Annotated in this window: 58 protein-coding genes (2 of these 58 cut by a window edge); 39 read left to right on the forward strand and 19 right to left on the reverse strand. The window is 59.5% G+C overall.

Translation table 11 applies throughout. The annotated features are described in order from the left end of the window. Together ASB65_RS22085 and ASB65_RS22090 are read left to right on the forward strand one after the other, a co-directional pair. Positions 1–726, forward strand: partial view of a DUF1223 domain-containing protein gene (locus ASB65_RS22085; protein ID WP_060725380.1) — the 3' portion only. The gene continues 15 nt to the left of window position 1, outside the view; 726 of the gene's 741 nt are visible here — the last part of the coding sequence; its start codon lies beyond the left edge, outside the window; its stop codon occupies positions 724–726. Between the two features lie 399 nt (positions 727–1,125). Further along, on the forward strand, positions 1,126–1,518 hold the full coding sequence (locus ASB65_RS22090) for a DUF2794 domain-containing protein (protein WP_003505057.1): 393 nt from the start codon (positions 1,126–1,128) through the stop codon (positions 1,516–1,518). A 126-nt stretch (positions 1,519–1,644) separates the two neighbouring features. On the opposite strand, the gene ASB65_RS22095 is transcribed toward ASB65_RS22090, so the two are convergent. The 3 genes from ASB65_RS22095 to ASB65_RS22105 form a co-directional block, all read right to left on the reverse strand. After that, the gene (locus ASB65_RS22095) at positions 1,645–2,382 is read right to left on the reverse strand and encodes a Bax inhibitor-1 family protein (protein WP_003505056.1); all 738 of its coding nucleotides are present in this window, start codon (positions 2,380–2,382) and stop codon (positions 1,645–1,647) included. Between the two features lie 218 nt (positions 2,383–2,600). Continuing rightward, positions 2,601–5,162, reverse strand: a complete 2,562-nt coding sequence (locus ASB65_RS22100; protein ID WP_060725381.1) for an ABC transporter permease — start codon at positions 5,160–5,162, stop codon at positions 2,601–2,603. Then, on the reverse strand, positions 5,159–5,869 hold the full coding sequence (locus tag ASB65_RS22105; RefSeq protein ID WP_060725382.1) for an ABC transporter ATP-binding protein: 711 nt from the start codon (positions 5,867–5,869) through the stop codon (positions 5,159–5,161). Before ASB65_RS22105 ends, ASB65_RS22100 begins: the two co-directional genes overlap by 4 nt. A gap of 91 nt (positions 5,870–5,960) precedes the next feature. Between ASB65_RS22105 and ASB65_RS22110 the strand changes: the two genes are divergently transcribed. Together ASB65_RS22110 and thpR are read left to right on the forward strand one after the other, a co-directional pair. Next, the gene (locus ASB65_RS22110) at positions 5,961–6,611 is read left to right on the forward strand and encodes an arylesterase (RefSeq protein WP_060725383.1); all 651 of its coding nucleotides are present in this window, start codon (positions 5,961–5,963) and stop codon (positions 6,609–6,611) included. 68 nt (positions 6,612–6,679) lie between these two features. Then, the gene (gene thpR / locus ASB65_RS22115) at positions 6,680–7,273 is read left to right on the forward strand and encodes an RNA 2',3'-cyclic phosphodiesterase (protein ID WP_003505049.1); all 594 of its coding nucleotides are present in this window, start codon (positions 6,680–6,682) and stop codon (positions 7,271–7,273) included. On the opposite strand, the gene ASB65_RS22120 is transcribed toward thpR, so the two are convergent. After that, positions 7,207–7,686, reverse strand: coding sequence for a low molecular weight protein-tyrosine-phosphatase (locus tag ASB65_RS22120; protein WP_060725384.1), 480 nt, complete (start codon positions 7,684–7,686; stop codon positions 7,207–7,209). The genes thpR and ASB65_RS22120 overlap by 67 nt on opposite strands. Before the next feature lie 58 nt (positions 7,687–7,744). Here ASB65_RS22120 and ASB65_RS22125 point away from each other — a divergent pair, with 58 nt between their 5' ends. The 7 genes from ASB65_RS22125 (at position 7,745) to ASB65_RS22155 (ending at position 13,562) form a co-directional block, all read left to right on the forward strand. After that, the gene (locus tag ASB65_RS22125) at positions 7,745–8,050 is read left to right on the forward strand and encodes a 4a-hydroxytetrahydrobiopterin dehydratase (protein WP_003505045.1); all 306 of its coding nucleotides are present in this window, start codon (positions 7,745–7,747) and stop codon (positions 8,048–8,050) included. Between the two features lie 51 nt (positions 8,051–8,101). After that, the gene (locus ASB65_RS22130; RefSeq protein ID WP_003505043.1) at positions 8,102–8,482 is read left to right on the forward strand and encodes a YkvA family protein; all 381 of its coding nucleotides are present in this window, start codon (positions 8,102–8,104) and stop codon (positions 8,480–8,482) included. 297 nt (positions 8,483–8,779) lie between these two features. Then, entirely contained in the window at positions 8,780–9,283 is a 504-nt protein-coding gene (locus ASB65_RS22135) for an invasion associated locus B family protein (RefSeq protein WP_060725385.1), read from the forward strand. Positions 9,284–9,549: 266 nt separating this feature from the next. Next, complete coding sequence (rlmN, locus tag ASB65_RS22140) at positions 9,550–10,722, forward strand: 23S rRNA (adenine(2503)-C(2))-methyltransferase RlmN (RefSeq protein WP_077998729.1); 1,173 nt, start codon at positions 9,550–9,552, stop codon at positions 10,720–10,722. A 108-nt stretch (positions 10,723–10,830) separates the two neighbouring features. Then, positions 10,831–11,784 (forward strand): ABC transporter substrate-binding protein, encoded by a 954-nt coding sequence (locus tag ASB65_RS22145; protein WP_060725386.1) that lies wholly within the window; start codon positions 10,831–10,833, stop codon positions 11,782–11,784. Between the two features lie 105 nt (positions 11,785–11,889). Further along, positions 11,890–12,771 (forward strand): ABC transporter permease, encoded by an 882-nt coding sequence (locus ASB65_RS22150; protein WP_003505036.1) that lies wholly within the window; start codon positions 11,890–11,892, stop codon positions 12,769–12,771. Beyond that, positions 12,768–13,562, forward strand: coding sequence for an ABC transporter ATP-binding protein (locus tag ASB65_RS22155; RefSeq protein WP_060725387.1), 795 nt, complete (start codon positions 12,768–12,770; stop codon positions 13,560–13,562). The genes ASB65_RS22150 and ASB65_RS22155 overlap by 4 nt, the downstream gene beginning before the upstream one ends. A gap of 39 nt (positions 13,563–13,601) precedes the next feature. Here ASB65_RS22155 and ASB65_RS22160 read toward each other — a convergent pair whose 3' ends face one another. Both ASB65_RS22160 and ASB65_RS22165 read right to left on the reverse strand, forming a co-directional pair. Continuing rightward, positions 13,602–14,249, reverse strand: a complete 648-nt coding sequence (locus ASB65_RS22160; protein WP_003505033.1) for a LysE family translocator — start codon at positions 14,247–14,249, stop codon at positions 13,602–13,604. Between the two features lie 130 nt (positions 14,250–14,379). Further along, positions 14,380–15,234 (reverse strand): SDR family NAD(P)-dependent oxidoreductase, encoded by an 855-nt coding sequence (locus ASB65_RS22165; protein ID WP_060725388.1) that lies wholly within the window; start codon positions 15,232–15,234, stop codon positions 14,380–14,382. Between the two features lie 315 nt (positions 15,235–15,549). Between ASB65_RS22165 and ASB65_RS22170 the strand changes: the two genes are divergently transcribed. Beyond that, positions 15,550–16,773: an argininosuccinate synthase gene (locus ASB65_RS22170; protein WP_003505030.1), complete on the forward strand. Its 1,224-nt coding sequence runs from the start codon at positions 15,550–15,552 to the stop codon at positions 16,771–16,773. A 54-nt stretch (positions 16,774–16,827) separates the two neighbouring features. On the opposite strand, the gene ASB65_RS22175 is transcribed toward ASB65_RS22170, so the two are convergent. Continuing rightward, the gene (locus ASB65_RS22175) at positions 16,828–18,024 is read right to left on the reverse strand and encodes a multidrug effflux MFS transporter (protein ID WP_202908398.1); all 1,197 of its coding nucleotides are present in this window, start codon (positions 18,022–18,024) and stop codon (positions 16,828–16,830) included. A 5-nt stretch (positions 18,025–18,029) separates the two neighbouring features. Then, positions 18,030–18,488 (reverse strand): MarR family winged helix-turn-helix transcriptional regulator, encoded by a 459-nt coding sequence (locus ASB65_RS22180; protein ID WP_020010854.1) that lies wholly within the window; start codon positions 18,486–18,488, stop codon positions 18,030–18,032. Positions 18,489–18,754: 266 nt separating this feature from the next. On the opposite strand from ASB65_RS22180, the gene ASB65_RS22185 reads away from it, so the two are divergent. From ASB65_RS22185 to ppa, 4 genes are all read left to right on the forward strand, one after another. After that, positions 18,755–20,815 (forward strand): M3 family metallopeptidase, encoded by a 2,061-nt coding sequence (locus ASB65_RS22185; protein ID WP_060725389.1) that lies wholly within the window; start codon positions 18,755–18,757, stop codon positions 20,813–20,815. Between the two features lie 162 nt (positions 20,816–20,977). Further along, positions 20,978–22,798 carry a translational GTPase TypA gene (gene typA, locus ASB65_RS22190; RefSeq protein WP_003492424.1) on the forward strand — a complete coding sequence of 607 codons (1,821 nt, stop codon included), beginning with the start codon at positions 20,978–20,980 and terminating at the stop codon, positions 22,796–22,798. A 213-nt stretch (positions 22,799–23,011) separates the two neighbouring features. Then, positions 23,012–23,518, forward strand: coding sequence for a GNAT family N-acetyltransferase (locus tag ASB65_RS22195; protein WP_020813320.1), 507 nt, complete (start codon positions 23,012–23,014; stop codon positions 23,516–23,518). Between the two features lie 158 nt (positions 23,519–23,676). Continuing rightward, entirely contained in the window at positions 23,677–24,210 is a 534-nt protein-coding gene (ppa, locus tag ASB65_RS22200) for an inorganic diphosphatase (protein WP_003505020.1), read from the forward strand. Positions 24,211–24,215: 5 nt separating this feature from the next. On the opposite strand, the gene ASB65_RS28590 is transcribed toward ppa, so the two are convergent. Further along, positions 24,216–24,527 carry a DUF167 domain-containing protein gene (locus ASB65_RS28590; RefSeq protein WP_060725390.1) on the reverse strand — a complete coding sequence of 104 codons (312 nt, stop codon included), beginning with the start codon at positions 24,525–24,527 and terminating at the stop codon, positions 24,216–24,218. Next, a complete protein-coding gene (locus ASB65_RS28595) occupies positions 24,524–24,814 on the reverse strand; it encodes a YggT family protein (protein ID WP_003492418.1) in 291 nt (96 codons plus the stop codon). The genes ASB65_RS28590 and ASB65_RS28595 overlap by 4 nt, the downstream gene beginning before the upstream one ends. Positions 24,815–25,063: 249 nt before the next feature. On the opposite strand from ASB65_RS28595, the gene ASB65_RS22215 reads away from it, so the two are divergent. Beyond that, entirely contained in the window at positions 25,064–26,296 is a 1,233-nt protein-coding gene (locus tag ASB65_RS22215; RefSeq protein WP_060725391.1) for an MFS transporter, read from the forward strand. A 12-nt stretch (positions 26,297–26,308) separates the two neighbouring features. On the opposite strand, the gene ASB65_RS22220 is transcribed toward ASB65_RS22215, so the two are convergent. The 6 genes from ASB65_RS22220 to hemC form a co-directional block, all read right to left on the reverse strand. Beyond that, on the reverse strand, positions 26,309–27,040 hold the full coding sequence (locus tag ASB65_RS22220; RefSeq protein WP_020813316.1) for a glutamine amidotransferase: 732 nt from the start codon (positions 27,038–27,040) through the stop codon (positions 26,309–26,311). Continuing rightward, complete coding sequence (locus tag ASB65_RS22225) at positions 27,030–27,518, reverse strand: TerB family tellurite resistance protein (RefSeq protein WP_060725392.1); 489 nt, start codon at positions 27,516–27,518, stop codon at positions 27,030–27,032. The genes ASB65_RS22220 and ASB65_RS22225 overlap by 11 nt, the downstream gene beginning before the upstream one ends. A 14-nt stretch (positions 27,519–27,532) precedes the next feature. After that, positions 27,533–29,152: a heme biosynthesis protein HemY gene (locus tag ASB65_RS22230; RefSeq protein WP_060725393.1), complete on the reverse strand. Its 1,620-nt coding sequence runs from the start codon at positions 29,150–29,152 to the stop codon at positions 27,533–27,535. A gap of 4 nt (positions 29,153–29,156) precedes the next feature. Continuing rightward, positions 29,157–30,623 (reverse strand): COG4223 family protein, encoded by a 1,467-nt coding sequence (locus tag ASB65_RS22235; protein WP_060725394.1) that lies wholly within the window; start codon positions 30,621–30,623, stop codon positions 29,157–29,159. Between the two features lie 73 nt (positions 30,624–30,696). Then, positions 30,697–31,437, reverse strand: a complete 741-nt coding sequence (locus ASB65_RS22240; protein WP_060725395.1) for a uroporphyrinogen-III synthase — start codon at positions 31,435–31,437, stop codon at positions 30,697–30,699. Between the two features lie 4 nt (positions 31,438–31,441). Further along, entirely contained in the window at positions 31,442–32,371 is a 930-nt protein-coding gene (gene hemC / locus ASB65_RS22245) for a hydroxymethylbilane synthase (protein ID WP_060725396.1), read from the reverse strand. A gap of 73 nt (positions 32,372–32,444) precedes the next feature. Here hemC and tsaD point away from each other — a divergent pair, with 73 nt between their 5' ends. The 5 genes from tsaD (at position 32,445) to ASB65_RS22270 (ending at position 36,011) form a co-directional block, all read left to right on the forward strand. After that, entirely contained in the window at positions 32,445–33,542 is a 1,098-nt protein-coding gene (gene tsaD / locus ASB65_RS22250; RefSeq protein WP_060725397.1) for a tRNA (adenosine(37)-N6)-threonylcarbamoyltransferase complex transferase subunit TsaD, read from the forward strand. Next, positions 33,542–34,525, forward strand: a complete 984-nt coding sequence (locus ASB65_RS22255; RefSeq protein ID WP_060725398.1) for an NAD(P)H-dependent glycerol-3-phosphate dehydrogenase — start codon at positions 33,542–33,544, stop codon at positions 34,523–34,525. Before tsaD ends, ASB65_RS22255 begins: the two co-directional genes overlap by 1 nt. Positions 34,526–34,615: 90 nt before the next feature. Then, a complete protein-coding gene (locus ASB65_RS22260; RefSeq protein ID WP_003504994.1) occupies positions 34,616–34,909 on the forward strand; it encodes a YciI-like protein in 294 nt (97 codons plus the stop codon). Between the two features lie 6 nt (positions 34,910–34,915). After that, positions 34,916–35,359 carry an EVE domain-containing protein gene (locus ASB65_RS22265; protein ID WP_003504993.1) on the forward strand — a complete coding sequence of 148 codons (444 nt, stop codon included), beginning with the start codon at positions 34,916–34,918 and terminating at the stop codon, positions 35,357–35,359. A 7-nt stretch (positions 35,360–35,366) separates the two neighbouring features. Continuing rightward, positions 35,367–36,011, forward strand: a complete 645-nt coding sequence (locus ASB65_RS22270) for a class I SAM-dependent methyltransferase (protein ID WP_060725399.1) — start codon at positions 35,367–35,369, stop codon at positions 36,009–36,011. A gap of 54 nt (positions 36,012–36,065) precedes the next feature. On the opposite strand, the gene ASB65_RS22275 is transcribed toward ASB65_RS22270, so the two are convergent. Next, positions 36,066–36,446, reverse strand: a complete 381-nt coding sequence (locus ASB65_RS22275; protein ID WP_060725400.1) for a hypothetical protein — start codon at positions 36,444–36,446, stop codon at positions 36,066–36,068. 306 nt (positions 36,447–36,752) lie between these two features. On the opposite strand from ASB65_RS22275, the gene sdhC reads away from it, so the two are divergent. The 16 genes from sdhC (at position 36,753) to ASB65_RS22355 (ending at position 53,671) form a co-directional block, all read left to right on the forward strand. Then, positions 36,753–37,145, forward strand: a complete 393-nt coding sequence (gene sdhC / locus ASB65_RS22280) for a succinate dehydrogenase, cytochrome b556 subunit (RefSeq protein WP_003504990.1) — start codon at positions 36,753–36,755, stop codon at positions 37,143–37,145. 11 nt (positions 37,146–37,156) lie between these two features. Beyond that, positions 37,157–37,537, forward strand: a complete 381-nt coding sequence (sdhD, locus tag ASB65_RS22285; RefSeq protein WP_003504989.1) for a succinate dehydrogenase, hydrophobic membrane anchor protein — start codon at positions 37,157–37,159, stop codon at positions 37,535–37,537. A 7-nt stretch (positions 37,538–37,544) separates the two neighbouring features. Continuing rightward, entirely contained in the window at positions 37,545–39,386 is a 1,842-nt protein-coding gene (gene sdhA / locus ASB65_RS22290) for a succinate dehydrogenase flavoprotein subunit (RefSeq protein ID WP_003504988.1), read from the forward strand. Between the two features lie 15 nt (positions 39,387–39,401). Then, entirely contained in the window at positions 39,402–40,181 is a 780-nt protein-coding gene (locus tag ASB65_RS22295) for a succinate dehydrogenase iron-sulfur subunit (RefSeq protein WP_003504987.1), read from the forward strand. A 205-nt stretch (positions 40,182–40,386) separates the two neighbouring features. After that, positions 40,387–40,929, forward strand: a complete 543-nt coding sequence (locus ASB65_RS22300; RefSeq protein WP_003504986.1) for a protease inhibitor Inh/omp19 family protein — start codon at positions 40,387–40,389, stop codon at positions 40,927–40,929. A 92-nt stretch (positions 40,930–41,021) separates the two neighbouring features. Continuing rightward, positions 41,022–42,185 carry a cell division protein ZapE gene (zapE, locus tag ASB65_RS22305; RefSeq protein ID WP_060725401.1) on the forward strand — a complete coding sequence of 388 codons (1,164 nt, stop codon included), beginning with the start codon at positions 41,022–41,024 and terminating at the stop codon, positions 42,183–42,185. 178 nt (positions 42,186–42,363) lie between these two features. Then, positions 42,364–43,326: a malate dehydrogenase gene (gene mdh, locus ASB65_RS22310; protein WP_003504984.1), complete on the forward strand. Its 963-nt coding sequence runs from the start codon at positions 42,364–42,366 to the stop codon at positions 43,324–43,326. Between the two features lie 31 nt (positions 43,327–43,357). Next, complete coding sequence (gene sucC, locus ASB65_RS22315) at positions 43,358–44,551, forward strand: ADP-forming succinate--CoA ligase subunit beta (RefSeq protein ID WP_003504983.1); 1,194 nt, start codon at positions 43,358–43,360, stop codon at positions 44,549–44,551. 18 nt (positions 44,552–44,569) lie between these two features. After that, complete coding sequence (gene sucD, locus ASB65_RS22320; RefSeq protein WP_060725402.1) at positions 44,570–45,472, forward strand: succinate--CoA ligase subunit alpha; 903 nt, start codon at positions 44,570–44,572, stop codon at positions 45,470–45,472. A 174-nt stretch (positions 45,473–45,646) separates the two neighbouring features. After that, a complete protein-coding gene (locus ASB65_RS22325; protein ID WP_003504981.1) occupies positions 45,647–48,643 on the forward strand; it encodes a 2-oxoglutarate dehydrogenase E1 component in 2,997 nt (998 codons plus the stop codon). Positions 48,644–48,696: 53 nt separating this feature from the next. Continuing rightward, the gene (gene odhB, locus ASB65_RS22330) at positions 48,697–49,920 is read left to right on the forward strand and encodes a 2-oxoglutarate dehydrogenase complex dihydrolipoyllysine-residue succinyltransferase (protein ID WP_060725403.1); all 1,224 of its coding nucleotides are present in this window, start codon (positions 48,697–48,699) and stop codon (positions 49,918–49,920) included. A 22-nt stretch (positions 49,921–49,942) separates the two neighbouring features. Continuing rightward, positions 49,943–50,353 carry an MAPEG family protein gene (locus tag ASB65_RS22335; RefSeq protein WP_060725404.1) on the forward strand — a complete coding sequence of 137 codons (411 nt, stop codon included), beginning with the start codon at positions 49,943–49,945 and terminating at the stop codon, positions 50,351–50,353. Positions 50,354–50,363: 10 nt separating this feature from the next. Beyond that, positions 50,364–51,002: a LysE family translocator gene (locus ASB65_RS22340; protein ID WP_060725405.1), complete on the forward strand. Its 639-nt coding sequence runs from the start codon at positions 50,364–50,366 to the stop codon at positions 51,000–51,002. A 66-nt stretch (positions 51,003–51,068) separates the two neighbouring features. After that, positions 51,069–52,475, forward strand: coding sequence for a dihydrolipoyl dehydrogenase (lpdA, locus tag ASB65_RS22345; RefSeq protein WP_060725406.1), 1,407 nt, complete (start codon positions 51,069–51,071; stop codon positions 52,473–52,475). A 127-nt stretch (positions 52,476–52,602) separates the two neighbouring features. Further along, positions 52,603–53,103, forward strand: coding sequence for a cytochrome b (locus tag ASB65_RS22350; RefSeq protein WP_060725407.1), 501 nt, complete (start codon positions 52,603–52,605; stop codon positions 53,101–53,103). Between the two features lie 79 nt (positions 53,104–53,182). After that, positions 53,183–53,671 carry a DUF2867 domain-containing protein gene (locus ASB65_RS22355; protein WP_060725408.1) on the forward strand — a complete coding sequence of 163 codons (489 nt, stop codon included), beginning with the start codon at positions 53,183–53,185 and terminating at the stop codon, positions 53,669–53,671. Here ASB65_RS22355 and ASB65_RS22360 read toward each other — a convergent pair. Together ASB65_RS22360 and ASB65_RS22365 are read right to left on the reverse strand one after the other, a co-directional pair. Further along, the gene (locus ASB65_RS22360; protein ID WP_060725409.1) at positions 53,655–54,755 is read right to left on the reverse strand and encodes a TraB/GumN family protein; all 1,101 of its coding nucleotides are present in this window, start codon (positions 54,753–54,755) and stop codon (positions 53,655–53,657) included. The two genes, ASB65_RS22355 and ASB65_RS22360, sit on opposite strands and share 17 nt — an antisense overlap. 80 nt (positions 54,756–54,835) lie before the next feature. Beyond that, positions 54,836–55,783: a tyrosine recombinase XerC gene (locus tag ASB65_RS22365; RefSeq protein WP_080868363.1), complete on the reverse strand. Its 948-nt coding sequence runs from the start codon at positions 55,781–55,783 to the stop codon at positions 54,836–54,838. 121 nt (positions 55,784–55,904) lie between these two features. Between ASB65_RS22365 and ASB65_RS22370 the strand changes: the two genes are divergently transcribed. Further along, positions 55,905–56,070, forward strand: partial view of a primosomal protein N' gene (locus ASB65_RS22370; RefSeq protein WP_060725472.1) — the beginning only. It continues 2,051 nt past the right edge of the window; the window shows 166 of its 2,217 coding nt (coding positions 1–166); it begins with the start codon at positions 55,905–55,907; the stop codon falls past the right edge of the window.

Below are 56,070 nucleotides of genomic sequence, written 5' to 3' on the forward strand. Positions count from 1 at the left end.
CCCCTGTCGATATGTCTTCTCGGCACGTTTCTCGTCACCTCCGCGCAGGCGCAGGAAGCTGTGAAGGGCGTCGTCGAATTGTTCACATCGCAGGGATGTGCCTCGTGCCCGCCGGCGGATGAAGCCTTGCGCAAGATGATCCAGAAGGGCGATGTCGTCGGTCTTTCCTACCATGTCGATTACTGGAACTATCTGGGCTGGACGGATTCGCTGGCATCGAAGGAAAATACCGATCGGCAATATGGCTATATGCGCGCACTCGGCCGCAACGGGGTCTATACGCCGCAGGCCATTCTGAATGGTCGCGACCACGTCAAGGGCGCGGATGTCCGTGGAATCTACGACAGGCTCGATGCTTTCAAGCGCGAAGGCAAGGGACTGAATGTCCCGGTCTCGTCGAAGTTTTCCGGAAACGAGGTGGAGATCGATATTGGTGCCGGCAGCGGCAGGGCTGATGTCGTGGTCGCCTATTTCACGCGCGAACAGACGGTTGATGTGCAGAAGGGGGATAACCAGGGGAAAAAAATGTCCTACTGGCACAGCGTCTATGACGTGCAAACCGTCGGCATGTGGGATGGTTCACCGATGACGGTGAAGCTTCCGGCGAGCGTGGTGGCAAAGGTGAAAAAGGGCGGCTGCGCGGTGCTTTTGCAGACGGCAAATGCCGGCGGCGATCCCGCAGCAATTGTCGGCGCAAGTATCCTGCTTGGAAGTGAAACCCCCTGATCGCCTGTGGGGCGATGGAAGATCCGGTCCGGGCATTGGGGGCTGGGGGTAAAGGGTCAATGCACCGGACCGGGTCATCTTGGTGCCTAGGCATCAATTGACAATAGGACTATTCCACCCAATTCGGGCCATGGTTTGACCGAAATACGGCAGGCCATGTGAAAATGGCTGCCTAAATGGTTACCATTTTTAACCTCTGCCTTGCTGTCGGCAGTCCCTCCAGAGGGATGGATGGGGCGCCATTCCGTGCTGGCGCCTTCTGGATCGGCTGCAATTCGAGGCCTGTGAAACCTTTCCCGGAATTGCTGGTCCTGTGCGCCATGGTAGTGCAAAGACTTGCAATTTCGCCCCCTCAGGCTCACACTGCATGGATGATTTGGGTGGAATCGGAGGTATTGGATGACCGATCAACCGGATGTGCAGCAGGTGCAGACCGCTTCACGTGACAATTCCACCGTTATCGATCTCCGGGAATATAAAAAGAACAAGGACCCTTTGCCGGTCACCTTTCACCGGCGCGAGCTGGATGCGATTCTGCGCATCTATGGCCGCATGGTGGGAGAGGGCGAGTGGCGTGACTACGCCATCGATCACCTGAAGGAAAAGGCGGTGTTTTCCGTCTTCAAGCGATCAGGTGAAATGCCGCTTTTCAGGATCGAGAAAAACCCCAAGCTGGGGGCAAAACAGGGTGCCTATTGCGTGGTGAATACGGATGGCCGCATTCTCAAACGTGGCCATGAATTGCCGCAGGTTCTGAAAGTTTTCGACAAGGTTCTGAAGCTCATTGAATGAGCTTTAACAGGAGCGGACTATTCGCAGGAACAGCACGCCCTGACGGATATAGGTGAAGAAATCTTCGCAAATAAAAAGGCGGCCGAATGGCCGCCTTTCGCATATAGGTCAGGAGAACTCTTAACCTTAGTCGTCGCGGTTTCCGAGGAACTGCAGGAGGAAGGTGAAGAGGTTGATGAAGTCGAGATAGAGCGTCAGCGCGCCCATGATGGCCTTGCGGCCAGCCACGGCAACATCGTCGCCGTCAAAGTACATTTCCTTGATCTTCTGGGTGTCGTAGGCGGTCAGGCCTGCGAAGATCAGTACGCCGATTGCGGAAATCGCAAACTGCAGTGCGGAGGATGCAAGGAAGATATTGACGATGGAAGCGATGATCAGGCCGAACAGACCCATGATCAGGAACGAACCGAGACCGGAAAGGTTCTTTTTTGTCGTGTAACCGTAAAGCGAGAGCGCACCGAACGAAGCGGCGGTCACGAAGAACGTCTGGACGATGCTCTGGCCGGTGAAGACGATGAAGATCGACGACAGCGACACGCCCATCAGCGCAGCATAGACCCAGAATGTCGTCTGCGCGGCGGAAACGCTCATGTTCTGAATACGGAAGCTAAGGAAGAAAACCAGTGCCAGCGGTGCGAGCATGATGACCCAGCGCAGCGGAGATGCATAAAGCAGCTGCTGGAAGGCAGGGTTGGACGCAGCGAATGAATAGGTTGCGAAAGCCGCAACGCCGGTGATGACCAGAGCCAGCGCCATCAGGTTGTAAACCTTCAGCATATAGGCGCGGAGACCTTCATCGATCATCGCACCAGTCTGTGCACGGGTCTGCGCCATGCGGTTCTGGTAGTTATTGAAGTCAGCCATTGTTTCCTCTTTTGAGCTCCGTAATTGCTACGGTGTCGGGATACCTCCCGGGCGCCGCTGCGGAGCTTCAGCAAGCCTGCCAAAGAATATGATGGCAGAACGTGTCCGATACAAGGCCTTTTCCAGTTGAAAAGACACCATATGCGCGAAAAGCGCTCACGTTTTGGCGATCATTACAAAGAATTAATCGCTAAAGTTAAGCGGGGCACAACCGATGATCATTCTCCCGCCTGCCGCAGAACCGGCGCCGCCTTCTGGCCGAGAATGCGCCATGTGCCGATGAGCCCGATGCCGACAGTCATGACGAGGGCGACGACGAGGGTTCCGATCGCCACATCCGGCAGGAAGCTGGAGGGCAGCTTCATGATGCGGGCGATCACGAACCATGCGGAGACGCCGCCGGCGAAAAGCGCGAAGACGGCGGTGGCGAGACCGAGCATCATATATTCGTAGGAGAAGGCGCGGATGAGCAGGTTTCGTGTGCCGCCCAGCGTTTTCAGGATGACCGCGTCGTGGGTTCGCGCGCGGTTGCCGGCAGCGAGAGCGCCGGCGAGAACGAGGACGGAGGCTATCAGCGCAACGGCGGCAGCGGCGCGAATGGCGGTGGCAAGCTGGCCGACAAGGCGGTTGACGACGTCGAGCGCATCCTTCACGCGCACGCTGGTGATCGTCGGATAGGCGTTGGTGACAGCGCGCAATATGCGGCCTTCGTCGGCGGCGGTTGCGGAAGGGTCGGCGAGTGTTGCCAGCCACGCATGCGGCGCGCCGCGGAAGGTGTTCGGTGAAAACACCATGACGAAATTGATCGACAGTGATTCCCATTCGACGTTGCGCAGATTGGCGATCTTGGCCGTTATGCTGCGTCCGAGCACGTTGACGGTGACCGTGTCGCCGATCTTGAGGCCCAGATCCCCCGCCTCTTTCGCGGCGAAGGAGACCAGCGGCTCGCCGCTATAGTCCGGCCCCCACCATGTTCCCTCCGTCAGCGTCGCGTTTTCAGGAATTTCCTGGGAATAGGTGATGCCCCGGTCACCGCGCAGCACCCAGCGTCCGGAAGATGGCACGTCCATTTTTGTCACGTCCTCGCCGTTAAGCGCCAGAATGCGGCCGCGCAGCATCGGTACTTCGGTCAGGGCTCCTTCCGGCGCTTCTTGCTTCAAAAGATCGCGGAAGCCCTGAACTTCGCTGCCCTGAATATCCACGAAGAAGAAATTCGGTGCCTTTTCCGGCAGGCTGTCCGTCAGTTCACGACGCAGATTGCCGTCGATCAGGGTGAGCGTTACGAGGAGGGTCAGCCCGAGGCCGAGCGAAAGAACGACCGAGGGGGTGAGTGCGCCCGGCCGGTGAATATTACCGATCGCCAGCCTCAGCGCAGCCGAATGAACGCGCGGGCTGCGCTTGGCGATGGCCTTTACGCCCGCAGCCACCAGTCGCAGCACCACGAAGGCAAAAGCGATGGCCGCAAGGAAGATCGAGGCGATGAAGCGGTCTTCCGCCGAAAAGATGGCGAGGGCGGCAAGCGCCGCCAGCAGCAGGCCGGTTGCGGCCAGATAGGGCCAGGACGGCCAGCTTCCTTCTTCGAAACCCTGCTCGCGGAAAAGCGCGGTTGCCGGAACCTCACGCGCCTGGCCAAGGGGAACGATGGCGAAGGCGAACGTGGTCAGGAGGCCGAACAGGGCGGCGAGACCGAGAGCGCCGGGGTAAAAGGCGAGCTCTTCCGGTACAGGCAATACGCCTTCCAGAAACCGCATGGCGATGAGTGGCGCGACGGCGCCGACCACAAGGCCGATGACGATGCCGACGGCGGCAATGAAGGCGATCTGGAAGAGATAGGTCATGGTGACCACGGAGGCCGGTGCGCCCAGGCATTTCAGCGAGGCGATCGTGGTGCGTTTGGAATCCAGAAACGCGCGGACGGCATTGGCGACGCCGACACCGCCGACGATGAGGGCGGTGAGGCCTACCAACGTCAGGAATTGCGAGAAGCGGTTAACGTTTTCGGTGAGCGAGGGTGCCGCCCGGTCGCTGGTGCGGATGGACCAGCCAGCGTCAGGAAAGGCCTTGTTGGCCACGTCGATCATGGTTACCCGCGCCGCCGGGTCGTTCAGCTTGATCTTGTAGGCGTGTTCCACCAGGCTTCCGGTCTGAACGAGGCCGGAGGCAAAAAGGGCATCGCGGCTGACCATCAGCCTCGGAGCAAAACCGAAGCCGTCAGACAGCGCATCCGGTTCGTCGACCACGGTGCCGGTCAGTTTCAGCTTCACATTGCCGAGCAGGATTTCATCGCCGACCTTGATGCCGAGCCGTTCGAGCAGAAGCGGTGCGGCGATGGCGCCATAGGTGTCGCCGGTGCCAGCCAGAAGCTCGCTTAACGGCCGGTTGGGTTCGGCAACGAAGGTGCCAAAGAGCGGATAGGAGCCGTCTATGGCTTTCACCTCAGTCAACGTCTGTTCGGAACCGTCGGCAAGGCGCGCCATGGAGCGCAGCCCGGTGGAAACCGCGACGGTGCCTAGCCCATCGAGATAGGCCCGTTCTTCCTGCGTTGCTTCCCTGTTGCGCAGTTCGAAACGCACGTCGCCTGCCAGTATGGACTGACCTTCCGTGGCAATGGCGCTGGTGACCGCGCGTGAGACGGAATTGACGGCGGCGATGGCGCCGGTTCCAAGCGCAATACAGGCAAGGAAAATGTAAAAGCCTCGAAGGCCGCCGCGAATTTCTCGCCGTGCGAGCCTCGCGGCGTTTCTGACATTGGCAAAAGACGGGAGAACAGATCCAGTCATGCCGATACCGCCCGCGCAATCTGGGGCTTCGCGCTGTCGCCCTCTATCTCGCCGGAGCGCACCTTGATCTGCCGTGAGCAGCGGGCGGCAAGCGACGGATCATGGGTGACGAGGATCATCGTCATGCCGCGCTCGGCCTGTTTGGCAAAAAGAAGATCAGCGATCTGCCTGCCGGTATCGGTATCGAGATTGCCGGTCGGTTCATCAGCAATCAGTACCGCCGGTGAGGGGGCAAGCGCGCGGGCGATGGCGACACGTTGCTGTTCGCCGCCGGAGAGCTGGCCGGGATAATGGTTAAGGCGTTCACCGAGACCGACGGCGACGAGTTCGCGCCTGGCGATTTCGAAGGGGTTCGGGGTGTTTGCCAGTTCGAGCGGAACGGCGACATTTTCCAGTGCCGTCATGTTGGCGATGAGATGGAAGGACTGGAAAACAATGCCGATATTCCGGCCGCGAAAATCCGCCAGCGCGTCCTCGCCGAGCTTGTGCAGTTCCGTATTCGCGATGATGATTTCACCGCTATCGAGCCTCTCGAGACCGGCAAGCACCATCAGAAGCGTCGACTTTCCCGAGCCGGAGGGGCCGACGATACCAACCGCCTCGCTCTCTCCGATTGAAAGATTGATGTTCTTGAGAACGTGAACGGAGGCGGCGGCATTGCCGAGCGTGAGGTCGGCTTTCTTCAGCTCTATGATGCTTTTCGTCACAATTCTCGTTCCTATATAGGGTGATGAAAACGGTCTGGCGGTCGATGCGGTCGGTATTTCAGACAATGGGAACCAAGTTAGGAAAGCCGTGATGAGATTTAAAGCTGCCCTGTTTCACTTCATCGTCATTTTCGCTACCGCCTTTTCCGCCACTGTTGTCACGGCTCAGGAGCGGACATGGCAACTGGTCGGCCTCGGCGACAGCCTGATGGCTGGCTATCAGCTGCCCCCAACCGACAGCTACACCGCACAGCTTGAGGCTGCATTAAAGGGCAAGGGCGTCAATGTCGCCATCGCCAATGCCGGTGTGTCCGGCGATACCTCTTCCGGCGGCCTGGCGCGGGCGGAATGGTCGGTTCCCGATGGTACTGATGGGGTCATTCTGGAACTCGGCGCCAATGACGCCCTGCGCGGAATTCCCCCCGAACAGACCGAAAAGAACATCGATACCATCATTTCCGGCTTCCAGAAGCGCAACATAGCCGTGTTGCTGGTCGGCATTATGGCACCGCCGAATATGGGCGAAGATTACGCCAAGCGCTTCAATCCGATCTTTCCGAAGCTTGCCGAAAAATACAACCTGCCGCTTTATCCCTTCTTTCTGGATGGCGTGGTGACGGATGATGCGCTGAATTTGGATGACAAGATGCACCCCAATACCAGGGGTGTGGCGATGATGGTTGAAAAATCTTTGCCGGCTGTTGAAAGCTTCATCAAGACAATCGGTGCGCAAAAAAAATAAGCACTTGCGCCCATCTGCATTGCGTGATTCGCTATGCTTGTTCTGCCAAGAGATTCGGGGAGCTCGCCATGCCGAGACTGTTTACCGCCCTCGAAATTCCGCGCAATGCGGCTATGAGCCTCTCATTGTTGCGCGGTGGTCTGCCGGGAGCCCGGTGGATCGATGTGGAGAATTATCACATAACCCTGCGTTTTATCGGTGACATCGACGGGCGGACCGCCGATGAGGTCGTGGACAGGCTGGATCGGATCGAAAGGCCGGAATTCCAGCTCAATCTCACCGGTATGGGGTCCTTCGGCTCCAAGAAACCGCATTCCATCTGGGCCGGGGTTTCTCCCTCTCCGGAAATGCATGCGCTGCAGGCGGAAGTCGAGAGAATCTGCCAGAGGATCGGTCTCCCGCCCGATCCGCGCAAGTTCATGCCGCATGTCACGTTGGCGCGGCTGCGCTCATCGCGGCTGGACGATGTCGTTCATTATCTTTCCGGACGCGGCAACTTCCGCACCTCGCCCTTTACGGTCGGACGTTTTGTGCTGATGTCGTCGAAGGAATCGGTGGGCGGCGGGCCCTATATCGTTGAAGAGGCGTTCCCGCTTCACGAGGCCCGGTCCAGCTCCATCTTTTCGAGCAACGACCTGCATCCTGCCAAGAGCATGTTGTAGACGCCAAGGAACCCGTCCTCGGCACCGTAATAGGGATCGGGGACGTTCTCACGACGACCAACGGCATAATCCATGAAGAGATGGATTTTGTGCCGGTGTTTTTCCGGGCTCGATTGAAGCAGGTTCGCCAGATTGTTTTCGTCCATGGCGAGTATCAGGTCGAAAGTCTCGAAATCTGTCCGGGTGACCTGTCTTGCCCGCTGACTTGAAATATCGATGCCGTGCCGTCGCGCCATGGCGATGGACCGGGGATCAGGCGCATCACCCGCGTGCCAGCCGCCGGTGCCGGCGGAATCGATAGCGAGCTGGTCAGACACGGCCGCGTCATCGGCAAGATGTCTCAAAACGCCTTCGGCAATCGGTGAGCGGCAGATATTGCCCATGCAGACAAAAAGAATAGCTGTATGTTTCATGGAATATGCGTCGATCCGGTCGTTGAAGCGTTAATGGGTCTCAAGCGGAGGCAAGTTCATGAAATATCCCAGACTCGAGCCGGACGCCATCCGGCAGGCCCTGTCGAAACTCGAGGGCTGGTCCCTGCGAGAAGACGGGGCGGCGATCGTCCGTTCCTTCAAGTTTTCAAGTTTTGCGGAAGCCTTCGGTTTCATGGCCGAATCCGCACTTGTTGCGGAAAGGCTTAATCATCATCCGGAATGGTCCAATGTCTATTCGCGGGTCAAGGTTTGCCTCACCACGCATGATTCACAGGGAGTGACGGAGCGGGATTTTCTTCTGGCCGAAGCCATGCAGAAGGCGGCTGCGGGCCGAAGCAATTGAACGGCGGACCTTAAATCCCATATAATAGCCGTGACCGGAGGACCGTCGATCATGGATGATGTGAAAATCGGTGAAATTCTTCTGCCGGGTGAAACCGACAGGCAGCAGGAGCGTGAAAATGCGGTGCGGGCGAAATTCTGGCCCAAGCTGAAGCGTGTGATGTCAAAAGTGCCCTTCGCGCGCGATGCGGCGGCGGCCTATTATTGCGCGATCGACCGTGACACGCCGCTGCGCGCAAAGGGTATCATCCTGGCGGCGCTTGCCTATTTCATCATGCCGATGGATGCCGTGCCTGACGTGCTGGCCGTCATCGGTTTTACCGATGATATTGCCGTCATCACGGCAGCGCTTGCCATGATCCGCGCTCATATCAAGATGGAGCACTACGAGGCCGCTGACGCCATGCTGAAGCGACAGCAGGAAGCCGGGTAACGTCTCTGTGATGTGTCCGTCCGGCAGAGCCCGGCGGGTGACAAATTCTTGCCTGAATTTATGTGTCTTACACACGAGGGAAGGGCGTGCCACGCCGTTCTCCTCAGGGCGTCGGGAAGTCGCCAATCTGTAACACCGCAAGACGTTTCCGGCATTTTATGCGTGTTGTTGACGGTTTGGTAACCGCTTTCCGACCACAATGAGAAAAGACGATCCGCACCTGAACGTGGCCGATCCAGAAACTGGGCTCGCCGCTGCTTCGGGCCAATGGAAGACAATAACCCGGCAGGAAATTCTATGTTTGTAAGAAGTGTAGCAACCGCAGCGGCCATTTTGCTGACCAGCGTCAGCGTAGCATCTGCACAGTCGCCCACGCGCATCCAGCAGTTCAATGCATGGGGTGCCTATTCGTACAAATCGGGCAACAGCACCGTCTGCTACGTTCTTTCCATTCCGACCGCCAAGGAACCGGCGAGCGTCGACCACGGCGATATTTTCTTCATCGTGTCGCAGCGCCCGGGCCAGAATATCTCCTATGAGCCGCAGGCCATGGTGGGTTATTCGCTCAAGCAGGGTTCCAAGGTCAATGTGACGATCGACAACAAGAACTTTGTCATGTTCACCAAGGACAAGGCCGCTTGGGTTGAAAACGCCGCTGAAGAACCGGCTCTCGTGGCTGCCATGAAGGGCGGCAAGTCCATGACCGTCAAGGCAGTCTCAGGCCGCGGCACCGCGACCTCCTATTCCTATTCGCTGTCGGGTATTTCGGCAGCTCTCAAGCAGATTGAGAGCTGCAAGTAACCCTGACGCTTCATCGCATTTGATAATGGCCGGTCATTGACCGGCCATTTGCGTTTTTGCCAGTTTGATGCTAAAGGCGCGGCAACATTGACAGGCGGATGCGCGAAAAGTGCTCCGCCTTTGATTTTCTCGACATGCAGACGATTTTCCGCCTATCCGACAGGCCGGTCGTGCGATGCATGGAATGATGGGATAGCGTGATGTCCGTAATGCAAGCCCCTGCCGGCCTGGCAGTCAAAACCCCGCTGATCGCCAATAGCGATCTGATGTCCGGCAAGCCGTCACTGATTGGCCTGACGCGTGAGGAAATGGGCGAGGCGCTGGCCGAGATCGGCGTGCCGCAGAAGCAGGTGAAGATGCGCGTCAGCCAGTTGTGGAACTGGCTTTATGTGCGCGGCGTCTCCGATTTCGACAATATGACCAATGTCGCCAAGGAGCTTCGCGAGAAGCTGAAGGCGGCCTTCACCATTGCCCGTCCGGAAATCGTCGAGGAGCAGATCTCCAATGACGGCACCCGCAAATGGCTGATGCGCTTTCCGCCGCGTGGTGCGGGACGTCCTGTCGAGATCGAGACGGTCTATATTCCCGAAGAAGGTCGCGGCACGCTGTGCATATCGAGCCAGGTCGGCTGTTCGCTGACCTGTTCCTTCTGTCACACCGGTACCCAGCGTCTGGTGCGCAACCTGACGGCTGAGGAAATTCTCGCCCAGCTGCTGCTGGCTCGTGACCGGCTCGGCGATTTTCCCGATGGTTCGACCCCGGTAGGCGCCTATGTGCCGAGCGAGGGCCGCAAGGTCTCCAACATCGTGATGATGGGCATGGGCGAGCCGCTCTATAATTTCGAGCATGTGAAGACCGCGCTCCTGATTGCGACCGATGGCGATGGCCTGTCGCTCTCCAAGCGTCGCGTCACGCTCTCCACCTCCGGCGTCGTGCCGGAAATCTTCCGCACCGGCGATGAGATCGGCGTCATGCTGGCGATTTCGCTGCATGCGGTGCGCGACGACCTGCGTGACATGCTGGTGCCGATCAACAAGAAATATCCGCTGAAGGAGCTGATCGAGGCCTGCCGCAATTATCCGGGTCTCTCCAACGCTCGCCGCATTACCTTCGAATATGTGATGCTGAAGGATGTCAACGACAGCTTGGAAGATGCCAAGATGCTGGTGCAGCTTCTGAAGGGCGTTCCGGCCAAGATCAACCTCATTCCGTTCAATCCATGGCCGGGCACGAACTACCAGTGCTCCGAATGGGCGCAGATCGAGAAGTTCGCCGATTTCATCAATCAGGCGGGTTATGCCTCGCCGATCCGCACGCCGCGCGGCCGCGATATCCTCGCCGCCTGCGGTCAGCTGAAGTCGGAATCCGAGCGCATGCGCAAGACCGAAAGGCTGGCTTTCGAGGCGATGATGATCGCAAACCACGGTGCGGATGACTGAATCAGCCGCAATTGCGCCATAAAGCTTGATTTGCAGCGGTTCTCTGATTGATTTCAGACTGTCTTGTTCCTAAGAAGACGAAAACAGGGAACCAACAGGAGGATATCCATGCGCGCATTCATTCTGGCTCTCGCTGCCGCGAGCGCCCTCGTTCTGCCGGCCAAGGCCGAAAACGTCACCGTCGCCGTCACCGCCATTGTTGAACATCCGGCGCTCGATGCCGCTCGCGATGGCGTGAAGGCCGCCCTTGCCGAAGCCGGTTACAAGGAAGGCGAGAACCTCAAGTTCCTGTACGAGTCCGCGCAGGGCAATCCCGGCACCGCAGCGCAGATCGCGCGTCAGTTCGTGGGCGACGCTCCTGATGTCATCGTGCCGATCTCCACGCCGTCCGCCCAGGCCGTCGTTGCCGCCACGCGTGATATCCCGGTCGTCTTCACGGCAGTTTCCGATCCGGTCGGCGCGCAGCTCGTAAAGAGCATGGAAAAGCCCGGCGGCAACGTGACCGGCCTTTCCGACATGCTGCCGGTTGGTGAACATCTGGCGCTCATCAAGGAAATCTCGCCGAACGCCAAGTCCATCGGCTTCATCTACAACTCGGCCGAAGCCAACTCCGCCTCGACGCTCGCTTTGCTGAAGGCTGAAGCTGAAAAGGCTGGCCTCAAGATCGTCGAATCCGTCGCCACCAAGTCCGCCGAAGTGCAGGGCGCAACCCGCGCGCTGGTCGGCAAGGCTGACGTGATCTACGTTCCGACCGACAACACCATCGTTTCCGCTTTCGAAGCGGCAGCCGGCGTTGCTTCCGAAGCCAAGATCCCGCTCTACGCCGCCGATACGGATTCCGTTGCCCGCGGCGCGGTTGCGGCCCTCGGCTTCAACTATTTCGACGTTGGCAAACAGACCGGCGCGGTCGTCGTCCGCATCCTCAAGGGTGAAAAGCCGGGCGACATTCCGGCAACCGTTGCTGTCGGTACCGATCTGGTGATCAACAAGAAGGCCGCTGAAAAGGCTGGCGTTACCTTCCCCGAAAGCGTCACGAAGCGCGCCACCAAGGTCATCGACTAACCGAAACCAGACTGAATTGCGGGCGGCGGCATTTCGCCGCCCGTTTTACGTGGCACGAGACGGTGCCCGTATCCGCCTGATGGCGGCAATAACAAGGACATTACCGTGAGCCAAATCGCCTTCTGGGGTGCCGTGGAGCTGGGACTGGTCTTCGCTTTCGTGGCGATCGGCGTCTACCTCGCTTTCCGCGTGCTTGATTTTCCTGACCTGACCGTGGACGGTTCTTTTCCGCTTGGCGCCGCTGTGGCTGCCGTGCTGATCATCGCCGGTCTGAATGCCTGGGTCGCGACGGCGATTGCAATGGTTGCCGGTGCTGCCGCCGGGATCGTGACCGCAACGCTCAACGTCCGTTTCAAGATTCTCAACCTGCTTGCCTCGATCCTGACGATGATCGCGCTTTTTTCCGTCAATCTGCGGGTGATGGGAAAGCCGAATGTGGCGCTGCTCAATCAGGACACGATGATCTCACCGTTTTACGGCCTCGGCCTTTCGGAATATCTGGTGCGGCCGCTCTTTGTCGGCGCGCTGGTGCTGATCGCGGTCATTCTCGTCTGGCGTTTTCTTGAAAGCGATGCCGGCCTTGCCATGCGGGCCACCGGTGCCAACGCGCGGATGGCGCGGGCGCAGGGTGTGAAGACCGGTAACCAGATCTATCTCGGCATGGCGCTTTCGAATGCGCTGGTCGCCCTCGGCGGCGCGCTGTTTGCGCAGACCAATGGTTTTGCCGATGTGACCTCCGGTGTCGGCACCATCGTCGTCGGGCTTGCCGCCGTCATCATCGGTGAGACGCTGTTCGGTGCGCGCGGCATTCTGATTGCCCTTATCGGATGTGTCTTCGGCTCCATCGCCTATCGTCTAGCCATCCAGCTTGCTTTGTCGAGCGATGTGCTGGGTCTCAAGGCATCCGATCTCAATTTCGTAACGGCGGTATTGGTGGCCATCGCGTTGATCCTGCCCCGACTCCGCCGTGGGGGGGCAACATCGTGATTTCCCTTTCCGATATCCAGGTCGTTTTCGGGCGCGGCACGCCGCTGCAAAAACAGGCGCTGTCCAAGATTGAACTTACCATCGAGGATGGTTCCTTCGTCACCGTCATCGGCTCCAACGGTGCAGGTAAATCAACGCTGCTCGGCGTATTGGCGGGCGATGTCCTGCCGACGGCGGGCAAGGTGATGATCGGCGGCGCCGATGTTACCCGCAAGTCGACCGCCAGCCGGGCGGGGCGGGTGGCGCGTGTATTTCAGGACCCGCTGGCGGGCAGCTGCGGTGCGCTCACCATCGAGGAAAATCTGGCGCTCGCGGCATCGCGTGGTGAACGCCGCGGCCTTCTGCCGGCGCTTGGGCGCGGGCGGCGGGATTTCTTCAAGGAGCGTATCGCCTCGCTCAACCTCGGTCTGGAAAACCGCCTGAAGGACCGCATGGATCTTCTGTCGGGCGGCCAGAGGCAGGCCGTCTCGCTTGTCATGGCGACGCTATCCGGCTCGGACGTGTTGCTGCTCGATGAACACACGGCCGCACTTGATCCCGGCATGGCGGAATTCGTGATGGAGCTGACCCGCAAGGTGGTGTCGGAGCGCAAGCTGACGACGCTGATGGTCACCCATTCCATGCGTCAGGCGCTGGATTATGGCACCCGCACGATCATGCTGCATGCCGGTGAAATCGTGCTCGACGTCTCCGGTGACAGCCGCAAGGATCTCGAGGTCGAAGACCTGATCGACATGTTCCGCAAGATACGCGGCCAGAAGCTTGATGATGACGAGTTGCTCATCGGTTGATCGCAAAAAGGCGCCTTCCGGCGCCTTTTTTGTTTGCCCTCAGCGCGTTTGCGTGAAGAAAATCTTGACCGCGAAAATCGAGAAGACGCCGGCGATCGTGTAATCCAATCCACGCAGAACCTTCCGGTTGCGTTGCAGCCAGGCGGAGAGAACATCGGCGGCGACAACGATGCCGATGCCGATCGGCAGTGCGACGATGATCGACCAGATGCCGAGGAAGATCAGCTTGCCGGTCACATGCGGATCGGAGGCGCTGACGAATTGCGGCAGGAAGGTCATGAAAAAGATGATGACCTTGGGGTTGAGCAGATTGACCCAGATGCCGTTCAGCAAGGCCGATTTCAGGGAGGCCTGCGCCCTTTCGCCGGTGCTTTTCACCATCACGAAATCCGAACCCTTGCGGATCGCCTGAATGGCGAGCCAGACCAGATAGGCGGCGCCCCCTGTTTTCAGGATCATGAAGGCGGTCGGTGAGGCGACGATGAGGGCGGCGACGCCAAAAGCGACCAGCATCGTATGCACGGTGATGCCGATGTTTGTTCCCACCAGCGTCATGAAGCCCGCCGCCCGGCCTTCGCGCAGGGAGCGGCTGATCCAGAGCGTCATATCAGGACCCGGCGTCACCGCCAGAAGCAGAATGGCGATGGTGAAGGCGATCAGTGTTGGCAGGCTTGGAACGAAATCCATCGCGGCACCCGTAAATTCTGGAGATTGCCGTTGCTTAACGCGGTTTCGTGCTTCTGCCAATGTTTTTGAGTGGCGATGCGCCTGCGGGAGAGAATAGCCGCCGCACCTTTCAGGCACGGCGGCTGAAAGTTCAGTTTTTCAGAAAGCTGGTGAAGGCGGCGGAATATTCCGTGTGCCAGCGCGACAGCGGCGGGCGGTTCTGGACGATGTCATAGGCCGCCCAGAGAATGCGCTTTTCATCCGTCGGGCGGTCCACCTCGCCATCCGGGCAGAGAATGTAGAAATCGCCCCTGCCAATGCTTTCGACCATGAAATCGACGGTCTGTTCACCGGTCCATGCGCCTTCAGGCTTTTCCGTCCTGCCATGGGCGGTGAGGCCGGTGAAGACGAAACCGGGGATCAGAAGATGGGCGGAAACCGCGCCGTTCGGAACATTGCGCAATTCGTGCTGAAGCGCCTCCGTGAAGGTTTTGACGCCGGACTTCGAGACATTATAGGCGGGATCACCGGGAGGCGTGGTGATGCCCTGTTTCGAGCCGGTATTGATGATGAGCGCCGGCTCGCCGTGGGCGATCATGCCCTGGCCGAAAACGCGGCTACCGTTCACGACGCCCATCAGATTGACGCCGATAATTTTTTCCCAGTTGGACTGCGGTCCGAAGATGGCGCTGCCCGGCTGGATTCCGGCATTGTTCATGAGGACGTGGACACGCCCGAAACGCTGGATAACGGCGCGTTCGAGCGCCTCCAGCTCATCGAGTTTCGATACGTCGGTCGGGATGGCGACGATCTGCGCTTCACCGTCCTTGGCGACGGTCAGAATATCCGCATGGGCTGCGGCGAGCTTTTCGCCATCGAGATCGACGAGCACGACGCTCATGCCAAAGGTGGCGAATTTGCGGGCGGCGGCAAGTCCGATGCCGGATGCCGCACCTGTTATGACAGCGACATTATCTTCCTTGAATGCGGGGTGGATGGTCGTCATAGGTTTCTCCTTCGCGTCGTTTCTGCTGTTTCCAGCGGTTTGCAACGTTGCCTGAACCTGAGTGGCTTCATTCACGGTCTTCAAGTCGATCGCGCCGCTTTATGATAAAGCGCGAATTTTCTAAATGCATGTGACAATTGCTTCGTTCCCGTCGGCGCGGCCGGTCATCGCCCATCGTCATACGCGCCCATCAATTGTTTTGTCGCTTATCTCACGGAAAAGCGCTTCACACATTTCGGGTTGCACTGTAAAAGTGCCGAAATCCCGAGGAAATGGCGGTGTCCTGATGCCGTCATCATGCAGATGGACATCACTATGGCACTCCCGAAAGACGTTAAGAAAGTCGTTCTCGCCTATTCCGGCGGTCTCGACACCTCGATCATCCTGAAATGGCTTCAGACGGAACTCGGCGCTGAAGTCGTGACCTTCACTGCCGATCTCGGTCAGGGCGAAGAGCTTGAGCCGGCGCGCAAGAAGGCCGAGATGCTGGGCATCAAGGAAATCTTCGTTGAGGACGTCCGCGAAGAGTTCGTGCGTGATTTCGTGTTCCCGATGTTCCGCGCCAACGCCGTCTACGAAGGCGTCTATCTGCTCGGCACTTCGATTGCCCGTCCGCTGATTTCCAAGCATCTGATTGAAATCGCCAAGAAGACCGGCGCCGACGCCATTGCCCATGGCGCCACCGGCAAGGGCAACGATCAGGTTCGTTTCGAGCTTTCGGCCTATGCGCTGAACCCTGACATCAAGATCATCGCGCCCTGGCGTGACTGGACGTTCAAGAGCCGTACCGACCTCCTGAACTTCGCCGAACAGCACCAGATCCCGGTCGCCAAGGACAAGAAGGGCGAAGCACCTTTCTCCGTCGACGCCAACCTCCTGCATTCCTCTTCCGAGGGCAAGGTTCTGGAAGACCCGGCACAGGAAGCGCCTGAGTACGTGCATATGCGCACCATTTCTCCGGAAGCCGCTCCTGACAAGGCAACCGTCATCAAGATCGGTTTCCGCAAGGGCGATGCCTGCTCCATCAACGGTGTTGAAATGTCGCCCGCGACGCTTCTCGCCACGCTCAACAATTATGGCCGTGAAAACGGCATCGGTCGTCTCGATCTGGTCGAGAACCGCTTTGTCGGCATGAAGTCGCGCGGCGTTTACGAGACACCCGGCGGCACCATCCTGCTGGCTGCACATCGCGCCATCGAATCCATCACGCTCGACCGGGGCGCGGCCCACCTCAAGGACGAGCTGATGCCGCGTTATGCCGAGCTCATCTATTACGGCTTCTGGTTCTCGCCCGAGCGTGAAATGCTGCAGGCACTGATCGACAAGAGCCAGGAACATGTCGAAGGTGAAGTGACGCTGAAGCTCTACAAGGGCAATGTCATGGTAACCGGCCGCGAGAGCGCCAAGTCGCTTTATTCCGACGCGCTGGTGACCTTCGAGGACGACCACGGCGCTTACGATCAGAAGGATGCAGCGGGCTTCATCAAGCTCAATGCGCTGCGCCTGCGCACACTGGCCAAGCGTAACCTCAGCAAATAATTCTGCTGGAATGGAAATAATGAAACCCGCGGGCGGTGACGCCGGCGGGTTTTTTTATGTCTCTCTTCTGGAAACGATGCGGAAGCCGATATAGCTGGCAACGGCCGTGAACTCCATCACCGGAATGATGATGCCGAAGCCGGTGAGTGGTGAACCGATAAGCGAGGCTGCAGTACCGCCCGCAAAACCAGATCCCATCTGAATGAAGCCCATCATTGCCGATGCCGAGCCGGCAATATGCGGAAAAGGGGCAAGGGCTGCCGTTACCATTGAAGGCGTCAGCAAAGCGATGCCGACCGTCGCGACCGCCACGGGTCCCATGATCGAGAGAAAGGATGGCGGTATCAGGAACACTGACAGCAGAATGAGAAGGCCGCCTGTCGCCGAAAAACAGAGGCCGAGGACGACCGAACGACGGTCACCCAGCCGCGGTGCGATGTAACGCAGGGCAATGGAGCCGAAGAAATAAGCACCAGTCTGCATCAGCATGCCAACACCGAAAGCGGTGGGTGTCATGCCGACCTCGTTGATGAGGATGAAGGTCAGCATGGTGGCCTGCGCATAAAGCGCGCCGATGGACCCGCCAAGCACCAGTGCGGCCAGAAGAAAACGCGGCGCGCTCAGCAAGGTCTGATAGGCCGACAAAAGGCGACGTGGGCGGATCAGGCTCTTGTCCGGGATCGTCGTCTCGCGCAGAAAAACCACGACGGAGAAGATGGCCAGAGCCCCGAGGCCGGCCATGAGGAAAAATCCCGATTGCCAGCCAAAAGCCGCAAGTGAAAGCCCGCCGATTGTCGGGCCCATGGCGGGGCCAACAGCCAGCATGATACCGATGAGGTTCATGATGCTGGAAGCATCGGCGCCGGTGAACTGGTCGCGCACCACGGCGCGCGCCACTGTCATCCCGACGGAGGCCCCGATGCCCTGGATAAGCCGGGCAAAGAGCAGCACTTCGATTGTCGGTGCGAAAATGGCAAGCAATCCGCCGCCCAGAAAGATGGACAGGAAAACGAGGCTTGCCTTGCGCCGCCCGAAGGCGTCGGAGGCTGGGCCGGCGAGCAGTTGCGCGATCGCGAAACCCGCAAAATAAAGCGAGAGGCTGAGTTTTATGGCGGACTCTGTCGTGGCGAAAACCCGCGTCAGCTCCGGCATGGCCGGTGTATAGATGGCCATGGAAATTGGCGCCAGCGCCGTCAGCAGCGCACCGAGCATGGCCGTGCGCTTTCTGGACATGATCGTTTCTGGTGACATTGCGGTCAGCAGCTCGGGCCGGGCTGTTCCGGTTGGAGATTGTTGCGAAGCGTCTGCAGGAAGCTGCGGAAAAGCGCGACCTCTTCCTCGTTCAGGCCCTGCGTGGCGTGACGGACGAGTTCATCGATTTCCTGTCGCACGGCTTCCAGCATCTCGGTGGAGTTCTTCGTCAGTACGATGCGCTTGGAACGCCTGTCCTGCGGGTCCTGCTGGCGCTCAATGAGATCGAGGGACTGCAGCTTGTCGAGATAGGCGCAGATCGTCATCGGCTCGATGCCTAGCCGGGCGGCGATATCCGACTGCTTGCTGCCATCAACGACGGCAACCGTCAGCAATGCGCGGGCTTCGCCGGGGGTAAGACCCAGTCCAGCTTCAGAAATTCGGCGCTCAAACGCACTGTTCAGCAGGCGTGCGCTGCTGTTCAGCAAGAATGCCAATGAATCTTTTTCGCGTTTCGTGCCCATGTCTCGCCTTTTCGTAAGTCAGCCTTACTAAATTCCGGGCGATAATCAATGGTACACAAATCATATTGTCGAAAATCGAGTAAAGTATGCGTCAGTTCGGTTGTCGGACGGCCCGCAATATAGTCGCCGATTGTTACGCTGAAGCAAAAAAGATCGGACTTCCCCGTTTTTTTCACGCGGCCTGTCATCTCCGCCGGGCATATTGAATTGGCGGTGGAGGCGTGCCCATATGGGCTTAAACCGGAATTGTACACAAGGAAGACGAAATGCCATCCAAGACGACGCTTTATCCCGCCCTCGTGACCTGGGACGGTCACAACGGTTTGCCCAAATTTGATGCGGTCAAGGATGAGGATTTCGCTCCGGCTTTCGAGGCAGCGCTTCTCTCCCATGAACAGGAAATCGATGCAATTGCCGGCAATTCGCAGGCGCCGAGTTTCGAAAACACCGTAACCGCGCTTGAAATCGCCGGCGATGAGCTTTCGCGCATTTCGGCGCTGTTCTGGAACAGGGCAGGCGCCAATACCAATGGCGTGATCCAGGCGCTGGAGCGGGAGATTGCGCCGAAAATGTCGCGGCACTATTCGAAGATCGGCATGAACGAAGCGCTGTTCAAGCGCATCGACACATTGTGGGAAAAGCGCGAGACGCTGGGGCTGACGGGCGAGGAAAGCCGTGTTCTCGAGCGGCACTGGAAGGGTTTCGTACGTTCCGGCGCGAAGTTGCCGAAAGACCGGCAGGAACGGCTGGCGGCGATCAATGAGGAGCTTGCCGGTCTCGGTGCAAAGTTCGGGCAGAATGTGCTGGCGGATGAAAAGAACTGGAAGCTCCTGCTTTCCACCGAAGAGGAACTTGCCGGCATTCCCGGCTTTCTGCGCGACGCCATGGCGGGTGCGGCCCGTGAGCATGGCGAGGACGGCAAATTTGCCGTTACCCTTTCCCGTTCCATCATCGAGCCTTTCCTCACCTTTTCCGAACGTCGTGATCTGCGCGAGCAGGCCTTCAAGGCATGGGTGGCGCGCGGCGAAAACGGTGGCGAGACCGACAATCGAGAGACCGTTCACCGCACGCTCGAACTGCGCGAGGAGAAGGCCAAGCTTCTCGGTTACGCGAATTTTGCCGCTTACAAGCTTGATGACACGATGGCGAAGACGCCGGATGCCGTGAACGGCCTTCTGGGTCAGGTCTGGGAAAAGGCCGTGCGCCGCGCGGGCGAGGAAGAGGCCGAACTTGCCGCCATCATCGCCGAGGAGGGCCGGAATCACGAGGTGCTGCCCTGGGACTGGCGGCACTATGCCGAAAAGTTGCGCGCGCGGAAATTCAGCTTCTCCGAGACGGAATTGAAGCCCTATCTGCAGCTCGAAAAGATCATTGAGGCCTGCTTCGATGTCGCCGCGCGGCTGTTTGGAATTCGTGCCGTTGAAGTGAAGGGCGTTGCCGCCTATCATCCGGATGTGCGGGTTTTCGAGATTCGCGACGACAGGGGCGATCTGAAGGCCATGTTCCTCGGTGATTATTTCGCTCGCCCCTCCAAGCGATCCGGCGCATGGATGAGTTCGTTCCAGTCGCAGCACAAGCTGCCGCTGAAGAGCGGAACGGTCGGCGAAATTCCGATCATCTACAATGTCTGCAATTTCGCGAAACCGGCTGAGGGTAAGCCCGCGCTGCTTTCGCTTGATGATGCGCGCACGCTGTTCCATGAATTTGGCCATGCGCTGCATGGCATGTTGTCCGATGTGACCTACCCTTCCGTTTCCGGGACGGGCGTCTCGCGCGATTTTGTCGAATTGCCGTCGCAGCTTTACGAACATTGGCTGACGGTGCCGGAAATTCTGGAAAAATACGCGCTCCACTACGAGACCGGCGCGCCGATGCCGAAAGCGTTGCTGGACAAGGTTCTTGCCGCTCAGACTTTCAATGCCGGTTTCAGCACGGTGGAGTTCACCTCTTCGGCTATCGTCGACATGGCGTTCCACACCCGCGACAGCGTGAGCGATCCCATGGTCGTCCAAGGCGAGGTGCTCTCCGCCCTCAACATGCCGAAGTCCATCGTCATGCGGCATGCGACGCCGCATTTCCAGCACGTCTTCTCGGGCGATGGCTATTCCGCCGGCTATTATTCCTACATGTGGTCGGAAGTGCTGGATGCCGATGCGTTTTCGGCCTTCGAGGAAACCGGCAATCCCTTCGATGGCGAGATGGCGCGCAGGCTGAAGGACAATATCTATTCTGTCGGCGGTTCCATCGATCCGGAGGAGGCCTATCTCGCATTTCGCGGCAAGATGCCGAGCCCGGACGCCATGCTGTTGAAGCGCGGCCTCGTATAAGAGCACGTTATAAAAGACTGTCATATTTCTGAGCTAGAACCGGAGCGCAGGGGGCTTATGACAAGGCCCCCCTTTCGCATTTGCAAAAAAAAGGTTATGAGCGCGCCAGACTAAATTGGCGCATCTCACGATAGTGGCGCCCAACCTCAGAGATTTTGAACAATGGCACTTCGCAACATCGCGATCATCGCGCACGTTGACCATGGAAAAACGACGCTCGTGGACGAGCTTCTGAAGCAGTCCGGCTCGTTCCGCGACAACCAGCGTGTCGCCGAGCGCGTAATGGACAGCAACGACCTCGAAAAGGAACGTGGCATCACCATTCTCGCCAAGGCGACCTCGGTGGAGTGGAAGGGTGTTCGCATCAACATCGTTGACACCCCCGGCCACGCCGACTTCGGCGGTGAAGTCGAGCGTATCCTGTCGATGGTGGATGGCGCGATCGTTCTGGTCGATAGTTCCGAAGGCCCGATGCCGCAGACGAAGTTCGTCGTCAGCAAGGCGCTGAAGGTTGGTCTTCGTCCGATCGTCGCGATCAACAAGATCGACCGTCCGGATGGCCGCCATGAAGAAGTCATCAACGAAGTCTTCGACCTCTTTGCAAACCTCGATGCTACCGACGAGCAGCTCGACTTCCCGATCCTTTACGGTTCTGGCCGTGACGGCTGGATGAACGTCAACCCGGAAGGTCCGAAGGATCAGGGTCTTGCACCGTTGCTCGATTTGGTTCTCGAACATGTTCCGGAGCCCACAGTCGAAGAAGGTCCGTTCCGTCTGATCGGCACGATCCTCGAAGCCAACCCCTTCCTCGGCCGTATCATCACCGGCCGCATTGCCTCCGGTTCGATCAAGCCGAACCAGGCCGTGAAGGTGCTTGGCCAGGACGGTAAGACGATCGAAACCGGTCGTATTTCCAAGATCCTCGCATTCCGCGGCATCGAGCGCACCGCGATTGACGAAGCCCATGCGGGTGACATCGTCGCCATCGCCGGTCTTTCCAAGGGCACTGTTGCCGACACCTTCTGTGACCCCTCCGTCACCGAAGCGATGACCGCGCAGCCGATCGACCCGCCGACCGTTACCATGTCCTTCATCGTTAACGACAGTCCGCTTGCTGGCACCGAAGGCGACAAGGTAACGTCGCGCGTCATCCGCGACCGTCTGTTCAAGGAAGCCGAAGGCAACGTCGCGCTGAAGATCGAAGAGGCTGAAGGCAAGGATTCGTTCTTCGTTTCCGGCCGTGGCGAATTGCAGCTGGCAGTTCTGATCGAAACCATGCGTCGCGAAGGCTTCGAGCTTGCCGTTTCGCGTCCGCGCGTCGTCATGCACAAGGATGAGAACGGCACCCTGCTGGAGCCGATCGAAGAAGTCGTGATCGACGTCGATGAAGAGCATTCCGGCGTCGTCGTCCAGAAGATGTCCGAGCGCAAGGCTGAAATGGCCGAGCTTCGTCCTTCCGGCGGCAATCGCGTTCGTCTGAAGTTCTATGCCCCGACCCGCGGCCTCATCGGCTACCAGTCGGAACTTTTGACCGACACGCGCGGTACGGCGATCATGAACCGTCTGTTCCACGACTATCAGCCCTTCAAGGGCCAGATCGCCGGTCGCGTCAACGGCGTTCTGCTGTCGAACGGTTCGGGCGAAGCCGTCGCCTACGCCATGTTCAACCTTGAAGATCGCGGCCCGATGATCATCGAGCCGGGTGAAAAGGTCTATGCAGGCATGATCATCGGCATTCACACACGCGATAACGATCTCGAAGTGAACGTGCTGAAGGGCAAGCAGCTGACCAACATCCGCGCCGCCGGTAAGGACGAAGCCGTGAAGCTGACGCCGCCGATCCGCATGACGCTCGACCGCGCCCTTTCCTGGATCCAGGAAGACGAGCTGATGGAAGTGACGCCGAAGTCCATCCGCCTGCGCAAGATGTTCCTGGACGCCAACGACCGCAAGCGTTTCGAAAAGGCAAAGCTCGCTGTCTGATTGGCTCTACGCCACGAATTTCAAAGAACCCGGCCTCGCGCCGGGTTTTTTTATGCATTCTTTTTTATGTGTGCATGAGTCGAAAGGCGCTTTGCCAAAGGTTAAGGATGCGTTAATTTTTTCTGGTCGTCCACATGAATAGGCTGTGGGTAAGCTTGCCGGCGTTAACCTTTATGACTGGTAAGTTTCCGTGGCCGGGGCCAGAATCGCGTTATGAAAACGTTATCCATCGATGTTCGCCGTGCTGAACCGCATGATGCGCGCGCCATCTCAGAGGCGCACCGTCTGTCGTGGCAACAGGCCTATGCGGGGCTTATCCCGCACAAGCCGTTGACGCAGATGCTGGAGCGCCGTGGCGAAGTCTGGTGGAAAAAGGCGACCAAGGGCTCCGCAACCATGCTGGTGGTGGAAGTGGCCGGTGTGGTTGCCGGATATGCGACGCTGGGCTTAAGCCGGGCGCGTGGGCTGCCGCAGGACGGCGAGATTTACGAACTTTATCTCCGGCCTGAATATCAGGGTATTGGCCTCGGCTCGCTGCTTTTCACGGAAGCGCGCAGATTGCTGACTTCACTTGGCTGCAACGGCATCGTTGTCTGGTGCCTCGAGGATAGCGACGTCGCCAATCGCTTTTTCCGCTCGCATGGCGGCCGGGATATTGCCGAAGGCATGGAAGATTTCGATGGCAAGTCGCTTCGCAAGGTCGGTTTCGTCTGGAACTGATAGAGGGAGTTCGCGCCGTTTTCATTTTGTAGAGGGCGATGCTTCGTCGCGATGACATCAAATCGCCCATTCTGCCTTATCCAGCCAAAGCCATGTTGCAATGCGGCGACTTTCCCAGTATCGAAAACCAAATCCAACCCGCCGAATGAGGGAAGCGAATGCGTATTGATGCAATTTCCATAGGCAAGAATCCGCCGGAAGACGTAAATGTTATCGTTGAAGTGCCGGTTGGCGGCCAGCCGATCAAGTACGAGATGGACAAGGACGCCGGTGCGCTGATCGTCGATCGCTTCCTCTACACGCCAATGACCTATCCGGGTAACTATGGCTTCGTGCCGCACACGCTGTCCGACGATGGCGACCCGATCGACGTTCTCATCTGCAACACCCGCCCGCTGGTTCCCGGCTGCGTGATCAACGTTCGCCCCATCGGCGTGATGATCATGGAAGATGATGGCGGCAAGGACGAGAAGATCCTCGCCGTGCCGGTTCCGAAGCTGACGCGCCGTTACGACAAGGTCCACAACTACACGGACCTGCCGGAAATCACGCTGAAGCAGATCGAGCACTTCTTCGAGCACTACAAGGATCTGGAGCCCGGCAAGTGGGTGAAGATGGGCGGCTGGCAGGATGTCGATGTCGCCAAGAAGCTGATCGTCGAAGCCATTGAGCGCTACAAGGCGCAGGGCTGATAGGCCTAACCCGCCAGCTTTTTAAAGAGCTTTTCGAAATCCTCCGGGTCGGTATCGATCCGGAGGATTTTTTTGCGCGCTGTTTCGCCTGAAATGAAGGTGATGGAGGATTTGGGCAGGCCGAGTTTTTTCGCCAGCAAAACAATCAGGGCCTTGTTCGCCCTGCCGCCTTCCGGCACGGCGCTGACGCGGGCCTTCAGATGCGCGTTTCCGTCCGCATCCTGCTCCACGCCGTCAATCGCATCCCGCCCGCCATTCGGTGTGAGGCGAACGGACAGGCGGACATGATCATCGTGCTTTTTCCAGAGACTGCTCAAACGGTCATCGGATAAAGCGTGTTCCACATGAAGGAGCGGATGAAGAAGATGATCAGCAGCAGGATGATCGGCGAAATGTCGATCCCGCCGAGATTGGGCAGAATGCGGCGGATGGGGCGCAGGGCCGGTTCCGTGACATTGACCAGGAAACTCCCGATGGCGTTCACGAACTGGTTGCGGGAATTGATGACGTTGAAGGCGTAAAGCCAGGAAAAAATGGCGCTGGCGATCAGCACCCACGTATAGAGGTTCAAGGCCAGATCGATGGTCTGAAACAGGGCAAGCATCAATATCTCCGTATCTTGGTTGCAAGACATTTAGACATTGACGCGTGAACCGGCAAGTGTTGCGCCGGATCGTAATGATCTTTGGTCTGACCGGTCTGCGGTCATCGCGAGCTGGTTCATGGCTTTGCAGCGGGATTTCAGACGAAAACCGCTCACACTTTTCGTCGTCCCGCTGAAGAGGAGGGCTGGCGATTCCTGTCATATCGCTCTATTGCAGACATCTCATATTGTCTCGCGAGCACCCAGCCGATGTCCCTGCCTTCTGCCGAAAACCGCTTCGGTGCATTCCGGCATAGTTCCTATCGCCGTTTTTTCAGCGCTCGGTTTTTCGCGGCCTTCGCCATTCAGATCGTCAGCGTCTCTGTCGGCTGGCAGATGTATGAGGTTACCGGCAACGCCTTTTATCTCGGCCTGATCGGTCTCTTCCAGTTTCTGCCGTCTCTGCTTTTGATCCTTCTTACCGGAACGGTCGCCGACCGGCACAATCGCCGGCGTATCATGGCCATATGTCTTCTGGTCGCGGCGCTGTGTGCTGTGGCTCTTCTGGGTCTTACGCTGACACACAGCTTTTCTCCCTGGCCGGTCTTCGCCATTCTCGTTATTTTCGGCATAGAGCGGGCCTTCATGGGACCGGCTGTCCAGTCGCTGGCGCCCAATCTCGTGCCCGTCGAGGATTTGCCGAACGCTATCGCTTGGAATTCCTCTTCCTGGCAGATGGCGTCCATTCTCGGCCCCGTTGCCGGCGGCCTGCTCTATGGCCTCGGTGCTTCCATCGCCTATAGCGTGGCGCTTGTGCTTTTCATCCTCTCCGCAACGCTGGCGGTGACGATCCGCAAGCCGGAACAGCGTGGTCCGGCAAAAGCCGTCACCCTCGAAACAATGCTGGCCGGCTTCAAATTCATCTCGCAGGAGAAGATCGTTCTTGGCGCCATTTCGCTCGATCTTTTCGCGGTGCTGCTGGGCGGTGCCGTCGCGTTGATGCCGATTTTTGCCAAGGAAGTGCTGACGCTCGGCCCATGGGGTCTCGGGCTTCTGCGCGCCGCACCCGGCATCGGGGCCATCACCGTTGCGGTCATTCTGGCATTCAAGCCCATTCGCCACCATGCGGGCCTGCTGATGTTCGTCGGCGTCGGCCTCTTCGGCGTTTCCACCGTGGTCTTCGGGCTTTCGCAAACCGCGTGGCTGTCCATTACCGCGCTGGTGGTCATGGGAGCATCGGACATGGTGTCGGTTTATGTGCGCGAGACCCTGATCGCGCTCTGGACGCCGGATGAGGTGCGTGGGCGTGTGAATGCGGTGAATATGGTTTTCGTTGGAGCCTCCAACGAATTGGGTGAATTCCGCGCCGGCACCATGGCCCATGTTGTGGGTGCCGTGCCAGCCGTTGTCATCGGCGGGGCGGGCACGCTTGCTGTCGCGGTCATCTGGGCGCTTGGTTTTTCCAAGCTGCGCAAGATCGATAGTCTCGACGCGCCGCACTAACCGCGATGGGCCTCAGCGCTGTGCCTTGCCCTCAAAAACCAGATCGAGAAAATTGCTGAGCCATGCCCTGAGCGGCGTGTCGAACAACATGCGGCCTTCCAGATGCTGACTGCCGACCTGCGCATTCGGCATGCCAAAACGCTGCGCGCCGCGCACCACCCAGCTATGCATCATGGCGCGGGTCAGTTCGGCGTGAAACTGCAGGCCCCAGGCATTTTTTCCATAACGATAAGCCTGATTGGGATAGGTCTCGCCTGCCGCCAGAAGCTCGGCTCCCCGCGGCAGTTCGAAGCCTTCGCGGTGGAAATGATAGACCATCTTCGGCCAATGCGGCATCAGAAGCCGACCGTGTTCGGTGGCGTGAAGCGGATACCAGCCGATCTCCACCTTGCCGTCCCTGTCTGCCTCGACCTTGCCGCCCAGATGTTTGGATAGCATCTGCGCGCCGAGACAGATGCCGAGAAAGGGCTTGTTTTCCTTCAGCGGCACCTTCAGCCAGTCGATTTCGGCTTTGACATAATCATGTGGATCATTGGCGCTCATCGGGCCGCCGAAGATGATGGCGCCCGCATGTTTTTCCAGCGTTTGCGGCAGGTCGTCGCCGAGCGCGGGCCGCCTTATATCGAGGCGATAACCCTTTTCCACCAGGATCTGGCCGACGCGGCCGGGCGTGGAACGTTCCTGATGCAGGACGATGAGCAGCGAAGGTTGTTGTTCCTGTTGCCTGGAAGGGTCAAACAGCATCGTCTTCGTTTTCGCTTTCTTCAGCGGGCCCGGACCTCGTGGCGGCCTGCTGACGTTGCAGAACCCTGTCGCGCACGGAAACACCGAGGAGATCGGCGACTCGCCAGATCACATGGTCTTCCATTTCGCTTCGTTCGCCGTCAGCGTAAACAATATCCCATAATATGCCAATAAGCTCCACGCGCTGATCCTCATCGAGGTGGCGGCGGATATCGGTGGTGAAGCGGTAATAATCGACGGCTTCCTTGCCGGCCTCCTGGCCGGCGGCAAGAAGGGCATCAAGCTTGCCACCGTCGAGATGGTAATATTCGTGAAGAATCTGGCGCAGGCGATCACGCTCGCTTTTCGAGATGGTGCCATCCGCTTCCATCACCTGGAAACAGAGGGCGGCTACCGCCACCCTCAGATCATCAGGGCTGAAATCACCCGCCTGCGGGCCAACGAGGTTCTGAATAAACGACTGTATTTGCTGGAACATCGATAGCCTGCTGGTCAGAAGAGTTTGAGCCGGGTCTTGGGTTCGGCTTCCGCGCCTGGCTTCTTGACGCCCGGATCATCCGGTGCGCCGCCAAAAAAGGGCACGGCTTCCGCCGCCTTGTCATCCGCCACTTCGGTTTCCACCGGCGCTTCGATTGTGACCGGCTTTTTCTCCTTCGGGATTGAAACAGTCGGCTTTACCTCGATCGGCGCGGCCGGGGCGGGTTTTGGCTCCGCAAGGGTCTCGGGCGCGGCTTCGACAACGATCGTCTTCGCAACCGGTTCGGCTCTTGCGGGTGCCGCGGCAATCGCATTTTCGATCGCCAGATCTTCAACAGGGCCTTCGAGCTGACCGAAGGGCGCTTTCCATTCGAAGGCGTCGAGACGGCCGGTGATGGGGGAGACCGGAAGCCATTTTTCCGAGACGATACCATCCGCCACCCATGCCGGGTCACGCGGCGCGCGCAGCGCCTGTGCCATCCAGTAGCGCACACGGCCCTGATCGCCGGTTTCCGCTTCTTCGATATCGGCCATCAGCAGGAAGATGCTTTCGCGTGGCTCAATGCGGGCGGCGGCTTCGGCCTTGGCCCGTGCCTTGGCGAATTCCTTGGCGTCGAGCGCTGCCTGCGCCACGGCAAACAGGGATTCGATGTTGTTGGGCTTCAGGCTCTCAAGCCGCTCCGCCCGTTTCAGCCGGTCGATGGCGGTATCGCCGCTGCGGGCGCGGACATAAAGCTCGGCGATCTGCGGATGCGGATCGTTCTTCCAGACGGGTTCCAGAACCGTGGCGGCCTTGCGCAGATTGTCTTCGCGCAGATAGGACTTCGCTGCAATCAGTGCCGCCGGAACGAGGCCTTTTGCGAGCTTGAGAGCGTGCTTGGCATCCTCGCGCGCGCCCACCGGGTCGCTTTCCAGCTTTTCACCGGCCTTGGCGGTGAGAAGCACGGCTTTCAGCCGCTCCGCCTCGCCGCGTTCGATGACGCTTGCCGCTTTCTGCTGGTCGAGCAGGCGGATGGCATCGTCCCATTGTCCGTTGCGGCAGCGGTTTTCCAGCGTCGCCTGTGCCGCCCATGGCAGGTAGGGGGCTTTTTCCGCTGCATCCTCGGCATATTGCTGGGCGGCTTCATAGGCGCCCTGCCGACGCGCCTCGATATAAAGGCCGCGAAGGCCGAGTTCGCGCGTTTCAGGGTCACGGGCCATCGCCTCGAACTTGCGGCGCGCCTCGCCATATTTGCCTTCGATGAGGTCGGCCTGCGCATCGAGCAGATGGATCAGCGGTTCCTGATCGGCGCTGAGCAGCCCCTGCGTGCGGGCCGTCATCTTGCGGGCGAGGATGGCATTACCAGCGCCGGCGGCAATGAGGCCGGTGGACAGAGCCTGATAGCCGCGGTCGCGCTTCCGGGCGCGGAAATACCGGCGTGCGGCATTGGGCGAGGTCCAGATGGCGTTGACGACCCACCAGACCAGCATGATGGCGGCAACCAGCGCGGCGATGATGGAGGCGGCGACCATCAGGCTCATTTCGATCAACTGGCCCTGCCAGACGATGGAGAGCACGCCCGGCCTGTCGGCCAGCCAGGAGAAACCGAAACCGAGAGCCAGAACGATAATGGCGAAAGTCAGAATTCTGGTCATGCGCTCACCCCTGCCTGCCAGTGCTGGTGATGGCGCGGTTCAACGTGCCGCCCACCAGATTCTCGACCTCGATGCGCGCATCCAGAGATTTTTTATAATCGGCGGATACCGTCCTGGCGGCATCGGGAAGACCATTCCACTCAAGTGCTGCGCCCTGCAGGTCGCCGTTGCGCAGCTTGTTTTCCATACGCGCGATCATGGCCTCGGGGGTCTCGCCCTCGATGTTGCCGACCGGGCGCACCTTCACCAGCGAAAAGGCGCTTTCGGTCAAGCGCTCCATGATGCCCTGATTGGGGTCAGGCTGGTTGATGGCTGACAGCATCGCATTGGCGACATCGGGGAATTTCTGCATCAGCTCCGAACGCGACGGTACGCCGGTGGCGGCGAAGGATTGCAACGATGCAATCGCCGGATCATCTGATGTGACCCTGGAGAGCGTATCGAGTTCCGTGAGGAACGGCCCGCCGCGATCGATCGCGGCCTTCAGCGCGGCCGAGGCAATGGCGCGGGCGACTTCGATATCGTCGCGTGGCTCGTTGATCTTGGCTTCCGCATCCGCAAGACGGCGTGTCAGTTCGGCGGTCGCCGTGGCCTGTGCGGATCGCTCCGCCTGCACGGCAGATTCCAGTGCGGTGATTTTTTCAGAAAGCCCATCCACCTGCGGGGCTTCACCCTTTGCGCCTTCGAGGGTTGCGATGCGCTGTTCCAGTGCCGAGGTGTCCGCCGCTGGAGCATTGGCAAGCTGCTGCCGAAGATTGCCCAGATCGGTTTTTAGTGCGGCGATCTCCTCGCCTCCGGCCCTGCCTGCATTAACGGAGGGCAGGATACCGGCATATTGCATGCTTCCGGCGGCGGCGAGCGCCACAAGGCCGCCGACGATACCCGCAGCGATCAGGCCGGAGGTCGCCGCTTGTTTGCGTTCCGCCTGTTGTGATGTGGATGGCTTCGCCGGTCCTGAATTGGCCGGTCCTGAAGATGAGGTCGTGGTCGATGGTTTTGCAGCGGTGGCCCCGCCAGATTCGCTGGAGGAAGCCGTGGAGCCAAAGGCCGGCTTCGCACCTGCTGCTGCAGCCGCAGTGGCGCTCGTCCCGGCGGTGCCCGTCATTGGTTTTGCATCGGCCTTGGGCGGAACAGGGGCCGTCGAGACGGGCTCTTTCTGTTTGTCTTCAGGGCTCTCGGTCTTCGACGCGGCGGCTACGGATTCCGTTTTGCCGACATTGGGTTCGGGCTCGATAGGGTTTTTCTTAGGCTGGTCCCAGACGGGGGCGGGTTTTCCCGTTGTGGCTGCTTCCGGCTTTGTTTCCGAAACATCCGGCGTTGCGGTGGCCACAGGCGTTTTGTCACCGGGCTTTTCGTCCGTCTTGGCAGCGTCCACGTCGGCGGAAATTGCTTTCACGTCTTTGGCGTCCAGGTCGATGGTGACCGGTTCGGCTTTGGACTTGGAGTGGCGTGGCGGCTTTCCCGATACCATGACAACCTCATTTCTGCCTGCAGTAATGTAAACCTAGTCAGTGACGGCGGCAAAGGAAAGAGGCGAGCTCGAATTAGGTTCCAGAGTTATGGTGCAGAAGTTCGAACATCGCTGCCTCGCTCGGTTCTCTGGCGGCGATGGCGTTTGCGCGAAAGATTTCCGGAACCAGAGAAAGCACGTTGTGGCTGATACAGATGAATTGTGTCCCAGCCAGTGCTGCCGCGTATCTGTCCGTTGATGCATGGTTGAAAAAGGCCCGCGCCGCTTCCGAGGAATAGAGCAGGACCACATCGGCAGCGTTTTCGACAAGCGCCGTCTGGAGCATGCTCTCGGAGATATCCGAGGGCAGCATCTCGTAACAGTCGATCACTCTAAAGGGAATGCCCGCAGCGGCAAGGCCCTCCTCGAAGACGGAGCCACGGGGCCTGCCGGCGAGATAGAGCAGGGGCTGTCCTTCGGAAAGAAGTGCGCGGCGCTGCGTTACGAGAGCAATCAGACCCAGGGCGTCTCCGGAGGCGATGAATATTTGCGTGAAGCCGGCTTTTTTCGCCGCTTCCGCCGTTGTTGCGCCGACGGCGAAGAGCGGTTTTGACAGATGCGGGGCCAGCCGGTCCCGTGATGTTTCCAGTGCCCGCAATGCCTCGGCACTGGTCACCGCAATCGCCGCCAGCGGGCCGGATAGCGCCGAGATGGCGCGCTCGCCATGATGGGCTGGATGAAACAGTGGCAAAAGCACCGGCTCGTGGCCGAGCGCTTCAAGTTTTGCGGCCGTCCTTTCGCCCGAACGTTGCGGCCGGGTGACGACGATCCGCATTGGCTCAGTTCCAGCCTTCGAAGAAATTGCTGCCCGCCTTGGCACGCACCTCTTCGCCGGCCTGTCGGCCGAGCTTTGCCGCATCTTTGCGGTTGCCGGAGATTTCGATGTTGTGGCTCGTCTGGCCATCAGGGGTGAGGATCAAGCCGGAAAAATAGAGTTCCTCGCCCTCGCAGGTGGCGTAACCGGCAATCGGCGTGCGACAGGATCCGTCGAGTGCGGCCAGGAAGGCGCGCTCGCAGGTCACCGCATCATAAGTGGGCCTGTCGTTTATGGGGGCAAGCAGCTCGTCCATGCGGGTGTCACCGATGCGGCTCTCCACACCGATTGCGCCCTGCGCCGGAGCAGGGGGAAATTCCTTCGGGTCGAGAATTTCCGTCGGAACATTGTCCTTGCCGAGCCTCTTCAGGCCGGCAAAGGCAAGCAGCGTCGCATCCGCCTGGCCTTCTTCGAGCTTGCGCAGCCGTGTATCGACCTGACCGCGAAAGATGATGACGCTCAGATCCGGCCGCAGGCGGCGGATCAGCGCCTGGCGGCGCAGGGATGCGGAGCCGACCACGGCGCCGTGCGGCAGCTCCAGCAGCTTCGGCGCGGTGCGGCCGATGAAGGCGTCGCGCACATCTTCCCGCGGCAAGAAGGCGGACAGATAAAGGCCTTCGGGTAAAACGGTCGGCATGTCCTTGGAGGAATGCACGGCCATATCGAGTTCGCCAGACAGAAGCTGGCTTTCCAGCTCCTCGGTAAACAGGCCTTTACCGCCGATTTCCGACAAGGCGCGGTCGGTTATCCGGTCGCCCTTGGTGGATAGCACGACGATTTCGAACATGTCTTCCGGCAGACCATGCGCCGCCATCAGCCGGTTGCGCGTCTCGTAAGCCTGCGCGAGCGCCAGCGGGCTGCCGCGCGTGCCGATTCGGAAAGGTTTTGTTTGCATCCGCGTCTATCCATTGTTACCGGAGTTGTCTTAGACCAACTCAGCGCATGATCGCAATGAACGAACAGATTTGATGACCCCCTTTCTTCGTATCCTCGGCATAGAGACAAGCTGTGACGAAACCGCTGCATCCATTGTGGTTCGGCATGCGGACGGGCGCGGCGAGATCGTCTCCGACGTCGTTTTGTCGCAGCTGGAGGAACACAGCGCCTATGGCGGCGTGGTGCCGGAAATTGCCGCGCGCGCCCATGTCGAGGCGCTGGACACGCTGGTGGAAGAAGCGCTGGAGCAGGCAGGCGTGACCCTTGCCGATGTCGACGCCATCGCCGCCACCTCCGGTCCCGGCCTCATCGGCGGTCTGCTGGTGGGGCTGATGACGGGCAAGGCCATCGCCAAGGCGGCAGGCAAGCCGCTTTATGCCATCAACCATCTGGAGGGCCACGCGCTGACGGCGCGGCTGACCGACGGTTTGTCTTTTCCCTATCTGATGCTGCTGGTTTCCGGCGGCCATACCCAGCTGGTGCTGGTGCGTGGCGTTGGTGAATATGAGCGCTGGGGCACCACCATCGATGACGCGCTGGGTGAAGCCTTCGACAAGACCGCGAAACTTCTGGGCCTGCCCTATCCAGGCGGTCCTGCGGTCGAGAAGGCGGCGGCGAAGGGGGATCCCAACCGCTTTCCGCTGCCGCGTCCGATGGTCGGCGAAGCACGGCTCGATTTTTCCTTTTCCGGCCTGAAGACAGCGGTGCGGCAGGCGGCGACCGCCATCGCGCCGCTTTCGGAGCAGGATATTGCCGATATCTGCGCCTCCTTCCAGAATGCGGTGTCGCGCACTCTCAAGGATCGCATCGGCCGTGGCCTTGCGCGTTTCCGCCAGGAGTTTCCGCAGCTGGAGACCCAGCCTGCGCTGGTCGTGGCTGGCGGTGTCGCCGCCAACAAGGAAATCCGCCAGACCCTGCAGTCGCTTTGCGATATCAATGGCTTCCGCTTCGTCGCACCGCCGCACCGGCTCTGCACTGACAATGCTGCGATGATCGCCTGGGCCGGACTGGAGCGGATGGCCGATGGCAAGGAAGCCGATCCGCTTGAAATTCCGCCGCGCTCGCGCTGGCCGCTGGATGGCAGCGCGGAGACATTGATCGGTTTCGGTAAAAGGGGAGCCAAGGCCTGATGCAGCGGGAAAAAATCGTCGTCATCGGCGCCGGCGCCTTCGGAACCGCGCTAGCCGTCGTCATTGCGCTGGAAAACCGGCATGATGTGACCCTGCTCGGCCGCGATCCGTCCCTGATGGCTGACCTCAGGAGCGATCGCGTGCACGAGGCGGCCCTGCCGGGTGTCGACCTTCCGGATGCGCTTGAATTTTCTGCCGAGCCTGATGTGCTTGCAGGTGCCAGCATTGTGCTCTTCGCCATGCCGTCTCAGGCCCATGCCGATGCGGCCCGTCACTATGGTCCTTATCTGGCTAATGACTCTATCATTGTCACCTGCGCCAAGGGCATCGACCGCAGTTCCGGCCGTCTGCTGACGGAACTTCTGGAAGCGGAACTGCCACATCACCCGATTGCGGTTCTGTCCGGTCCGGGCTTCGCGGCCGATATTGCCCGTGGCTTGCCGACGGCCATGGCGATTGCGGCGGAAGACGCTGCCATCGCCGAACAGCTGGCAACCACGATTTCCGGCAGGACCTTCAGGCTTTATGCCTCGATCGACCGCATCGGCGTGCAGCTTGGTGGCGCACTGAAGAATGTTCTCGCCATTGCCGCCGGCATCGTCGAAGGCGCGGGCCTTGGCGATTCCGCCCGGGCGGCGCTGATCTCGCGCGGGCTTGCCGAAATGTCGCGTCTCATCGTCGCCATGGGCGGCAAGGCGGATACGGTGCGCGGCCTCTCGGGCCTCGGCGATCTGGTGCTGACCGCCACAAGCCATCAGTCGCGAAACCTGCGTTTCGGCATCGCGCTCGGCCGGGGTGAGGGCAAGGACATGTCCGGCGGGCTGGTGGAGGGCGCTTTTGCGGCTGCCGTCGCCGCCCGACTCGGAGAAAGTCACGCTGTCGACATGCCGGTTACCGAAGCGGTGGCCGCCATCATCGATGGCAATCTGGATGTGGCGAGCGCCATGCAACAATTGATGACACGGCCGATCACCACCGAATGAGGGTGGGGCGGTCGAACAATATTTTACGCATGTCTTGGTCCCAAAACCGCTGACACTTTTTGGGAGACATGCTCCAGCGAGGAGACGAAAATGCTGTTTGCCTTTATCTGCAAGGACAAGCCCGGCCATCTGAACGTGCGCATGGAAACGCGCCCGGCGCATCTGGAACATCTGAACAGGCTGAATGCCGAGGGCACGTTGAAGATCGCCGGTCCTTTTCTCGATGCCGAAGGCAAGCCGAATGGCAGCCTCGTCATCGTGGAAGCTGCCGATATCGATGCGGCCAAGGCCCTTGCCGATGCCGATCCCTATGCAAAGGCCGGCCTGTTCGAAAGCGTCGATGTGAAGCCCTATAATTGGGTCTTCAACAATCCGGGAGCGTGACCGGACATGGCGAATTACTGGCTTTACAAGTCCGAGCCGTTCAAATGGTCCTGGGAAATGCAGAAGGCCAAGGGCGAGGCCGGCGAAGAATGGACCGGCGTGCGCAACTATCAGGCCCGCAACAACATGCGGGCGATGAAGATCGGCGACAAGGGTTTCTTCTACCACTCCAATGAAGGGCTGGACGTCGTCGGCATCGTCGAAGTCTGTGCGCTGTCGCATCCGGACTCGACCGCTGAAGGCGATCTGAAGTGGGATTGCGTCGATATCCGCGCGGTTTGCGATATGCCGCAGCCGGTTTCGCTGAAGGATGTGAAGGCCAATCCCAAGTTGGAAAAGATGTCTCTCGTCACCTCCATGCGGCTTTCCGTGCAGCCGGTGACGGAGGAGGAATATCTTGAGGTTTGCCGCATGGGTAACCTCGCCAATCCACCGAAATCACCGGACTGACCCTTCGGTGAGGACCGATCCCGAACGCTTCATTCTCGACAACACCGGCATCATGAGCCCGCCGCATGTGCCGGAATTGCGTCTTCATCTTGCCACGGAGGCTCATGAGCTGTGGCTGAAGACGGAGGAGGAGCTGGAAGCGATCGGCCTGCCGCCGCCCTTCTGGGCCTTCGCCTGGGCCGGCGGGCAGGGGCTTGCCCGCTATGTTCTCGATCATCCCGACAGCGTCTCCGGCAGGCGCGTGCTGGATTTCGCCAGCGGCTCCGGCCTTGTCGCCATCGCCGCGGCAAAGGCGGGCGCCAGCGCGGTTCTGGCGGCCGATATCGATCCGTGGACAGAGACGGCCATTCGGCTGAATGCGGCTCTCAATGAGGCGGACATTGCCTTCACCGGACTTGATCTGGTCGGGAAGCCGGTCGAAGCGGATGTTCTGCTAGCGGGCGACGTGTTTTACGATCGCGCCTTTGCCGATCTTCTCGTGCCGTGGTTTCGGGAACTGACGGAAAAGGGCGTGAGCGTGCTCGTCGGCGATCCGGGGCGGGCCTATTTGCCCAAAGATCGGCTCCGGGCGGAGGCGACCTATCAGGTGCCGGTGACGCGGGCGCTGGAAGACAGCGAAGTGAAGAAGACCACCGTCTGGCGTTTTATCTGATCAGTGCATCGCACATTTGCAGTAAAACCGCGTCATGCTTTCGCCGGAAATACTTTAGGGCCGGATAATGCAGACGCCATGTTCATAGGCGCAGGCGTCGTCAGCGGTTTCGGCACGGACATTGATGATCTTCGCCTTTGGCGCAAGCTGCGAGCCTCTTGTGAGCGTTGCGCCTTTCCGTGAAAGCCCGCCGCCAATTGCGAAATAATTGCCATTGCCACGAACGCGCAGCGCCGATATCGCGCCCACATAAGTGCCACCGGAGAGGGTGGATGGCAGCCCGTCCGTTGAGAAGCTCACCTGCGATTGACGATGTTGATAATGATGCTGATAATCACGGCGACCATAATAATCATCTGCCGCCGCCGGAGGCATTACTGTGAAAATGACGCCTGCAACCATCATGGTTAAAGCAGCGATTCGGCGCTGTAACATGAGCCTCATTCTCCGGATTTTCTTCATTAACAAAAGGTAAATTACACGATTCATGAATTACGTAAAGGTAAATATTTTGAGGGCGTAAATCTTGGAAACGCTCGATTTTTTATTTTGACGCAAAAAAATTCCAAAAAAAATTCGTGAACCAATCGATTAAATTGGAATCGGCCATGAAATGTGCTTGTGGTGATGCTCCCATGTGATTAAACGTCGCGGTTGGTGCAATGCACATTCTTTCGTCATGTGCTGTTGCTTGGGGGCGTCCTGTCTGATGGGCGCACGGGAAAACGCCGCGAGGTTCTGATGGCGAATGCGACTAATAACCGGCCTCTGTCGCCGCATCTTCAAATTTACAAGCCGATTCCGACGATGGTTGCTTCCATCGTGCACCGCATCACAGGCGGCGCGCTTTATTTCGGAACGCTTCTGGTTGCCTGGTGGCTGATCGCAATCGCCTCGGGTCCTGCCTATTACGACTGGGTCAACTGGGCGATGGGTACGATCATCGGCAGACTCATCCTGATCGGATATACCTGGGCTCTCGTGCACCACATGCTGGGCGGCCTTCGCCACTTCATGTGGGATCTGGGCTACGGCTTCGAAAAGCACTTTACCACCAAGCTGGCAAAGGCCTCGTGGGTGGTGTCGATCTGTCTGACCGCGCTGATCTGGGTCATCGCCCTGATCGTGCGCTGAGGAGATTTTTCATGGATATGCGTACACCTCTCGGAAAGGTTCGCGGTCTTGGCTCCGCCAAGGAAGGCACCGACCATTTCTTGCGCCAGCGCGTCACCGCGGTTGCCAACGTTCCGCTGCTGATCTTCTTCGTGATCTTCCTCATCAAATATGCCGGCGCGCCCTATCCGGAAGTCGTCGCCGCGCTGTCGAACCCGCTTGTTGCGGTCATCATGGCTCTGGTGCTGGTGTCCGGCCTCATTCACATGAAGCTCGGCATGCAGGTCATCATCGAAGATTACGTTCACGCCGAGGTTTCGAAGCTCGTTCTTCTGATGCTCAATACGTTTTTCGCGATTCTGATTGGCGGCCTTTCCATCTTCGCCATTCTGAAAATCGCATTCGCAGGATAAGTCCGCCATGGCATCGATCAGTTCACCTTCCCAGAATGGCAAGGCCTACACCTATGTCGATCACTCCTATGACGTGATCGTGGTGGGCGCCGGTGGCGCGGGTCTGCGCGCAACACTCGGCATGGCGGAACAGGGTTTCCGCACGGCCTGCATCACCAAGGTTTTCCCGACGCGCTCCCACACGGTTGCGGCGCAGGGCGGCATCGCGGCCTCGCTCACCAACATGACGCCCGACTGTTGGCAGTGGCACCTTTACGACACCGTAAAGGGCTCCGACTGGCTGGGTGACGTTGATGCGATGCAATATCTCGCCATGGAAGCGCCGAAGGCGGTCTATGAGCTTGAGCATTACGGCGTGCCTTTCTCGCGTAACGAAGAAGGCAAGATCTACCAGCGCCCCTTCGGCGGCCATATGCAGAATTACGGTGAAGGCCCGCCGGTGCAGCGCACCTGCGCCGCTGCTGACCGTACCGGCCACGCCATCCTGCATACGCTTTATGGCCAGTCGCTGCGCAACAACGCGGAATTCTTTATCGAATATTTCGCGCTCGACCTCATCATGTCGGCAGACGGCCGCTGCACGGGCGTCGTGGCGTGGAACCTCGATGACGGCACGATCCATCGCTTCTCCGCCAAGATGGTGGTTCTCGCGACCGGCGGTTACGGCCGCGCCTATTTCTCGGCGACCTCTGCCCACACCTGCACCGGCGACGGCGGCGGCATGATTGCCCGTGCCGGCCTGCCGCTTCAGGACATGGAATTCGTGCAGTTCCACCCGACCGGCATTTATGGCGCAGGCTGCCTCATTACCGAAGGCGCGCGCGGCGAAGGCGGTTATCTCGTCAACTCCGAAGGCGAGCGCTTCATGGAGCGTTATGCGCCTTCGGCAAAAGACCTTGCCTCGCGTGACGTGGTGTCGCGCTGCATGACGATGGAAATCCGTGAAGGCCGCGGCGTCGGCAAGAACAAGGATCACATCTTCCTGCATCTCGACCACCTTGATCCGGCGATCCTGCATGAGCGTCTTCCGGGCATTTCCGAAAGCGCGAAGATTTTCGCCGGCGTCGACGTAACGCGCGAGCCGATCCCGGTCCTGCCGACGGTTCACTACAATATGGGCGGCATTCCGACCAACTATTGGGGTGAAGTGCTGAACGCCGATGCCAACAATCCGGAACGCATCGCGCCCGGCCTGATGGCTGTTGGCGAAGCCGGTTGCGCCTCGGTTCATGGTGCGAACCGCCTCGGTTCCAACTCGCTGATCGACCTCGTGGTCTTCGGCCGTGCCGCCGCAATCCGCGCTGCCCAGGTCATCGACCGCGATGCGCCGGTTCCGGCGCTCGACATTGCTGCCTGCGACAAGATCATGGAACGCTTCGACAGCCTGCGTTATGCCAACGGCTCCACGCCGACGGCGGTGCTGCGCGACAAGATGCAGCGCGCCATGCAGGACGATGCGGCGGTGTTCCGTACGCAGGAATCGCTCGAGAGCGGCTGCAAGCGTCTTTCCGCCATCTGGAAGGAACTGCCTGACGTCAAGGTCACGGACCGTTCGATGGTCTGGAACTCCGATCTGGTCGAAACGCTCGAGCTGCACAACCTGATGGCCAATGCGATCACCACGGTCTACGGCGCGGAAGCGCGCAAGGAAAGCCGCGGTTCGCACGCCCGTGAGGATTTCGTCGACGGTCCGTTCGCCGGTCGCGATGATGTGAACTGGCGCAAGCACACGCTTGCCTGGGTCAGCCCCGAAGGTGATGTCAAGCTCGACTACCGCCCTGTTCACACCGACCTGATCGCCGACGGCATCGATCCGAAAAAGATCGAGCCGAAGGCTCGCGTCTACTGATTTGAGGAACTGGATATGGTTGAACTAGCTCTCCCCAAGAATTCCCAGATCAGCGAAGGCAAAGTCTGGCCGAAGCCAGACGGCGCCAGGAACGTTCGCGAGTACCGGATCTATCGCTGGAACCCGGATGATGGCCAGAACCCGCGCATCGATACCTATTATATCGATGTCGACGATTGCGGACCGATGGTTCTTGATGCGCTTCTCTACATCAAGAACAATATCGACCCGACGCTGACTCTGCGCCGCTCCTGCCGTGAAGGCATCTGCGGTTCCTGCGCAATGAACATCGACGGCACCAATACGCTCGCCTGCACCAAGGGTATGGAAGAGATCAAGGGTACGGTTAAGGTCTATCCGCTGCCGCACATGCCTGTGGTGAAGGACCTCGTTCCCGATCTGTCGAACTTCTACGCCCAGCATCGCTCCATCGAACCCTGGTTGAAGACGGTTTCGCCGACGCCCGCCAAGGAATGGAAACAGAGCCACGAGGACCGCCTGAAGCTGGACGGTCTCTACGAGTGCATTCTCTGCGCCTGCTGCTCCACCTCCTGTCCCAGCTACTGGTGGAATGGCGACCGTTACCTTGGTCCCGCTGTTCTGCTGCAGGCCTATCGCTGGCTCATCGACAGCCGTGATGAGGCAACCGGCGAGCGTCTCGACAATCTCGAGGATCCGTTCCGCCTTTATCGCTGCCACACCATCATGAACTGCGCGCAGGCTTGCCCGAAGGGCTTGAACCCGGCCAAGGCGATCGCGGAAATCAAGAAGATGATGGTCGAGCGTCGCGTTTAAAGGCGATTCGCTGACAACGAAAAATCTATCGGGCCGCGGTCTCGACCGTGGCCCTTTTTACAACCCGGCGTGGGAAAATTCGGTAAAAATCGACCGAAATGGTAATTATCCCGGCCATCGCTTGCGCAAGATAAGGCTTTGGTAATAATTCAGCCTTCTTGTTTGATCATGATCTTTCCGGAAGCGAGAGAATCGGGAGCTTGATATGCAATTCAGATATGTGGTGACGGGCCTTGCGGTTGTGATGACTCTCGCCGGTTGCCAACGTACCTCCTACGATTACAACAACAACACCAGCAACAATCCCGGTTATACGCCGCCTTTGCAGGCGCAGCCGGTGCCTTCCGTCCAGTCCGGCGCTCTGCCGCCGCCCGGTGGCGCCACCGGCAGCCAGTTCCCGTCGGCACCTGCCTCGGCGGCCCCAGGCGGAACCAATGTTGCTTCCGCCGCTCCGCCGGCAGCCGCACTTGACGTTACCAAGGAGTCCATGGTCGGCAACTGGCGCGTTTCCAATGGCGGCGCCAATTGCGACATGTTCCTGACGCTCACCAATCTCGGCAGCGGCTCGCGTGGCGGCACGCGCGGTTGTGCGGGCGAGTTGACGGCGATGGGGTCCTGGGAAGTGTCCGGCAAGATGGTTCTCTTCAAGAACCGTTCGGGTGACACAATCGGCCGCGTCTACAAGAGCGCCGATGCGCGCTTTGACGGCACGACCAATAGCGGCCAGCCGCTCAGCCTCAGCCGATGAGTCTTTCCGGTGCAGCCGGAACGCTCTTTTCGCTCTAAGCCTGTTCATTCGTCGCGGGTGCCTTTGTGCGCCCGCGTCCGAGGCGTTTATCCATGAAGCCTTTGCCTGATTACAATCATAGTGTCGTTGAACAGCTCAACGCATTGACGGCAGCTGGCACCTTGCAGGCCGATGCCGCCCAGCTTGGTGTGGCGGCGCATCTTGACCGTATCCTTGCGGATTTGAAGGCGCGCAAGCCCGCCAAGAAGAAGAGCGCGCTCGGCTGGATGTTCGCGCGCAAGTCCGGGCCTGCCGCCCCCGTCAAGGGATTGTATGTCTATGGCAGCGTCGGCCGCGGCAAGACGATGCTGATGGACATGTTCTACGAGATGGCTCCCGTCTCTTCCAAACGGCGGTGCCATTTTCATGAATTCATGGCGGATGTGCATAATCGTGTGCATGCGCATCGGCAGAAGCTGAAGAATGGCGAAACCAAACAGGCCGATCCCATTCCCCCCGTCGCGGCGGAGCTTCTCGCGGAAGCGGAGCTTTTATGCTTCGACGAATTCACGGTCACGGATATTGCCGATGCGATGATCCTCGCCCGGCTGTTCAGCGAACTCTTCGCCAATGGGTGCACATTGGTGACGACCTCCAATGTCGTGCCCGACAATCTCTACAAGGATGGTCTCAATCGCGGCCTTTTCCTGCCCTTCGTCGATCTGCTGAAGAAATATGTTGACGTGGTGACGCTGGACAGCCCCACCGACTACCGGATGGAGAAGCTGGAAAGCCTTCCGGTCTACGTCACGCCGCTCGACGGTTCGGCGGATCAGGCGATGGACATGGCCTGGCGGCACATGACCGGCGGTCATCTCGTTGCCCCAACGGAAATACCCATGAAGGGCCGCTCCATTCTGGTGCCACGCGCCAGTGGCCGGGTGGCGCGCTTCTCGTTTTCAGATCTCTGCGAAAAGCCGCTCGGAGCTTCCGACTTCCTGGCCATCGCCAATCGTTTCGATACGGTCTTCATCGACCATATCCCGCTGCTCAACGCGGACAAGCGGAACGAGACCAAGCGTTTCATTATCCTCATTGACGCGCTTTACGACCATAGCGTCAGGCTTTTCGCATCAGCCGCAGCCATGCCGGAAGACCTGCTCGGCAAACGCAAGGGAACCGAAGGTTTCGAGTTCGATCGTACCGCCTCGCGCCTGTTCGAGATGCGCAGTGCAGATTACCTGGCGCTTCATTACGAAAAGCGGCAGAAAGTTTGACACTTTCGTGACGCATTTTCTTACGTTTACGTAAGAAAATAATGATCTAAACGATTGAAAATATTCACCACAAAAGAATCTGTTGCCTATTTTAGCCAATGGGGCTAATCGAAGTGCGACAATTTGGCTGCCGGTTTGGCGTGGTGAAATTGAATTGAAGCTCAAGAGGAAGCATTCGATGGCTCGCAAAAAGATTGCACTTATTGGTTCTGGCATGATCGGCGGCACGCTGGCGCATCTCGCCAGCCTGAAGGAACTGGGCGATATCGTCCTCTTCGATATTGCTGACGGCATCCCGCAGGGCAAGGGTCTGGATATTGCCCAGTCCGGCCCGGTCGAAGGCTTCAATGCAAAGCTCACCGGCGCTTCCGATTATGCTGCCATCGAAGGTGCTGACGTCTGCATCGTCACCGCTGGCGTTGCCCGCAAGCCAGGCATGAGCCGGGACGATCTTCTCGGCATCAACCTCAAGGTGATGGAACAGGTCGGCGCCGGCATCAAGAAATATGCCCCGAACGCTTTCGTCATCTGCATCACCAACCCGCTTGACGCCATGGTCTGGGCGCTGCAGAAGTTCTCTGGCCTGCCGAAGAACAAGGTCGTCGGCATGGCCGGCGTTCTCGACAGCGCCCGTTTCCGCCTGTTCCTCGCTGAAGAATTCAATGTTTCGGTCCAGGACGTCACCGCCTTCGTTCTCGGCGGTCATGGCGATACGATGGTGCCGCTCGCCCGTTATTCCACGGTTGGCGGCATTCCGCTGACGGATCTCGTCAAGATGGGCTGGCTGACCGCCGAGCGCCTTGAGCAGATCATCCAGCGCACCCGCGACGGTGGTGCTGAAATCGTCGGCCTGCTGAAGACCGGTTCGGCCTATTACGCGCCGGCCGCTTCAGCAATCGAAATGGCTGAATCCTACCTCAAGGACAAGAAGCGCGTTCTGCCCGCCGCCGCCCACCTCTCGGGCCAGTACGGCGTTGATGATATGTATGTCGGCGTTCCCACCATCATCGGTGCCGGCGGTATCGAGCGCATCATCGAGATCGAACTCAACAAGGAAGAAGAAGCCGCCTTCCAGAAATCCGTCGGCGCCGTCGCTGGTCTTTGCGAAGCCTGCGTCAACATCGCTCCGTCGCTGAAGTAATAGCCTAGCGGCTCCAAACAGGGATTATTCCATGAATATTCACGAATATCAGGCCAAGGCTCTTCTGAAGGGCTACGGCGCGCCGGTTGCTGAAGGCGTCGCCATTCTCAAGGTCGAAGAAGCCGAAGCTGCCGCAAAGCAGCTTCCCGGCCCGCTCTACGTCGTCAAGAGCCAGATCCACGCTGGCGGCCGCGGCAAGGGCAAGTTCAAGGAACTCGGCCCCGACGCCAAGGGCGGTGTTCGTCTGGCAAAGTCGATCGACGAAGTCGTTTCCCACGCCAAGGACATGCTCGGCAACACGCTGGTAACGGCGCAGACGGGCGACGCCGGCAAGCAGGTCAACCGTCTCTACATCGAAGACGGCGCAGACATTGCCCGCGAACTCTACTGCTCGCTGCTGGTTGACCGTTCCGTCGGCCAGGTCGCTTTCGTGGTTTCCACCGAAGGCGGCATGGATATCGAAGCTGTCGCCCACGACACGCCCGAGAAAATCCACACCATCGCCATCAACCCGGAAAAGGGTGTGAGCGACGCCGACGTTGCCGCGATCTCCAAGGCTCTCGAGCTTGATGGTGTTGCTGCGGAAGACGCCAAGGCGCTGTTCCCGATCCTCTACAAGGCCTTCAATGAGAAGGACATGGCTCTCCTCGAGGTTAACCCACTGATCGTCATGGAAAATGGCCATCTGCGCGTTCTCGACGCCAAGATGTCTTTCGATGGCAATGCGCTGTTCCGCCATGACGACGTCAAGGCGCTGCGCGACGAGACCGAAGAAGACGCCAAGGAAATCGAAGCCTCCAAGTGGGACCTCGCTTACGTGGCTCTCGACGGCAACATCGGCTGCATGGTCAACGGTGCTGGTCTCGCCATGGCGACGATGGACATCATCAAGCTTTACGGCAAAGAGCCGGCTAACTTCTGCGACGTCGGCGGCGGTGCCGGCAAGGAGAAGGTTGCTGCAGCCTTCAAGATCATCACGGCTGACCCGAAGGTCGAGGGCATCCTCGTCAACATCTTCGGCGGCATCATGAAGTGCGACGTCATCGCCGAAGGCGTGATCGCAGCCGTCAAGGAAGTCGGTCTCAAGGTTCCGCTCGTCGTGCGCCTCGAAGGCACGAATGTCGAGCTTGGCAAGAAGATCCTCAACGAGTCCGGCCTTGCGATCACCGCGGCTGACGATCTCGACGATGCGGCGAAGAAGATCGTCGCAGCGGTGAACGGCTAATTTGAAGGACCGGATATAATGTCGATTCTCGTCAATAAAGACACCAAGGTCCTCGTACAGGGCCTGACCGGCAAGACCGGCACCTTCCACACCGAACAGGCGCTTGCCTATTACGGCACGCAGATGGTCGGCGGTATTCACCCGAAGAAGGGTGGCGAAACCTGGACCGGATCGAAGGGCGAAAGCCTGCCGATCTTTGCAACGGTTGCTGAAGCCAGGGAAAAGACCGGTGCAGACGCATCCGTGATCTACGTTCCGCCGGCAGGTGCTGCGGACGCCATCATCGAAGCGATCGAAGCTGAGATCCCCTTCATCACCTGCATCACCGAAGGTATCCCGGTCATGGACATGGTTCGCGTCAAGGCTCGCCTCGACCGCTCCAAGTCGCGCCTGCTCGGCCCGAACTGCCCGGGTATCCTGACGCCGGAAGAATGCAAGATCGGCATCATGCCGGGCTCCATCTTCCGCAAGGGTTCGGTTGGTATCGTTTCGCGCTCCGGCACGCTGACCTATGAAGCCGTGTTCCAGACCTCCAACGAAGGCCTCGGCCAGACCACGGCTGTCGGCATCGGCGGCGACCCGGTCAAGGGCACCGAGTTCATCGACGTGCTGGAAATGTTCCTCGCTGACGAAGCCACGCAGTCGATCATCATGATCGGCGAAATCGGCGGCTCGGCTGAAGAAGATGCAGCACAGTTCCTGATCGACGAAGCCAAGAAGGGCCGCAAGAAGCCGATGGCTGGCTTTATCGCGGGCCGTACGGCTCCGAAGGGCCGCACCATGGGCCACGCCGGCGCTGTCGTTTCCGGCGGCAAGGGTGACGCAGAATCCAAGATCGCAGCCATGGAAGCGGCTGGCATCAAGGTTTCGCCTTCCCCGGCGCGCCTCGGCAAGACGCTGGTTGAAGTCCTCAAGGGCTGAGACCACATGACATCGGTACGGGCGGCGCGGCTTTAATGCCTCGCTGCCCGATGCCGCAAGAAGACAGATAGACGGCATACCGCTCCGGCGGCAGACAGCAGTAATCAAAGCGGCAGGCCGGCGAACGGCCCTAACGGCATCGAGGAGGCGGACGGATAAGTCCGCAAGAACACAATGGCAAGGCAAGAAGCGAACGAGCAGTTTCAGATCACGTCGTTTCTGGACGGCGCGAATGCAGCCTATATCGAGCAGCTCTATGCCCGGTACGAAGAGGATCCCTCTTCCGTGTCGCCGGAGTGGCAGAGCTTCTTCAAGGCGTTGTCCGATAATCCGGAAGACGTGAAGAAGGCGGCCAAGGGCGCCTCCTGGAAGCGCGCCAACTGGCCGATCCCGGCCAATGGCGAACTGGTATCCGCACTGGACGGTAACTGGGCCACGGTCGAAAAGGCCATCGAGAAAAAGGTTCAGGCGAAGGCTGAAGCCAAGAGCGCCGATACCGGCAAGCCGGTCAGCGAAGCCGAAGTGCTGCAGGCGACCCGTGACAGCGTTCGCGCCATCATGATGATCCGCGCCTATCGCATGCGCGGCCACCTGCACGCCAAGCTCGATCCGCTCGGTATCGCCGTTGCGGTTGAAGATTACAACGAGCTGTCACCGAAGTCCTACGGCTTCGAGGAAAGCGACTACGACCGCAAGATTTTCATCGATAACGTTCTCGGCCTCGAATATGCGACCGTGCGCGAGATGATCGATATTCTGGAGCGCACCTACTGCTCCACCATCGGCGTTGAATTCATGCACATGTCCAGCCCGGAAGAAAAAGGCTGGATTCAGGAACGCATCGAAGGTCCGGACAAGGGCGTTGCTTTCACGGCCGAAGGCAAGAAGGCCATTCTGTCCAAGCTGGTTGAAGCCGAAGGTTACGAGCAATTCCTCGACGTGCGCTTCAAGGGCACCAAGCGTTTCGGCCTCGATGGCGGCGAATCGCTGATCCCGGCGCTGGAGCAGATCATCAAGCGCGGTGGCCAGGACGGTCTGGAAGAAGTCGTGCTCGGCATGGCCCATCGTGGCCGCCTGAACGTTCTCACCAACGTCATGGGCAAGCCGCACCGCGCCGTGTTCCACGAGTTCAAGGGCGGTTCGTTCAAGCCTGACGACGTCGAAGGTTCCGGTGACGTGAAGTACCATCTCGGTGCCTCCTCCGACCGCGAATTCGACGGCAACAAGGTTCACCTGTCGCTGACGGCCAACCCGTCGCACCTTGAAATCGTCAACCCCGTTGTCATGGGCAAGGCCCGCGCCAAGCAGGACCAGCTGGCCAAGACATGGGACGGCGACATCATTCCGCTTTCCGAACGCGCCAAGGTGCTGCCGCTGCTGCTGCACGGCGATGCCGCCTTTGCGGGTCAGGGCGTGGTTGCCGAAATTCTCGGCCTTTCCGGTCTGCGCGGCCACCGCGTTGCCGGCACCATGCACTTCATCATCAACAACCAGATCGGCTTTACGACCAACCCGGCCTTCTCGCGTTCGTCGCCCTATCCGTCCGACGTCGCCAAGATGATCGAAGCGCCGATCTTCCACGTCAACGGTGATGATCCGGAAGCGGTTACCTATGCGGCCAAGGTCGCGACCGAATACCGGATGAAGTTCCACAAGCCTGTCGTCATCGACATGTTCTGCTACCGCCGCTTCGGCCATAACGAAGGCGATGAGCCGGCGTTCACGCAGCCGAAGATGTACAAGGTCATCCGTGGCCACAAGACGGTCGCGCGCATCTATGCCGACCGCCTGATCGCGGAAGGCCTGATGAACGAAGGCGAATTCGAGAAGATGAAGGCCGACTGGCGCGCTCATCTGGAACAGGAATTCGAGGCAGGCCAGTCCTACAAGCCCAACAAGGCCGACTGGCTGGATGGCCAGTGGTCCGGCCTGCGCGCCGCCGACAATGCCGATGAGCAGCGTCGCGGCAAGACCGGCGTGCCGATGAAGCAGCTGAAGGAAATCGGCAAGAAACTGTCGACCATTCCGGAAGGCTTCAGCGCCCACCGCACGATCCAGCGCTTCATGGAAAACCGCTCGCAGATGGTCGAGACGGGCGAAGGCATCGACTGGGCAATGGCGGAAGCACTTGCTTTCGGTTCGCTCGTTGCCGATGGCCACAAGATTCGTCTTTCCGGTCAGGATTGCGAACGCGGCACCTTCTCGCAGCGTCACTCGGTTCTCTACGATCAGGAGACCGAAGAGCGTTATATTCCGCTCGCCAACCTTTCGCCGACGCAGGCCCGTTACGAAGTCATCAACTCGATGCTCTCGGAAGAAGCTGTCCTCGGTTTCGAATATGGCTATTCGCTTGCCCGCCCGAATGCGCTGACGCTCTGGGAAGCCCAGTTCGGCGACTTCGCCAACGGCGCGCAGGTAGTGTTCGACCAGTTCATCTCTTCGGGTGAACGCAAGTGGCTGCGCATGTCCGGTCTCGTCTGCCTTCTGCCGCATGGTTACGAAGGTCAGGGTCCGGAGCACTCTTCCGCCCGTCTGGAGCGCTGGCTGCAGATGTGCGCCGAAGATAACATGCAGGTAGCCAACTGCACGACGCCGGCCAACTACTTCCACATCCTGCGCCGTCAGGTGAAGCGCGACTTCCGCAAGCCGCTGATCCTGATGACGCCGAAGTCGCTGCTGCGTCACAAGCGCGCCACCTCTTCGCTGGCCGAGCTTGCAGGCGAGTCCTCCTTCCACCGTCTCCTGTGGGACGATGCTGAAGTCATCAAGGACGGCCCGATCAAGCTGCAGAAGGATTCGAAGATCCGCCGCGTCGTCATGTGCACGGGCAAGGTCTATTATGATCTGCTCGAGGAACGCGAAAAGCGTGGTATCGACGACATCTACCTGCTGCGTGTCGAACAGCTCTATCCGTTCCCGGCGAAGGCGCTCATCAACGAGCTTTCCCGTTTCCGCAATGCGGAGATGGTCTGGTGCCAGGAAGAACCGAAGAACATGGGTGCGTGGTCGTTCATCGATCCTTACCTGGAATGGGTTCTGGCGCATATCGACGCCAAGTACCAGAAGGTCCGTTACACGGGCCGTCCGGCTGCCGCCTCTCCGGCGACCGGCCTGATGTCCAAGCACCTGGCGCAGCTTGCTGCGTTCCTGGAAGACGCGCTGGGAGAGTGAGAACTCTCCCGCATCGCCCCGCAAAAAAGACACCTGAATAACGGAACTAGATCATGGCCACTGAAATCCGCGTACCAACCCTCGGCGAATCCGTCAGCGAAGCGACCGTAGGCACCTGGTTCAAGAAGGTCGGCGATACCGTCAAGGCCGACGAACCTCTCGTTGAACTGGAAACCGACAAGGTTACCGTTGAAGTCCCGGCGCCTGCGTCCGGCGTTCTCACCGAAATCGTTGCGCAGAACGGCGAGACCGTCGGTCTCGACGCGCTTCTCGGCCAGATCGCCGAAGGTGCCGCCGGCGCTGCAACCGCTGCACCTGCCGCAAAGCCTGCTGCGGCTGCCACACCGGCACCTGCCGCCGTTGCCGCTCCGGCAACCGGCTCCATGCCGCCGGCACCTGCCGCCGGCAAGCTGCTTGCTGAAAACAACCTGTCTGCCGATCAGGTTGACGGTTCGGGCAAGCGTGGCCAGGTTCTGAAGGGCGACGTTCTCGCTGCCGTCGCCAAGGGTGTTTCTGCACCCGCCGCTGCTCCGGTTGCCGCTGCTGCCCCCCGTCCGGTTTCGGCCGAACAGGATCAGGTTCGCGAAGAGCGCGTGAAGATGACCCGCCTGCGCCAGACGATTGCCCGTCGCCTGAAGGATGCGCAGAACACGGCCGCCATGCTCACCACCTATAACGAGGTGGACATGAGCGCCGTCATGGACCTGCGCAACCGCTACAAGGACGTGTTCGAGAAGAAGCACGGCGTCAAGCTCGGCTTCATGGGCTTCTTCACCAAGGCCGTGACCCACGCGCTGAAGGAACTGCCCGCCGTCAACGCTGAAATCGACGGCACGGACATCATCTACAAGAACTATTGTCACGTCGGCATGGCTGTCGGCACCGACAAGGGTCTCGTCGTTCCGGTCATCCGCGATGCTGATCAGCTCTCCATCGCAGGCGTCGAAAAGGAACTCGGCCGCCTCGCCAAGGCAGCGCGTGACGGTTCGCTCGGCATGGCCGACATGCAGGGCGGCACCTTCACCATCACCAATGGTGGTGTCTACGGTTCGCTGATGTCCTCGCCGATCCTCAATGCACCGCAGTCGGGCATCCTCGGCATGCACAAGATCCAGGAGCGTCCGGTCGCCATCGGCGGTCAGGTCGTCATCCGTCCGATGATGTATCTTGCGCTCTCCTACGATCACCGTATCGTTGACGGCAAGGAAGCAGTGACCTTCCTCGTTCGCGTCAAGGAAAGTCTCGAAGATCCGGAACGTCTCGTTCTCGATCTCTAAGACCAGATAGGGGAGAAGAGGGATGGAAAACCTGGCCGGCGGGAATGGACCTTTTGTGTTCCTGCTGGTGCTCAGCGTCATTCTTCTTCTCCTGCATATCTGCCTTCAGGCCATGTCCGTCACGCGGGAAGTTGGTCTTGCTTGGAATGCGGGTGCGCGTGATGTGCGTCCGGACCTCAAAGGGGTCTTTGCGGGACGCGCGCAGCGCGCCTCGGATAATTTTCGGGAAACCTATCCGGCTTTCGTCGGTCTGGTTCTCGCTCTTGCGATCGTCGGCGACGCCTCCGGCTGGGGGCTGACGGGCGGCTGGATATGGACCGTGGCGCGCGTCGTCTACATCCCGCTTTATCTTGCAGGCGTTCCCTATATGCGGTCGATCGCGTGGGTCGTTTCCCTCGTCGGTCTAGTCCTCATGCTTGTCGCGCTGATCTGAGGTCGAGCTCATGCATCAATATCTCATCGAACTTGCATCCCTGATGGCGATCTTCTTTTTCGCGATCGTTTCTCCCGGGGCCGATCTGGCGATGGTCATGCGTCAGGCCATGGTGCACGGGCGCAAGCAGGCCATCATCACCAGTTTCGGTGTGGGAACGTCGCTGATGTTCCATGTCACCTATACGATCCTCGGACTTGGCCTCATCATTTCCCAGTCGATCTATCTCTTCAACATCGTCAAATGGCTCGGCGTCGCCTATCTGATCTATATCGGCATCAAGGCGCTGCGCGCTGGCAAGACCGAACTGCCGACGGCTGAAGGTGAGGTTCGGGCCAAAAGCGGCCAGACAGGGCTCAAGGCCTTCACGCTCGGCTTCGCCGCCAATGCGCTCAATCCCAAACCGGTGTTTTTCTTCCTGTCGATCTTTTCGACGGTGGTTCACGCGCATACGCCGGTCGCCATCAAATTCGGATACGGGGTCGTCATGGCAAGCTGCCTCATCCTGTGGTTCGTCGGCGTCAGCCTGTTCATGACGACGCCACGCATGCGCGCGGCATTTCAGCGCGCCAGCCAATGGATCGACCGCACCAGTGGTGTGGTGTTCATCGCTCTCGGTATAAAACTCGCAACGGAAAAAGCGGCCTGAGTTTCAGGTCAAACGCAAGCAGGGCAATGATCCGCATCTTGCCCGACATCAATCAGGAAAACGAACATGGCATATGATGTAGTTGTAATCGGCACGGGCCCCGGCGGTTATGTTTGCGCGGTCAAGGCGGCACAGCTCGGCCTCAAGGTCGCCGTCATCGAAAAGCGCGCGACCTATGGCGGCACCTGCCTCAATGTCGGCTGCATCCCGTCGAAGGCGCTGCTGCACGCGTCCGAAACCTTTGCGCATGTTGCCCATGGCGTCGATACGCTCGGTATCGAAGTTGCTGCTCCGAAGCTGAACCTTGAAAAGATGATGGGCCACAAGGACGGCGTGGTGAAGGCCAATGTCGATGGCGTTTCCTTCCTGTTCAAGAAGAACAAGATCGATGCCTTCCAAGGCACCGGCAAGGTGGTTTCCGCCGGCAAGGTCGCCGTCACCAATGACAAGGGTGAGACACAGGAAATCGAAGCCAAGAACATCGTCATCGCCACGGGTTCTGATGTTGCCGGCATTCCGGGCGTTCAGGTCGATATCGATGAAAACGTCATCGTTTCCTCCACCGGCGCGATCGCCCTTTCCAAGGTTCCGGAAAAGCTGATCGTTGTCGGCGGCGGCGTGATCGGCCTCGAGCTCGGTTCGGTCTGGTCGCGCCTCGGCGCGAAGGTCGCCGTTGTTGAATACCTCGACAATATTCTCGGCGGCATGGATGGCGAAGTTTCCAAGCAGGCGCGGCGTCTGCTCGCCAAGCAGGGTCTCGATTTCAAGCTCGGCGCCAAGGTGACGGCCGTTGAAAAGACGGGCGCCGGTGCGAAGGTGGTGTTCGAGCCGGTCAAGGGCGGCGCTGCCGAAACGCTGGAAGCAAACGTCGTGCTGATCTCCACCGGCCGCAAGCCCTACACCGAAGGTCTCGGCCTTGCCGAAGCCGGTGTCGTGCTGGACAGCCGCGGTCGCGTTGAAATCGACGGCCATTACAAGACCAATGTCGACGGCATCTACGCGATCGGCGACGTGGTGAAGGGCCCGATGCTGGCGCACAAGGCGGAAGACGAGGGCGTTGCGCTCGCGGAAATTCTCGCTGGTCAGCGTGGCCATGTGAACTACGACGTCATTCCGGCAGTCGTCTATACGCAGCCCGAAATCGCTTCCGTCGGCAAGACCGAAGAAGAACTGAAGGCCGCTGGCGTCGCTTACAAGGTCGGCAAGTTCCCCTTCACCGCCAATGGCCGCGCCCGCGCCATGCAGGTGACGGATGGTTTCGTGAAGATCCTAGCTGACAAGGAAACCGACCGGGTTCTCGGCGGCCATATCGTCGGTTTCGGCGCTGGCGAAATGATCCACGAGATCACCGTGCTGATGGAATTCGGTGGTTCTTCGGAAGATCTCGGCCGCACTTGCCATGCGCATCCGACCATGTCGGAAGCGGTGAAGGAAGCAGCGCTGGCGACCTTCTTCAAGCCGATCCATATGTGATCGGTTCTGGAGCCCGCTGCTCCAACATTAAATTTCAGTCATCTGCCAAACCCCGGCTTGCCATGCAGGCCGGGGTTTTCCATACTCGCGCCATAGCCTGTCTAACCTTTTGATAAAAGGCAATAAAATGGCGTTTCAAAGTCAAGTTTCCTTTTCGGTTCCACAGCGCATCATTCACTGGGCGATGGCGCTTCTGATCTTCTTCAATCTGCTGTTTCCCGATGGTATGGAACATGCCTATCGGCTGATGCGGCGGGGCGAGACACTGACGCCGGAGCAGATTTCTTCAGCCAATATTCACGCCTATGTCGGTTTTGCCGTGCTGTTTCTTGCGGTTTTGCGCCTCTGTCTGCGCTTCTTCCAAGGCGTGCCGCCGCATCCCGCCGAAGAACCGCGACCGTTTCAGATCGCCGCGAAGGTGGTGCATTTCACCTTCTATGCCCTGTTTCTCGTTCTGCCCCTGTCAGGTATCGCCGCTTATTATTTCGGTGCGCAGTCGGCCGGGCAATTGCATTCCGGTCCCTTCAAGGCGCTGATGTGGGTGTTGATCGCCGGTCACGTCGGCGCCGTTCTGGTTCATCAGTTCTACTGGCGCACCAATGTCCTGAAGCGCATGACGCACGGCTAAGCGGCGGTTTGTCGCGTTCCCGGTTCCTTGGAAAAAGAGGAAGGTGGCCCTTGTCGCATGGTGCGGCCGGGGTTCAGGAATGCAGGATATCGAAGACATATTGCCGGGCGCAGACTGGCGGGATCGCTATCAGGGAGAGATGGTGACGCCGGAGCCGTCCTCTCTGCATGTGAGCAGGCTCCTTCTCGATCATCCTCCGGCGTGGATCAGCAGCCTCATGTCGCTTCGAAACCGTGTCGTCTCGTTTTTCGGTTTAAGAACGGTCGAACTGGCCGCTGGCACGTCGGCGGGCGGTTTTCCCGTTCTTTCTTCCACCCGGGAGCAGACAGTGCTTGGCTTCGACGACCGTCATCTCGATTTCCGGATCGTTGTCGATCTAGAAGAGAAGGGGAACCGCCAGCTGGTGACTGTCACCACCATCGTCAGGCGCAAGAACATGTTTGGGCGGCTCTATCTTCTTGTCGTCGGGCCGTTTCACCGCCGCATCGTGCCGGCGACGATGCGGCCGTTCTGCGCCAATGTCCGGCCCGTCAGCATCGGGCGTGAGCGGGTCAGTCAACCCGCGTGAGCGTGAAACCCTGGGTTCGCAGAAGTTCGATAACGCCTTCCTCGCCGGGCAGATGCAGCGCGCCGACGGCCATGAAGACATTGCCAGTGGCAAGCTCGGGGGCTGCCCGTTCTGCCATGACGTGGTTGCGGTCGGTAATGATGCGCTGTTCGAAAGCGGCGTAGCCCTGTTCGTTTTCAGCCGCGGCCTTCTTGGGATCGAGGCTTTTCAGCATGGGCATGGTCATGCCGATATCGCCGGCGACGTAAAGATCGGTCATGGTCGTCATCACGTCATCCATGCGCTCCCCGAGCTCAAGCGTTTCGATCAGCGCCTGAAGATGAAATTCCATCGGCAGTTCGGACATGGCCGTCAGCTGCTCGACCATGGTTTCCAGCCCGACAAGGCGCTTGCCGTCCGCAATCGCATCTTCGGCCAGCTTCTTGTCCAGAAAGGAGAGGCCGGTCGCCTTGCGGGCGAATTCGCAGGCGGGAAGGGCGACGAAGCTCGAAAGCATCCACGGCTTCATCCGCGAAACGGCATTCAGCGGGATGCCGCGTTCCTTGAGGCCTTTTTCGAGGCGGGCGACATTATCGGGCGACAGAATGTCGGTGATCGATTTGCCATCCAGAAACATGGTGAGCTCAGGCTTGCTCAGCAACGAGGTCGCGACCTTCTTGTCGTCGACGATTTCGTCCGACTCCACGATGACAGTCGCGGCTTTTTCAAAGGCGGGGCTGGCGGCGGCAGGCATTTCGAGAACACGCGGATCGGTGACATGCATGGTGCCGAGAAGATAGGACGGGGCCATGCCTGCCTTTTCGATGCGCCAGAAATTGCCCTTGCCGTTCGGGATGGAGGCCGCTTCCTGTTCGATCTTTGCGAAGGCCTGCGGATCGGTCTTGCGCATTTCCACGAGAATGTCATTGCCCGTGCACGTGATCTGCTGCTGCTCTGCGGCTTCCGCTTGCCCCAGCGAAAACAGGGTCATGAGCAGGATTGCAACGGCTGTGACATGCAGGGCCGCAAGCAGCCAGAGCAGGGCATCGCCGGTCTTGCCCATCAGGGTGGCGGTGAGATTTTGTGGTCTTATCAGGCTGTGCATCGGTCCAATCCGGTTGTCCTTCGCTTATAGAACGGCGGCTTGGACGTCTGGTTAATGATTATGGTTAACCATTTCCTGCTTCATGCGCGCGGGTGGGCATTGTCGTAGATTTCCAGCAATCTTGCGGTATCGACACCGGTATAGACCTGTGTGGTGGAAAGGCTGGCGTGGCCGAGCAGTTCCTGAATGGTGCGCAAATCCCCACCGCCGGCCAGAAGATGGGTGGCGAAGGAATGGCGCAGCGCATGTGGCGTGGCGTTCTCCGGCAGGCCGAAAGCGCCGCGCAGCTTCTGCATTTCCCGCTGGATGATGGCGGGTTGCAGCTTGCCGCCGCGTGCGCCAAGGAAGAGGGGCTCATTCGCCGACAGGGTATAGGGGCAGAGCTTCTTGTAGGCGTCGACCGCTTCCGTCACCACCGCCAGCAGGGGCACGATCCGCGTCTTGTTGCCCTTGCCGGTAATGCGCAGGCTGCGGGCACCGGGTGGGAAATCAGATGGCGTAAGACCCAGCGCCTCGGAAATGCGCAGGCCGCAGCCATAAAGCAGTGAGAGGACTGCCGCGTTGCGGGCGGCGATCCAGGGCTCTTCGTTCAATTGCGCCTCGGCAGTGGTGATTTTCAGCGCCTGCCGGTCGGTCAGCGGTTTCGGCAGGGATTTCGGCTGTTTTGGCGCGCGCATGGCAGTCGCGCCAGCCGCGTTGACGAGGCCATTTTTCTGCAGGTGGTGCAGCAGGGAGCGCAAGCCGGCCAGATGCCGGCCGAGCGATCGCGCGCCCGCACCCTCCTTGCGCCTGTTGGCCAGAAAGGCGCGAAGGTCCACCGGACGCAGATCGGCTATGTCGCTTATAGCCGCGGGCTTGCCGATGTAACCGGTGAGGAAAGTCAGGAACTGGCGGGTGTCGCGTTCATAGGCTTCGACGGTATTGTCCGAAAGCCGTCGTTCGCCGGCAAGGGCGGCGAGCCAGGACTGACGCTCGTTCAGGAGATCAGGTTCAGCAAATGTCAGGATTTCGGTCACGTGGCGCTCCATTCCATGTCCCGAAACTATGCGCTTATGATCAGCATTTGGTTAAGAGGTGGACTTTGCAAGGCGTGCCCACTACATCCGGGCGGTTTCCTTTTTCCTGTCGTCGGGGCATGGTCGCCACATCATGGCAAAAGATTCGTCCGATCTGTTTGGGGCTCTGTTCGACCCGCCGTCGCCCACGCGCACGGTGCCCGTTCTCGTGCCCATGCCGGCGCCCGGGCCCTACAGCTACGCCGTGCCTGAGGATATGGTGGTGGAAACCGGTTCCGTCGTTCAGGTGCCGCTTGGTC

It is taken from the genome of Agrobacterium tumefaciens str. B6, assembly GCF_001541315.1.
Taxonomy (GTDB): domain Bacteria; phylum Pseudomonadota; class Alphaproteobacteria; order Rhizobiales; family Rhizobiaceae; genus Agrobacterium; species Agrobacterium radiobacter.

Coding starts and splice junctions, on each gene's coding strand:
- ASB65_RS22090 (WP_003505057.1), top strand. CDS start 1,126: ATGACCGATCAACCGGATGTGCAGCAGGTGCAGACCGCTTCACGTGAC.
- ASB65_RS22095 (WP_003505056.1), bottom strand. CDS start 2,382: ATGGCTGACTTCAATAACTACCAGAACCGCATGGCGCAGACCCGTGCA.
- ASB65_RS22100 (WP_060725381.1), bottom strand. CDS start 5,162: ATGACTGGATCTGTTCTCCCGTCTTTTGCCAATGTCAGAAACGCCGCG.
- ASB65_RS22110 (WP_060725383.1), top strand. CDS start 5,961: ATGAGATTTAAAGCTGCCCTGTTTCACTTCATCGTCATTTTCGCTACC.
- thpR (WP_003505049.1), top strand. CDS start 6,680: ATGCCGAGACTGTTTACCGCCCTCGAAATTCCGCGCAATGCGGCTATG.
- ASB65_RS22120 (WP_060725384.1), bottom strand. CDS start 7,686: ATGAAACATACAGCTATTCTTTTTGTCTGCATGGGCAATATCTGCCGC.
- ASB65_RS22125 (WP_003505045.1), top strand. CDS start 7,745: ATGAAATATCCCAGACTCGAGCCGGACGCCATCCGGCAGGCCCTGTCG.
- ASB65_RS22130 (WP_003505043.1), top strand. CDS start 8,102: ATGGATGATGTGAAAATCGGTGAAATTCTTCTGCCGGGTGAAACCGAC.
- ASB65_RS22135 (WP_060725385.1), top strand. CDS start 8,780: ATGTTTGTAAGAAGTGTAGCAACCGCAGCGGCCATTTTGCTGACCAGC.
- rlmN (WP_077998729.1), top strand. CDS start 9,550: ATGTCCGGCAAGCCGTCACTGATTGGCCTGACGCGTGAGGAAATGGGC.
- ASB65_RS22145 (WP_060725386.1), top strand. CDS start 10,831: ATGCGCGCATTCATTCTGGCTCTCGCTGCCGCGAGCGCCCTCGTTCTG.
- ASB65_RS22160 (WP_003505033.1), bottom strand. CDS start 14,249: ATGGATTTCGTTCCAAGCCTGCCAACACTGATCGCCTTCACCATCGCC.
- ASB65_RS22165 (WP_060725388.1), bottom strand. CDS start 15,234: ATGACGACCATCCACCCCGCATTCAAGGAAGATAATGTCGCTGTCATA.
- ASB65_RS22170 (WP_003505030.1), top strand. CDS start 15,550: ATGGCACTCCCGAAAGACGTTAAGAAAGTCGTTCTCGCCTATTCCGGC.
- ASB65_RS22175 (WP_202908398.1), bottom strand. CDS start 18,024: ATGTCACCAGAAACGATCATGTCCAGAAAGCGCACGGCCATGCTCGGT.
- ASB65_RS22180 (WP_020010854.1), bottom strand. CDS start 18,488: ATGGGCACGAAACGCGAAAAAGATTCATTGGCATTCTTGCTGAACAGC.
- ASB65_RS22185 (WP_060725389.1), top strand. CDS start 18,755: ATGCCATCCAAGACGACGCTTTATCCCGCCCTCGTGACCTGGGACGGT.
- typA (WP_003492424.1), top strand. CDS start 20,978: ATGGCACTTCGCAACATCGCGATCATCGCGCACGTTGACCATGGAAAA.
- ASB65_RS22195 (WP_020813320.1), top strand. CDS start 23,012: ATGAAAACGTTATCCATCGATGTTCGCCGTGCTGAACCGCATGATGCG.
- ppa (WP_003505020.1), top strand. CDS start 23,677: ATGCGTATTGATGCAATTTCCATAGGCAAGAATCCGCCGGAAGACGTA.
- ASB65_RS28595 (WP_003492418.1), bottom strand. CDS start 24,814: ATGCTTGCCCTGTTTCAGACCATCGATCTGGCCTTGAACCTCTATACG.
- ASB65_RS22215 (WP_060725391.1), top strand. CDS start 25,064: ATGTCCCTGCCTTCTGCCGAAAACCGCTTCGGTGCATTCCGGCATAGT.
- ASB65_RS22220 (WP_020813316.1), bottom strand. CDS start 27,040: ATGCTGTTTGACCCTTCCAGGCAACAGGAACAACAACCTTCGCTGCTC.
- ASB65_RS22225 (WP_060725392.1), bottom strand. CDS start 27,518: ATGTTCCAGCAAATACAGTCGTTTATTCAGAACCTCGTTGGCCCGCAG.
- ASB65_RS22230 (WP_060725393.1), bottom strand. CDS start 29,152: ATGACCAGAATTCTGACTTTCGCCATTATCGTTCTGGCTCTCGGTTTC.
- ASB65_RS22235 (WP_060725394.1), bottom strand. CDS start 30,623: ATGGTATCGGGAAAGCCGCCACGCCACTCCAAGTCCAAAGCCGAACCG.
- ASB65_RS22240 (WP_060725395.1), bottom strand. CDS start 31,437: ATGCGGATCGTCGTCACCCGGCCGCAACGTTCGGGCGAAAGGACGGCC.
- hemC (WP_060725396.1), bottom strand. CDS start 32,371: ATGCAAACAAAACCTTTCCGAATCGGCACGCGCGGCAGCCCGCTGGCG.
- tsaD (WP_060725397.1), top strand. CDS start 32,445: ATGACCCCCTTTCTTCGTATCCTCGGCATAGAGACAAGCTGTGACGAA.
- ASB65_RS22255 (WP_060725398.1), top strand. CDS start 33,542: ATGCAGCGGGAAAAAATCGTCGTCATCGGCGCCGGCGCCTTCGGAACC.
- ASB65_RS22260 (WP_003504994.1), top strand. CDS start 34,616: ATGCTGTTTGCCTTTATCTGCAAGGACAAGCCCGGCCATCTGAACGTG.
- ASB65_RS22265 (WP_003504993.1), top strand. CDS start 34,916: ATGGCGAATTACTGGCTTTACAAGTCCGAGCCGTTCAAATGGTCCTGG.
- ASB65_RS22275 (WP_060725400.1), bottom strand. CDS start 36,446: ATGTTACAGCGCCGAATCGCTGCTTTAACCATGATGGTTGCAGGCGTC.
- sdhC (WP_003504990.1), top strand. CDS start 36,753: ATGGCGAATGCGACTAATAACCGGCCTCTGTCGCCGCATCTTCAAATT.
- sdhD (WP_003504989.1), top strand. CDS start 37,157: ATGGATATGCGTACACCTCTCGGAAAGGTTCGCGGTCTTGGCTCCGCC.
- sdhA (WP_003504988.1), top strand. CDS start 37,545: ATGGCATCGATCAGTTCACCTTCCCAGAATGGCAAGGCCTACACCTAT.
- ASB65_RS22295 (WP_003504987.1), top strand. CDS start 39,402: ATGGTTGAACTAGCTCTCCCCAAGAATTCCCAGATCAGCGAAGGCAAA.
- ASB65_RS22300 (WP_003504986.1), top strand. CDS start 40,387: ATGCAATTCAGATATGTGGTGACGGGCCTTGCGGTTGTGATGACTCTC.
- zapE (WP_060725401.1), top strand. CDS start 41,022: ATGAAGCCTTTGCCTGATTACAATCATAGTGTCGTTGAACAGCTCAAC.
- mdh (WP_003504984.1), top strand. CDS start 42,364: ATGGCTCGCAAAAAGATTGCACTTATTGGTTCTGGCATGATCGGCGGC.
- sucC (WP_003504983.1), top strand. CDS start 43,358: ATGAATATTCACGAATATCAGGCCAAGGCTCTTCTGAAGGGCTACGGC.
- sucD (WP_060725402.1), top strand. CDS start 44,570: ATGTCGATTCTCGTCAATAAAGACACCAAGGTCCTCGTACAGGGCCTG.
- ASB65_RS22325 (WP_003504981.1), top strand. CDS start 45,647: ATGGCAAGGCAAGAAGCGAACGAGCAGTTTCAGATCACGTCGTTTCTG.
- odhB (WP_060725403.1), top strand. CDS start 48,697: ATGGCCACTGAAATCCGCGTACCAACCCTCGGCGAATCCGTCAGCGAA.
- ASB65_RS22335 (WP_060725404.1), top strand. CDS start 49,943: ATGGAAAACCTGGCCGGCGGGAATGGACCTTTTGTGTTCCTGCTGGTG.
- ASB65_RS22340 (WP_060725405.1), top strand. CDS start 50,364: ATGCATCAATATCTCATCGAACTTGCATCCCTGATGGCGATCTTCTTT.
- lpdA (WP_060725406.1), top strand. CDS start 51,069: ATGGCATATGATGTAGTTGTAATCGGCACGGGCCCCGGCGGTTATGTT.
- ASB65_RS22350 (WP_060725407.1), top strand. CDS start 52,603: ATGGCGTTTCAAAGTCAAGTTTCCTTTTCGGTTCCACAGCGCATCATT.
- ASB65_RS22355 (WP_060725408.1), top strand. CDS start 53,183: ATGCAGGATATCGAAGACATATTGCCGGGCGCAGACTGGCGGGATCGC.
- ASB65_RS22360 (WP_060725409.1), bottom strand. CDS start 54,755: ATGCACAGCCTGATAAGACCACAAAATCTCACCGCCACCCTGATGGGC.
- ASB65_RS22365 (WP_080868363.1), bottom strand. CDS start 55,783: ATGGAGCGCCACGTGACCGAAATCCTGACATTTGCTGAACCTGATCTC.